Annotated in this window: 48 protein-coding genes (2 of these 48 running past the window's edge); 20 read left to right on the forward strand and 28 right to left on the reverse strand. The window is 72.8% G+C overall.

What is annotated here, in order from left to right; genetic code table 11:
- The 5 genes from ACWCRJ_RS12865 to ACWCRJ_RS12885 all read left to right on the forward strand — a co-directional run.
- Positions 1-1799 carry the 3' portion of a DUF1996 domain-containing protein gene (locus ACWCRJ_RS12865; RefSeq protein WP_450939315.1) on the forward strand. It extends 307 nt beyond the left edge of the window, so the window shows 1799 of its 2106 coding nt (coding positions 308-2106); its start codon lies beyond the left edge, outside the window; its stop codon occupies positions 1797-1799.
- Between the two features lie 93 nt (positions 1800-1892).
- Positions 1893-3089: a sensor histidine kinase gene (locus ACWCRJ_RS12870; protein WP_450939316.1), complete on the forward strand. Its 1197-nt coding sequence runs from the start codon at positions 1893-1895 to the stop codon at positions 3087-3089.
- Complete coding sequence (locus tag ACWCRJ_RS12875; protein WP_450939317.1) at positions 3086-3796, forward strand: response regulator; 711 nt, start codon at positions 3086-3088, stop codon at positions 3794-3796. Before ACWCRJ_RS12870 ends, ACWCRJ_RS12875 begins: the two co-directional genes overlap by 4 nt.
- 179 nt (positions 3797-3975) lie before the next feature.
- A complete protein-coding gene (locus ACWCRJ_RS12880; RefSeq protein ID WP_450939318.1) occupies positions 3976-4833 on the forward strand; it encodes a hypothetical protein in 858 nt (285 codons plus the stop codon).
- A gap of 205 nt (positions 4834-5038) precedes the next feature.
- Positions 5039-6628 (forward strand): hypothetical protein, encoded by a 1590-nt coding sequence (locus tag ACWCRJ_RS12885; RefSeq protein WP_450939319.1) that lies wholly within the window; start codon positions 5039-5041, stop codon positions 6626-6628.
- Positions 6629-6671: 43 nt separating this feature from the next.
- On the opposite strand, the gene ACWCRJ_RS12890 is transcribed toward ACWCRJ_RS12885, so the two are convergent.
- The gene (locus ACWCRJ_RS12890) at positions 6672-7136 is read right to left on the reverse strand and encodes an SRPBCC family protein (RefSeq protein ID WP_450939320.1); all 465 of its coding nucleotides are present in this window, start codon (positions 7134-7136) and stop codon (positions 6672-6674) included.
- Between the two features lie 293 nt (positions 7137-7429).
- Here ACWCRJ_RS12890 and ACWCRJ_RS12895 point away from each other — a divergent pair, with 293 nt between their 5' ends.
- On the forward strand, positions 7430-8422 hold the full coding sequence (locus tag ACWCRJ_RS12895) for a hypothetical protein (RefSeq protein WP_450939321.1): 993 nt from the start codon (positions 7430-7432) through the stop codon (positions 8420-8422).
- An 85-nt stretch (positions 8423-8507) separates the two neighbouring features.
- Here the strand turns inward: ACWCRJ_RS12895 and ACWCRJ_RS12900 are convergent, their stop codons facing one another.
- The gene (locus ACWCRJ_RS12900) at positions 8508-8873 is read right to left on the reverse strand and encodes a cupin domain-containing protein (RefSeq protein WP_450939322.1); all 366 of its coding nucleotides are present in this window, start codon (positions 8871-8873) and stop codon (positions 8508-8510) included.
- A gap of 151 nt (positions 8874-9024) precedes the next feature.
- Between ACWCRJ_RS12900 and ACWCRJ_RS12905 the strand changes: the two genes are divergently transcribed.
- Positions 9025-11334 carry an MMPL family transporter gene (locus tag ACWCRJ_RS12905; protein WP_450939323.1) on the forward strand — a complete coding sequence of 770 codons (2310 nt, stop codon included), beginning with the start codon at positions 9025-9027 and terminating at the stop codon, positions 11332-11334.
- Positions 11335-11366: 32 nt separating this feature from the next.
- On the opposite strand, the gene ACWCRJ_RS12910 is transcribed toward ACWCRJ_RS12905, so the two are convergent.
- Both ACWCRJ_RS12910 and ACWCRJ_RS12915 read right to left on the reverse strand, forming a co-directional pair.
- A complete protein-coding gene (locus ACWCRJ_RS12910) occupies positions 11367-13646 on the reverse strand; it encodes a M4 family metallopeptidase (RefSeq protein WP_450939324.1) in 2280 nt (759 codons plus the stop codon).
- A gap of 363 nt (positions 13647-14009) precedes the next feature.
- A complete protein-coding gene (locus ACWCRJ_RS12915; RefSeq protein WP_450939325.1) occupies positions 14010-14825 on the reverse strand; it encodes an SAM-dependent methyltransferase in 816 nt (271 codons plus the stop codon).
- A gap of 230 nt (positions 14826-15055) precedes the next feature.
- Here ACWCRJ_RS12915 and ACWCRJ_RS12920 point away from each other — a divergent pair, with 230 nt between their 5' ends.
- The 3 genes from ACWCRJ_RS12920 to ACWCRJ_RS12930 all read left to right on the forward strand — a co-directional run bounded on the left by ACWCRJ_RS12920 (position 15056) and on the right by ACWCRJ_RS12930 (position 17343).
- Positions 15056-15274: a hypothetical protein gene (locus tag ACWCRJ_RS12920; RefSeq protein ID WP_450939326.1), complete on the forward strand. Its 219-nt coding sequence runs from the start codon at positions 15056-15058 to the stop codon at positions 15272-15274.
- A 462-nt stretch (positions 15275-15736) separates the two neighbouring features.
- Positions 15737-16816 (forward strand): enoyl-CoA hydratase/isomerase family protein, encoded by a 1080-nt coding sequence (locus tag ACWCRJ_RS12925; RefSeq protein ID WP_450939327.1) that lies wholly within the window; start codon positions 15737-15739, stop codon positions 16814-16816.
- A 17-nt stretch (positions 16817-16833) separates the two neighbouring features.
- Positions 16834-17343, forward strand: coding sequence for a GNAT family N-acetyltransferase (locus tag ACWCRJ_RS12930; RefSeq protein ID WP_450939328.1), 510 nt, complete (start codon positions 16834-16836; stop codon positions 17341-17343).
- Between the two features lie 30 nt (positions 17344-17373).
- Here the strand turns inward: ACWCRJ_RS12930 and hemC are convergent, their stop codons facing one another.
- The 4 genes from hemC to ACWCRJ_RS12950 all read right to left on the reverse strand — a co-directional run bounded on the left by hemC (position 17374) and on the right by ACWCRJ_RS12950 (position 23702).
- A complete protein-coding gene (hemC, locus tag ACWCRJ_RS12935) occupies positions 17374-18306 on the reverse strand; it encodes a hydroxymethylbilane synthase (protein WP_450939329.1) in 933 nt (310 codons plus the stop codon).
- 142 nt (positions 18307-18448) lie between these two features.
- Positions 18449-20689 (reverse strand): bifunctional serine/threonine-protein kinase/ABC transporter substrate-binding protein, encoded by a 2241-nt coding sequence (locus ACWCRJ_RS12940; RefSeq protein ID WP_450939330.1) that lies wholly within the window; start codon positions 20687-20689, stop codon positions 18449-18451.
- Positions 20689-23088 carry a bifunctional serine/threonine-protein kinase/ABC transporter substrate-binding protein gene (locus tag ACWCRJ_RS12945; RefSeq protein ID WP_450939331.1) on the reverse strand — a complete coding sequence of 800 codons (2400 nt, stop codon included), beginning with the start codon at positions 23086-23088 and terminating at the stop codon, positions 20689-20691. The genes ACWCRJ_RS12940 and ACWCRJ_RS12945 overlap by 1 nt, the downstream gene beginning before the upstream one ends.
- Complete coding sequence (locus ACWCRJ_RS12950) at positions 23088-23702, reverse strand: hypothetical protein (RefSeq protein WP_450939332.1); 615 nt, start codon at positions 23700-23702, stop codon at positions 23088-23090. The genes ACWCRJ_RS12945 and ACWCRJ_RS12950 overlap by 1 nt, the downstream gene beginning before the upstream one ends.
- Between ACWCRJ_RS12950 and ACWCRJ_RS12955 the strand changes: the two genes are divergently transcribed.
- From ACWCRJ_RS12955 to ACWCRJ_RS12970, 4 genes are all read left to right on the forward strand, one after another.
- Positions 23701-23979, forward strand: a complete 279-nt coding sequence (locus tag ACWCRJ_RS12955; protein ID WP_450939333.1) for a hypothetical protein — start codon at positions 23701-23703, stop codon at positions 23977-23979. The genes ACWCRJ_RS12950 and ACWCRJ_RS12955 overlap by 2 nt on opposite strands.
- Before the next feature lie 108 nt (positions 23980-24087).
- On the forward strand, positions 24088-24936 hold the full coding sequence (locus ACWCRJ_RS12960) for a fatty acid desaturase family protein (protein ID WP_450939334.1): 849 nt from the start codon (positions 24088-24090) through the stop codon (positions 24934-24936).
- Positions 24929-25579, forward strand: a complete 651-nt coding sequence (locus ACWCRJ_RS12965; RefSeq protein WP_450939335.1) for a TetR/AcrR family transcriptional regulator — start codon at positions 24929-24931, stop codon at positions 25577-25579. The genes ACWCRJ_RS12960 and ACWCRJ_RS12965 overlap by 8 nt, the downstream gene beginning before the upstream one ends.
- Positions 25580-25622: 43 nt before the next feature.
- Complete coding sequence (locus ACWCRJ_RS12970) at positions 25623-26141, forward strand: GNAT family N-acetyltransferase (protein ID WP_450939336.1); 519 nt, start codon at positions 25623-25625, stop codon at positions 26139-26141.
- A 112-nt stretch (positions 26142-26253) separates the two neighbouring features.
- Here the strand turns inward: ACWCRJ_RS12970 and ACWCRJ_RS12975 are convergent, their stop codons facing one another.
- The 3 genes from ACWCRJ_RS12975 to ACWCRJ_RS12985 all read right to left on the reverse strand — a co-directional run bounded on the left by ACWCRJ_RS12975 (position 26254) and on the right by ACWCRJ_RS12985 (position 30582).
- Positions 26254-26700: a hypothetical protein gene (locus tag ACWCRJ_RS12975; protein WP_450939337.1), complete on the reverse strand. Its 447-nt coding sequence runs from the start codon at positions 26698-26700 to the stop codon at positions 26254-26256.
- Positions 26701-26809: 109 nt separating this feature from the next.
- Positions 26810-28972, reverse strand: a complete 2163-nt coding sequence (locus ACWCRJ_RS12980; RefSeq protein WP_450939338.1) for a SpoIIE family protein phosphatase — start codon at positions 28970-28972, stop codon at positions 26810-26812.
- A 410-nt stretch (positions 28973-29382) separates the two neighbouring features.
- Positions 29383-30582: a PucR family transcriptional regulator gene (locus ACWCRJ_RS12985; protein ID WP_450939339.1), complete on the reverse strand. Its 1200-nt coding sequence runs from the start codon at positions 30580-30582 to the stop codon at positions 29383-29385.
- A gap of 149 nt (positions 30583-30731) precedes the next feature.
- Here ACWCRJ_RS12985 and ACWCRJ_RS12990 point away from each other — a divergent pair, with 149 nt between their 5' ends.
- Positions 30732-32225, forward strand: a complete 1494-nt coding sequence (locus ACWCRJ_RS12990) for a long-chain-fatty-acid--CoA ligase (protein WP_450939340.1) — start codon at positions 30732-30734, stop codon at positions 32223-32225.
- 60 nt (positions 32226-32285) lie between these two features.
- On the opposite strand, the gene ACWCRJ_RS12995 is transcribed toward ACWCRJ_RS12990, so the two are convergent.
- From ACWCRJ_RS12995 to ACWCRJ_RS13010, 4 genes are all read right to left on the reverse strand, one after another.
- Complete coding sequence (locus ACWCRJ_RS12995) at positions 32286-32627, reverse strand: VOC family protein (protein ID WP_450939341.1); 342 nt, start codon at positions 32625-32627, stop codon at positions 32286-32288.
- A gap of 27 nt (positions 32628-32654) precedes the next feature.
- Entirely contained in the window at positions 32655-33743 is a 1089-nt protein-coding gene (locus ACWCRJ_RS13000) for a GDSL-type esterase/lipase family protein (protein ID WP_450939342.1), read from the reverse strand.
- Between the two features lie 115 nt (positions 33744-33858).
- Positions 33859-34335: an iron chaperone gene (locus ACWCRJ_RS13005; RefSeq protein ID WP_450939343.1), complete on the reverse strand. Its 477-nt coding sequence runs from the start codon at positions 34333-34335 to the stop codon at positions 33859-33861.
- An 80-nt stretch (positions 34336-34415) separates the two neighbouring features.
- The gene (locus tag ACWCRJ_RS13010) at positions 34416-34910 is read right to left on the reverse strand and encodes a pyridoxamine 5'-phosphate oxidase family protein (RefSeq protein WP_450939344.1); all 495 of its coding nucleotides are present in this window, start codon (positions 34908-34910) and stop codon (positions 34416-34418) included.
- Between the two features lie 162 nt (positions 34911-35072).
- On the opposite strand from ACWCRJ_RS13010, the gene ACWCRJ_RS13015 reads away from it, so the two are divergent.
- The gene (locus ACWCRJ_RS13015; protein ID WP_450939345.1) at positions 35073-38039 is read left to right on the forward strand and encodes an ATP-binding protein; all 2967 of its coding nucleotides are present in this window, start codon (positions 35073-35075) and stop codon (positions 38037-38039) included.
- 48 nt (positions 38040-38087) lie between these two features.
- Here ACWCRJ_RS13015 and ACWCRJ_RS13020 read toward each other — a convergent pair whose 3' ends face one another.
- From ACWCRJ_RS13020 to ACWCRJ_RS13030, 3 genes are all read right to left on the reverse strand, one after another.
- A complete protein-coding gene (locus tag ACWCRJ_RS13020; protein WP_450939346.1) occupies positions 38088-39506 on the reverse strand; it encodes a DEAD/DEAH box helicase in 1419 nt (472 codons plus the stop codon).
- Between the two features lie 107 nt (positions 39507-39613).
- The gene (locus tag ACWCRJ_RS13025; protein WP_450939347.1) at positions 39614-40534 is read right to left on the reverse strand and encodes a phosphatase domain-containing protein; all 921 of its coding nucleotides are present in this window, start codon (positions 40532-40534) and stop codon (positions 39614-39616) included.
- 2 nt (positions 40535-40536) lie between these two features.
- Positions 40537-41745 (reverse strand): RNA ligase, encoded by a 1209-nt coding sequence (locus ACWCRJ_RS13030; protein ID WP_450939348.1) that lies wholly within the window; start codon positions 41743-41745, stop codon positions 40537-40539.
- A 127-nt stretch (positions 41746-41872) separates the two neighbouring features.
- Between ACWCRJ_RS13030 and ACWCRJ_RS13035 the strand changes: the two genes are divergently transcribed.
- Entirely contained in the window at positions 41873-42064 is a 192-nt protein-coding gene (locus ACWCRJ_RS13035) for a hypothetical protein (protein WP_450939349.1), read from the forward strand.
- Positions 42065-42299: 235 nt separating this feature from the next.
- Here the strand turns inward: ACWCRJ_RS13035 and ACWCRJ_RS13040 are convergent, their stop codons facing one another.
- Positions 42300-42962 (reverse strand): lysophospholipid acyltransferase family protein, encoded by a 663-nt coding sequence (locus tag ACWCRJ_RS13040; RefSeq protein WP_450939350.1) that lies wholly within the window; start codon positions 42960-42962, stop codon positions 42300-42302.
- A gap of 73 nt (positions 42963-43035) precedes the next feature.
- Positions 43036-43866 carry a methyltransferase gene (locus ACWCRJ_RS13045; RefSeq protein WP_450939351.1) on the reverse strand — a complete coding sequence of 277 codons (831 nt, stop codon included), beginning with the start codon at positions 43864-43866 and terminating at the stop codon, positions 43036-43038.
- A 328-nt stretch (positions 43867-44194) separates the two neighbouring features.
- On the opposite strand from ACWCRJ_RS13045, the gene ACWCRJ_RS13050 reads away from it, so the two are divergent.
- Genes ACWCRJ_RS13050 through ACWCRJ_RS13060 form a run of 3 tightly spaced genes read left to right on the forward strand, consistent with a single transcriptional unit; the run spans position 44195 to position 45395 of the window.
- The gene (locus tag ACWCRJ_RS13050; RefSeq protein WP_450939352.1) at positions 44195-44692 is read left to right on the forward strand and encodes a DUF2975 domain-containing protein; all 498 of its coding nucleotides are present in this window, start codon (positions 44195-44197) and stop codon (positions 44690-44692) included.
- Positions 44692-44895: a helix-turn-helix domain-containing protein gene (locus ACWCRJ_RS13055; protein WP_450939353.1), complete on the forward strand. Its 204-nt coding sequence runs from the start codon at positions 44692-44694 to the stop codon at positions 44893-44895. The genes ACWCRJ_RS13050 and ACWCRJ_RS13055 overlap by 1 nt, the downstream gene beginning before the upstream one ends.
- Entirely contained in the window at positions 44892-45395 is a 504-nt protein-coding gene (locus tag ACWCRJ_RS13060; RefSeq protein WP_450939354.1) for a hypothetical protein, read from the forward strand. The genes ACWCRJ_RS13055 and ACWCRJ_RS13060 overlap by 4 nt, the downstream gene beginning before the upstream one ends.
- Positions 45396-45480: 85 nt before the next feature.
- On the opposite strand, the gene ACWCRJ_RS13065 is transcribed toward ACWCRJ_RS13060, so the two are convergent.
- The 8 genes from ACWCRJ_RS13065 to ACWCRJ_RS13100 form a co-directional block, all read right to left on the reverse strand.
- Positions 45481-47229: an RICIN domain-containing protein gene (locus ACWCRJ_RS13065; RefSeq protein ID WP_450939400.1), complete on the reverse strand. Its 1749-nt coding sequence runs from the start codon at positions 47227-47229 to the stop codon at positions 45481-45483.
- Positions 47230-47354: 125 nt separating this feature from the next.
- Positions 47355-49514 (reverse strand): beta-galactosidase, encoded by a 2160-nt coding sequence (locus ACWCRJ_RS13070; RefSeq protein ID WP_450939355.1) that lies wholly within the window; start codon positions 49512-49514, stop codon positions 47355-47357.
- 54 nt (positions 49515-49568) lie between these two features.
- Entirely contained in the window at positions 49569-50498 is a 930-nt protein-coding gene (locus tag ACWCRJ_RS13075) for a carbohydrate ABC transporter permease (RefSeq protein ID WP_450939356.1), read from the reverse strand.
- Complete coding sequence (locus ACWCRJ_RS13080; RefSeq protein WP_450939357.1) at positions 50495-51415, reverse strand: carbohydrate ABC transporter permease; 921 nt, start codon at positions 51413-51415, stop codon at positions 50495-50497. Before ACWCRJ_RS13080 ends, ACWCRJ_RS13075 begins: the two co-directional genes overlap by 4 nt.
- A gap of 1 nt (position 51416) precedes the next feature.
- Positions 51417-52808 carry an ABC transporter substrate-binding protein gene (locus ACWCRJ_RS13085; RefSeq protein WP_450939358.1) on the reverse strand — a complete coding sequence of 464 codons (1392 nt, stop codon included), beginning with the start codon at positions 52806-52808 and terminating at the stop codon, positions 51417-51419.
- Between the two features lie 380 nt (positions 52809-53188).
- Positions 53189-54328 carry a LacI family DNA-binding transcriptional regulator gene (locus ACWCRJ_RS13090; RefSeq protein ID WP_450939359.1) on the reverse strand — a complete coding sequence of 380 codons (1140 nt, stop codon included), beginning with the start codon at positions 54326-54328 and terminating at the stop codon, positions 53189-53191.
- A gap of 177 nt (positions 54329-54505) precedes the next feature.
- Positions 54506-56176, reverse strand: a complete 1671-nt coding sequence (locus ACWCRJ_RS13095) for an amidohydrolase (protein ID WP_450939360.1) — start codon at positions 56174-56176, stop codon at positions 54506-54508.
- A 53-nt stretch (positions 56177-56229) separates the two neighbouring features.
- A protein-coding gene (locus ACWCRJ_RS13100) for an APC family permease (RefSeq protein WP_450939361.1) crosses the window boundary here: on the reverse strand, positions 56230-56592 show its 3' end. 1116 nt of this gene lie beyond the right edge of the window; the window shows 363 of its 1479 coding nt (coding positions 1117-1479); its start codon lies beyond the right edge, outside the window — the gene reads right to left on this strand; it ends in the stop codon at positions 56230-56232.

Below are 56592 nucleotides of genomic sequence, written 5' to 3' on the forward strand. Positions count from 1 at the left end.
CCATCGACCGTGTCGGCGACCGCCCCGACGGTCTCGACTCCCTGGCCGCCTGCGAACTGCGCCCCGCCGAGAACCAGAACGGCGGCGACCAGAACGGCGGCGACCAGAACGGCGGCGACCAGAACGGCGGCGGTGAGAACGGCGGCGGTGACGGTCAGGACCAGGGAGACCAGCAGGGCGGTCAGGGCCAGCAGGGCAACGGCGGGCAGGCCGGCAACGGTCCGGTGGCCGCGGACTATGCCGACATCACGACCGTCCAGCCGAACGCGGGCGACGGGGGCCGTCGACAGGACGGCTCCACCGGCTCCTTCAGCACCGACTGCGGCGTGAACGCGGGCGGCCTGTTCAACTCGGACAACGTCATCGTCGCCCCCGGCGTCTCCAACGGCGCCCACCACTTCCACGACTACGTCGGCAACCAGGGCAACAGCGCGTTCGCCGGCGACGAGGACCTCGCGGCCGCCGACACCAGCTGCGAGAACCAGGGTGACCGGTCCTCGTACTTCTGGCCGGTGATCCGCCTGCAGAACGGCGCCGCGGAGCAGGACGCCAACTCTCCCGGCGGCGGCATCGAGGGCAACGTCGGTGAGATCGTGACGCCCAAGGAAGTCACCATGACGTTCGAGGGCAGCCCGCGCGGCGACGTCACGGAGATGCCGCGCCTGCTGCGCATCATCACCGGCGACGCCAAGGCCTTCGTCAACGGCACGGCCAACGCCAACGCGTCCTGGAGCTGCACCGGCTTCGAGGACCGGCAGCTGAAGGACAAGTACCCGCTCTGCCCCGCCGGCAGCGACGTGGTGCGTACGTTCAAGTTCCAGAGCTGCTGGGACGGTCGCAACATCGACAGCGCCAACCACCGCACCCACGTGGCCTTCGCCGCGGCGGACGGCAGCTGCGGCGCCGGCTTCAAGGCCATCCCGCGGCTCGTCCAGCGCATCGTCTACGACGTCGACGCCCCGAGTCTTCAGGACGGCGGGCGTACGGCCCCGCTGTTCGCGGTGGACGCCTTCCCCGAGCAGCTCCACAAGCCCGTCACCGACCACGGCGACTTCATCAACGTCTTCGACGAGGCCCTGATGCGGGAGATGGTGGACTGCATCAACGACGGTCGCGAGTGCGACGCGGCCGACATCGGCGGCGACCAGGGCGATGGCGGTGACCAGGGTGGCAATGGCGGCGGCCAAGGTGGCAACGGCGGCGGCCAGGGCGATGACGGTGGCCAGGACAACGGAGGCGACCAGGGCAACGGCGGCGACAACGGCCAGGCCGGCGACAACGGCCAGGGCGAAGACCAGGGCCAGGGCCAGGACCAGCCGGGCAACGGCCAGGACCAGAACGACGGCCAGGACGAGAACGACGGCCAGGACGAGAACGACGGCCAGGACCAGAACCAGAACGACAACCCGGCCGAACCCACCGAGACCGCCCAGGCCCCCGGCAACGGGGACGACAAGGCGAACCAGGGCGGCGACAAGGAGCCCCAGGTCCTCGGTTCGGTGAAGGCGACCCAGCGCGGCAACCCCGGCGGGGGCAAGGACGCCGACAAGGGCGCCGACGGCGATGACGGCGGCGATGACGGCGGCGATGACGACGGCGGCGCGGTCGTGGCTCCCCAGAAGACGACGCCCGCCGCCAACATCCCCTCGCCCGCCGGTCAGTCCGGATCGCAGGGGTCGCAGTCGGCGACGGGCGACCTCGCCGAGACCGGGGCGCAGTTGTGGCCTGCGATGATCGGCGGCGTGGCGGTGCTCGCCGGCATCGTGCTGCTGCGCCGGGTCAGGCGCGGGACCTACTGATCCGTCAGAACCCTCCGGACGGGATCCCATGCTCCGCCAACCTTGTTAATTTGGACGGGAATCGATCCTGTACCGAAGGACTCGGGGCGGAGCATGGCGGAGGTCAGGGTCCGGTGGCTGCCACCGCCGGGTGATGTCGCGTCGGCCGCCGTCGTGCTCGTGGCGATGGTGGCCGTCCGGCTGGGCGCGGGTGGCGACGCCGACGCCTCCTCGGCCGTGACGGTCGCGCTCGGCGCGGTCATCGCCGGCAGCCTGGCGTTCAGGCGCCGTGCCCCGCTGGCCGGGTTCGTGGTGGGCACCGCCGGGCTCGCCGTCGAGGCGCTGTGGGCGGGACCCGGTCCGCTGACCCCGGTCGCGAACCTCATCGGCGTCCACGCGCTGGGCCTCTACGCGAGCCCCCGCCGGGCCGCGCTCGGCGCGCTGCTCGTCCCGCCCGGCGTACTGGCGTACTTCGCCCCGAAGGACGACCCGGCGGTGGTGCCGGTCGCGGTGGTCCTCGTCTGGCTGCTGGTGTGGGCGGCGGGCTGCTCCACGGCCCGCGGCCGCAGGGAGACGGAACGACTGCGGCGGCTGCTGCGGCGAGAGTCGATCGTCGCCGAACGAGTGCGCATTGCCCGCGAGTTGCACGATGTCGTCGGCCACTCGGTGAATGCCATGCTGGTCCAGGCCGGCGCCGGGCGCCTGGTGCTCGACACCGACCCCGAGCGCACCCGGGAGCTGCTGAGCAGCGTCGAACGCACCGGCCGGGACGCCCTCACCGAACTCGACCGGCTGCTCGGCGTCCTGCGCGCCGACGACGACCGCGCCGACGACGACCGCGCCGACGACGACCGCGCCGACGTGGACAGAGCCGACGACCCCCTCGGCCCCCTCGGCCTCGCAGGCCCGGACCGGAACGGGACGGCCCTGGAACCACGGCATCTGGACCGCCTCGTGGGCCCCATGGCGGACGCGGGCATGGACGTCCGGCTGCGCATGGAGCCCGAGACGCTCACCCTGCCGGGCGCGCTGCGGCTGCCCGTCCACCGGATCGTCCAGGAGGCGCTGACGAACGCCCTGCGCCATGGCCACGCCCGGTCCGCCGAGGTGACGGTCCGCCGACAGCGGTGGGGCGACACCGTGCTCGTCCGCGTGGTGGACGCGGGCCGGGGGCCGACGCCGCGGTACCGGCCCGGACGAGGGTTGCGCGGTATCGGCGAACGGGCCGCCGCCCACGGCGGATCGATGGCCCACGGCCCGGCCGGCGACGGCGGCGGGTTCGCCCTCAGCGTCGAACTGCCGCTGCCGTGACCGCCCGTGCCGCCGCCGGGGCGGCCGTCCGAGTGCTCCTGGCCGACGACGACGCCCTGCTGCGCACCGGCGTGGCCGTGACGCTCGGCACCGCCCCGGACATCGAGGTCGTCGGGGAGGCCGCCGACGGGATACGGGCCGTGGAGCTGTGCCACGCGCTGACCCCGGACGTCGTGCTGATGGATGTACGGATGCCGGGCATCGACGGCATCGAGGCCACCGCCCGGATCGCCGGGGCGGGACTGACCGCGCGGGTCCTCGTCCTGACGACGTTTCCCGACGACACCTACGTGTGGCGGGCGTTGCGGGCCGGGGCCGGCGGGTTCCTGCTCAAGCGCGCCACCCCCGAACGGCTCATCGACGCCGTGCGCACGGTCTTCGCCGGGGACACCCTGATCGACCCGTCCGTCACCCGGGCCCTCGTCGAGCACTTCGTCCTCGACGGCCGGACGGCCCGCACCGGCCCGGACGCCGGGGACCTGGCCCGGCTGCGCGGCCTCACCGCCCGTGAGGCACAGGTGCTGCGCCTGATCGCCGAAGGGCTGTCCAACGCGGAACTCGCGGAACTGCTGGGTATCGCCGAGTCCACCGCCAAGACGCACGTCAAACGCATCCTGCACAAGATCGACGCCCGCGACCGGGCCCAGGCCGTGGTTGTCGCGTACCGCTCCGGCCTGATGGAGTCCGGCGTACCTCCAGGGGGGTAGGTTCCGGCACCCCCTCGGGGGGACGCCCCGCTCTCCGTGCCGTCCTACGGTCGGGCCAGTCGCCGGGAGGGGGAGCTGGAATGGGCGCGAGGGTGGCGGGGGCATTGACGGACGTGTGGCGTGCCGTTCGTCCGGAGGGCCGGTACCAGCGGTCGCTGTGGTGGTGCGGGACGCTTCTGATGGCCTCCGGGGCCCTGCACGGCGTGGTGGCGGTCGTGGACCGGGAGCCGTGGTGGGGAGCGGTGTCCTGGCGCAAGCCGGTCGCGTTCGGGGTGTCGTTCGCTCTGCTGGTCTGGTCCGTGGTCTGGATCCTGCGGCAGATGCCCACGCGCTGGTGGGTACGGGTCCCGGCCGGCCTGATCGTCCTCGTCGCCGTCTGCGAGGTCGCACTCATCACCGCCCAGCGCTGGCGCGGCGTCGCCTCCCACTTCAACCAGGCGACGACCACCGACTCCGCGATCTGGTCCGTGATCGGCACCCTGATCCTTCCCCTGATCCTCGGCCTGGTCTGGCTGTTCGTCGCCGCGCTGGTCCGGTTCGACGGCAGCGGGGCCGCGAGGATCGCCGCGCTCGTCGGGCTGGCGGCCGTACTGGCGGCCGGGTACATCGGCACCGACATGGCCGCCCTCGGGGAGGCGGCCTTCGACGACACCGGGCGGGTGCCGCAGGAGGTGCTGTTCGGCGCGGCGGGCAGCGCCAAGCTCGCCCACGCCGCCGGACTGCACGGCATCCAACTCCTCGCCGTGCTCGCGATCCTGAGCGACACCGGCCGCCTCCGGCCCCGGAGAGCGGCGACCGTCCTGGCCGTGGCGGCCCTCGGCTACACCGCCTCCTTCGCCGCGATCACCGCCACCGCCTACGCCGGCCGCGCCCCGTACGATCCGGCCGTCCCCTTCGGGATCCTGCTCGCGGCCGGCGTCCTGACCACGGGCACGGCGGCGGCCGTCGTCCTCGCGCAGGCGTCTCCCGCCCGCCGCACCGCGGATCGGGCGCCGGAGGAGGAAAAAACCCCGCTCCCCGAACGAACCGGCCGGTGACCTCCGTGCGTCAACAGGCTGTGGGGTCCACGCCTCCGCCCTCGCCGGGCGCGGCGCACGACCCTTCCGGATCATCACGCACGCGGTGGTCACGAATGGAAATCGATCTTTGCCGGTGCCCGGGAAACGCCTGTCGCGGCATCGACTTTCGGCCGTACACTGACAATTCGTAAGCATGCGGGTGGAGTTGACGGGGGGATCCGAGATGTCCGGGGATCAGTACGGGGTAAGAGACCAGGACGGCTGGAGCCACAGCTACGTCGTGCCGCCCGTGCCGCCCATGCCGCCGGGTCCGCCGCCCGGCCCGGCGGACGCCTGGAGGGCCGTCGGTGTGGGCCTGCTGAACCTCAGCGGCCTCGGACTCGGCTACGCCCTGATCCGCCGCCCCCTCCTGACGCTGGTGTGCTGGGCGGCCACCGGCCTGCTGCTCTTCACGGTGCTGCCGGCCGACCCCGACGGCGTCTCGGGCACCACCCTCACCGTCTACGGCCTGTTCCTCCTCCTCGCCGCCGTCCACGGCGCCTTCCTGGGCCTGCGCACCCGCCTGGTCTGGCCCGCGCAGTCGCCGCTCGCCATCGTGCTCGGGGTCCTCCTCCTCGCCGTACCGGTCGCGGGCGGTCTGCTCTACGAGACCGCGCGGAAGGAAGCCGTCGAGGAGATGCTCCTGGACCGGCTGGAGAAGGCCGACGACCTCGTGGACAAGGCCTCCGGCGAGTCCTTCTCCACGACCCAGTCCGAGTTCCGCAGGGCGCTGACCGCCTACGACGACCTCAGCACCGACCACCCCGACTCCCGGGCGGCCGAGAAGGTCCCGGACCGGCTGAAGACCTTCTACACGACGGTCGGCGCCCCGTACGAGAAGCAGGAGTACTGCGACGCCGTCGCTCCCCTCGAATACCTGCGCACGGTTCCGCAGACCGTGAGCAAGCGTGACCTCGGCTCGCTGGCCGACTGGCCCGACGACCGGCTCGCCACCTCGCTGTACGAGTGCGCCTCCGACAGCCTGGAGGGCAACACCGCGGGCTGGCAGGACCAGTTCAGCGACCTCCTCACCACGTTCCCCGACTCCGACCAGGCGGCGAAGGTCGAGCCCGATGTGAAGCGGGCCGTCGACAAGGCGGTCAAGGCCGTGGGCGGCGACGACCCGTGCACCGCCGTGGACCAGCTGGAGACGCTCGGCTCCCAGGTCAAGGCGCTGCCGGGGGACAAGGCCGGGGTGGCCGACGCCCTGGCCGCCGACGCCGGACGGGCCGAGGACACCGCGTCCACCGGCGTCTACACCTGCGGCGTCGACCAGTACCGGGACGGCGACTTCGCCGAGGCGGTGACCTCGATGAACGACTTCGTCGGCGCGCACAAGAAGCACAAGAACGCGCCGCGCGCGAAGAAGATCGCGATCGCCGCGGAGATCGCGCAGGAGGTCCCGGCCGCGGGCAAGAAGCTGCCCACGACGCGCTCCGGCGGCAGCATCTCCGTCACCGTCAAGAACGACAGCCCCGACGAGATCCAGGTCATGTACACCGGCCCGGTGACCGGCACCTTCACGCTCAAGGGCTGCGGCACCTGCTCCAGCTACAGCTGGAGCAGCACCCTCGTCAGCGGCTTCAAGCCGTGCAGCGGCAACGACAAGTACCCGCAGCGCACGATCAGCCTGCCCGTCGGCACCACGTACTTCCTGCACAAGCCGAAGGGAGACAGCGCCTCCAGCGCCGCCTCCGACACCGCCAAGCTGGAGCCGGGCTACATCTACACGGAATGCGCCTACGTGACCTCCGGCTACGGTCTGGACTCCTGACGCGCGCCCGGCCACGGTGACCGTGCGGGGCCGCGGGAGCGACTCAGCTCCTGCGGCCCTCGACCCACCGGGCGACGTCGTCGAGATCCCTCGCGACCGCCCTGCGCACGGCGCGAGCACCGACGGCACCCATGACCTTGGCGAGCAGACCCGCGACGCCACCGGTCGGCTCAGCCGAGAACGTCATCAGGATCGTCGTCGACTCCGGCCCGTCGGCGCGCAGCTGCCACGCGGAGACATAGCGGGAGCCGTGCGACTCGGCCTCCACCACGTAACGTTCCGGCGGCTCGCTGACGGTCACCCACATCTCCTCGGTGGCGTCCTTGCCGAACATGCGCCGGGTCTCCCGCCAGCGCGTGCCCACCCCGAAGACCCCGTCCGTGAGGACCTCGACCCTGGTGACGCCGCCGAGCATCCGGTCCATCCGGCCGAGGTCCGTCAGGGCCTCCCACACCCGCCCCTGAGAAGCGGTGACCCGTCGTTCGACCACGACACTTCTGTTGGTCATGAGATCCATGAAAGCACCGGGCGGCGACCCCCGCCCCACGGCGGGCCCGTCCCGGCCGGCCCGCCGGGTTGCGTAGGCGGGGTGCGTAGTTTCACGGACGACCGCGCGGGAGGCGTTCTGCGAGGCTTGGATCTTCAGGTGCGGCCGACGTTCCGGGGGCCGCATGGAAGGGATCGGGCCGCGGGTATTTCTCCTCCACGCGTTCGCGCACGGCACCCTGCCGTCCTGTCCGGCGGCCCCGTCGGGCGGGCTCCGCAGCCGCACCCCATCCACCACGACACGAGGAGAAGCCGATGACCGACCGCCCCGAGGGTGCGCCGGCACAGCCCCAGCCGCAGGATCAGCCGTCCGCGTCCCCGGCCTGGCCGCCCCCGGGTCAGCCCGACCCGCGGGCCCAGCCTCCGGGGCCGGCCCAGGCCTCGACACCGACCCAGGCGGAGATACCCGTCCCGGCGCAGACGCCCGGCCAGGGTGCGGCCCCGAGCGCCTACCCGTACCCGAACCCCCAGTCACCGCCCGGCTACGGCCCGCCGGTGCCGGCCCAGGCCTCCGCGTACGGCCAGTCGGCGGGCGGCCAGCCTGCGGGCGGCTATCCGCCGGGTGGCTACCCGCCCCTCGGGGCGCCGCCCGCGACCGGCGCCGGCGGACGCGCCGTGCTGTGGGCGCTGGTGGGCGCGGTCGTGGCGTCGGCGGCATGGGCCGGCGGTGTCTTCCTGCTGGACCTCGGCAAGGGCGACCCGGAGGCGGACCTGCGCGGCTACAAGGCCGAGTCGAACCTCTGCTCCTCGGTGGACTACTCGTCGTTCAAGAACGAGTACCCGGAGGAGGACACCGAGCCGGTGCACAACTCCCTGGAGCACGAGGCCCTCGACGAGAGCTACTGCAGCATCTCCCTCAAGGAGTCCTCGACCTCCTCCCTCTCCGACGCGTACTTCTCGGTCCAGGTGGACCTCCACAAGAAGACCGACCCCGGCCCCGAGTTCACCGCCCAGTGGTCCGAGTACGACCAGCGGTACGAGGACTACGACGTGGACAAGGTCTCCGGTTTCGGCGACGAGGCGTATCTCGTCACCGAGGACACCACGTCCGGGGACGACAACAGCGGCAGCCGGGCGGCGACCCTCGCGGTGCGCGACGGCTGGATGACGTACGAGATGAGGTGGAGCGCCTACGGCTCCACCTACGACGACGGCGCGACCATGCCGGAGGTGAGCGACGTGGTGGAGTGGCTCAAGAGCGACACCAACGCGACGCTGGACAACCTGCGGGAATCCGACGGGGTGTAGGTCCCCTCGGGTGCGGGCCGGGGCACACGGCCGGAGGCGGGGCGCTCGCGCCACCGCCTCCGGTCCCTCGCGCACCCAGGTCGGATCAGTCGTCCTTCGCCTTCGCGTAGTCCTGGGCCATCTGGCCGGCGAAGTCGTGCACCAGGCACTGCTCGTCGCCCACGACCCACGCGTCGTGCCCCGGCGAGCACACGAAGGCGTCGCCCGGCCCGACCTCGGCCTCACCACCGTCGTCCATACGGATGTGCATACGGCCCCGGACCACATAACCGTTGTGGTGGACCTGGCAGCTCTCCGTGCCCGCGATGGGGCCGACGGACTCCGACCAGCGCCAGCCCGGCTCGAAGGTGGCCACGGCGAAGTCGAGCCCGGTCAGGTGCACGGCTTCGAGGTGACCCCGGGGGAAATCGCGCCGCTCGTCCGGCTTCTCGACCGTCTTGATCTCCAGCATGACGGCTCCCTTCAGCTAGGCCGTCCCACCTCCCCATCGTCCGCCTGTCAAGCCGGGGCCGCCAACCGGGGGACCGGCGCCCGTCGGAGGTGCCGGGGGCCCGGCGGCGTCGTGTAATGGCATGCGGGAGATCGCTCCCGAGGGAGAGACGATGCGCTCAAGTCGTGCCGGTGAGGGTGAGGGCGAGCGGACGGGCGGGACCGAGGCCGCGACGGGCAGGCTGCGGAGGCTCGGCGAGTGGTGCGCCCGGCACTTCGTGATCGTCATCGTCGCCTGGCTGGTCGCCCTCGCGGCCGTGCAGGTGCTGAACCGGGCCTACGGCGGTGACTACTCGGACAACTTCTCCCTGCCCGGCGTGCAGTCCCAGAAGGGCCTGGACGTGCTGAAGGAGCACGATCCGGCGGCCGGCGGCTACGGCAGCCAGATCGTCCTGCACGACAAGGACAAGGCCCTCACCTCGCTCGGCTCCCAGATGTCCGAGACGGTCGACGACCTGCAGAAGATGCCGCACGTGCTGTCGGTGCAGAACCCGCTCACCGCGCCCGCCGGTCAGACCTCGCAGTCCTCGTCGCAGTCGCAGCAGCCGAACGTCGGCCCCCTGTCCTCCGACCAGAAGACGGCGTACATCACGATTCGCTTCGACGTGCAGCCCTCCACGCTGGGCGACAGCTACCTCGACGGGGTGGACGACTCCGTCCAGCCGCTGCGGTCGGCGGGCGCCGAGGTCGAGTACGGCGGACCGCTCGGTGAACTGGCCCGGCCCGACGCCGACGACCGGATCAGCGAGCTGATCGGCTTCGCGGTCGCGATCGTCGTCCTGGTGATCGGCTTCGGCAGTGTCATCGCCGCCGGGCTGCCGCTGGTGACCGCCCTGCTCAGCGTGATCGGCGGCCTGGCGTGTCTCGGTCTGCTGGCCGCCGCGTTCACCTTCGCGACCGTCTCCCCGACCCTGGCGACGATGATCGGCATCGGTGTCGGCATCGACTACGCCCTCTTCCTGATCACCCGCCACCGGCAGAACCTCATGGACGGCGACGATCCGGTGCGGGCGGCCGGCCGCGCCGCCTCGACCAGCGGCCACGCCGTCCTGGTCTCCGGCTGCACGGTCATCGTCGCCCTCGCGGGTCTGTACGCGTCCGGAGTGAGCTTCATCGGCAAGCTAGGACTCGCCGCCGCCGTGACCGTCGTCTCCGCGATCATCGGCGCCCTCACACTGGTCCCGGCCCTGCTCGGCCTCATCGGCACACGCATCGACCGCTACCACGTCCGCAAGCCGGTCGCCGAGACCGGCGCCGAGGCGGGCGAGGAGATCACCGGTACCTGGCACCGCTACGCCCAGCGCGTCGAGCACCACCCGTGGCGGTTCCTGACAGCCGGACTCGCGACCGTGGCGATCCTCGCGATCCCCCTCTTCTCCATCCAGCTGGGCCACATCGGTGACGGCGCCGACCCCACCTCCTTCACCGACCGCCGTGCCTACGACCTGATGACCGACGCCTTCGGCCCGGGCTCCAACGGACCGCTCACGGTCGTCATCGACCAGACCTCGGTGCCGTCGTCCGACCGCCAGAGCCTGCAGAGCACCGCGCAGAAGAAGCTCGACGCGGTCCAGGGCGCCCACGCGGTCACCCCGCTGACCCCCACTCAGGACGGGGACGTCCTGGTGGGCACGGTCTACTCCGCGCAGTCCCCGCAGAGCGCCGACACCACGGACCTCACCAACCGCCTCGTCGACGACACCCTGCCCGCCTCGGTCTCCGGCACGAAGGCCGAGGGGTATGTCACCGGAACCACGGCCTCCCAGGTCGACTTCCGTGACATCGTGGCGAGCAGGCTGCCCGTCATCATCGCCGTGGTCGTCGCCCTCGCCTTCCTGATCATCCTCGCCGTCTTCCGCGGCCTGCTGGTCGCGGTGAAGGCGGCCGTCCTGAACGTCCTGTCCATCGCCGCCTCGTACGGCGTCGTCGTCGCCGTCTTCCAGTGGGGCTGGGGCGGGCCCGCCCTGGGCGTCCACGGCAAGGTGCCCATCGAGAGCTACGTCCCGATGATGATGTTCGCCATCATCTTCGGCCTCAGCATGGACTACGAGATCTTCCTGCTCTCCCGCGTCCACGAGGCCTGGATTCGCACCGGTGACGCCCGCGCCTCCGTGGCCCACGCCCTGGAGATCACCGCCCGAGTCATCACCTGCGCCGCCCTGATCATGGTCAGCGTCTTCGCCGCGTTCATCGTCAGCGACAACATCGTGGTCAAGATGCTGGGTCTGGGGCTCGCCGTCAGCGTCCTCATCGACGCCACGGTCGTACGCCTGCTGATGGTCCCCGCCGTGATGACCCTCCTGGGCGGCCGTGCCTGGTGGACCCCGCGCCGGCTGGACCGGGTGATGCCGCACATCGACGCGGAGGGGGACACGGCGAAGCGGCCGGTCCCGCAGGGGCGGGACCGGCCGCTCGGCAGCTGAGATGCTTCAGCGCACCGGAAGTTGCCGGTTCGTCAGAACGTCAGCTTCCAGCTGTTGATGTAACCGGTGTCGAGGCTGGCCACGTCCTGCACCCGCAGCTTCCAGGTGCCCGCGGCGGTCTCGGAGGAGGCGTCCACCGTGTACGTCGCGACCACGTTGTCGGCCGAGTCGGACGACGAGGAGTTCTTCAGCCGGTAGGCCGTGCCGTCCGGGGCCACGAGGTCGACGACCAGGTCACCGCGCCAGGTGTGGACGATGTTCACGTCCACGGTGAGCGTGCTGGGCGCCGCTCCGGCCCGGTTGACGTTGATCGGGGACTCGACGGTGGAGTTGTCGGGGATCTGGTAGTCGGCGGTGTTCTCGAACACCGACTGGTTCCCCTCCTCGTCCACGCGCCAGGCGAAGCTCGCCGTCCCGGTCTTTCCGGCCGCGTCCGTCACGGTGACGGTCGGCGTCCAGTTCCCGGCCGTGGTCGGGGTGCCCGAGATGCGTCCCGTGGCGGCGTCGATGGACAGCCCGTCCGGCAGGCCGGTGGCCGCGTACGACAGGGCGCCGGCGTTGGTGGACGACGCCTGGACGTCCAGGGTGACCGCCTGCCCGGTCAGGGTGTACTGGGCGGCCGGCGGTACGACCGTCACGCCGTCTAGGATCCGGGAGCCGACGTTGATCGCGGCCCAGGCGTTGGCGGTGTTGTTGTAGGTCACCGAGCCGAGCCCGTACAGGTCGGCGGCGGCCCGCAGGGTGTGGGTACGGGCGGCGGCGTAGTTGGTCGTGGACGTCATGTACGTGGTGAGCGCCCGGAACCAGATCTTCTCGGCGGCCTCGCGGCCTATCGGCGTCACCGGCAGCCCGTCGAAGGTCGGCGAGTCGTAGGAGACGCCGTTGACGACCTTCGCGCCGCTGCCCTCGGAGGCCAGGTAGAACCAGTGGTTGGCCGGGCCCGAGGAGTAGTGGACGTCGACGTTGCCGAGCGTGGAGGACCAGTAGTCGCGCGAGGAGCCGTCCTTGCTGGGCTTGTCCATGTAACGCAGCGGCGTGCCGTCGCCGTTGATGTCGATCTTCTCGCCGACCAGGTAGTCCCCGACGTCCTCGGAGTTGCCGGCGGCGAACTCCACGGCGGCGGCGAAGATGTCGGAGGTCGCCTCGTTCAGCCCGCCGGACTCACCGCTGTAGACGAGGTTGGCGGTGACCGACGTCAGACCGTGCGTCATCTCGTGCGCGGCCACGTCGATGGAGGTGAGCGGGTTGGCGTTGCCCGACCCGTCGCCGTACGTCATGCAGAAGCAGGTGTCCTGCCAGAACGCGTTGACGTAGTTGTTGCCGTAGTGGACCCGGCTGTACGGGGCGACCCCGTCGTTGCGCAGTCCGTTGCGGCCGTGGACGTTCTTGTAGTAGTCCCAGGTCAGCGCGGCCCCGTAGTGCGCGTCCGCACCGGCGGTCTCCAGGTTGGCGGTGGTCCCGTCGCCCCAGACGTCGTCGCTCCCACTGAACAGCGTGCCCGTCCCGGAGGAGCCCCGGTTCAGGTTGTACGTCCGGTGGTTGCCCCGGTCCGCGTCGGTCAGCGTGTACGACGAGCCGGACTGGCTGGAGCCGAGGCCGACCGTGCCGCTGTAGCGGGTGTTGCCCGTGCCGGTGTGCACGGCCTCGTACTCGAACAGCTTCTTGCCGGTCTGCGCGTCGGTGATGACGTGCAGTTCGCTGGGAGTGTCGTCGTGCTGGAAGCCGCTGACGACCGTCTCGTAGGCGAGGGTCGGGGTGCCCTTCGCGGCCCAGACGACCTTGCGGCTGCTGTCCGGAGCGGCCTTGGTGGACCCCTCCTTCCTCGCCGTCGTGAGCGCCTGCTTCTCGGCGGTGGCCCTGCTGACCGCGGGGCTGAGGTCGGACACCTTCAACGCGGGCTTGTAGGCCCGGGTGACGCTCTCGACCGCGCCGGACTTCGCGGCGTGGACGATCAGGTCGCCGCCGAGCACGGGCAGTCCGGAGTAGGTGCGCTCGTACCGGGTGTGCACGGTGCCGTCGGCGTCCTTGACGACGTCGCGGACCCTCAACTCCTCCTTGCCGCCCAGGGCCAGGCGGTCGGCGGTGGTGTCCAAGGCCTTCTCGGCCTGGCGGATGAGGGTCTTGCGCTGGGTGGGAGTCAGCTTCGCGGGCAGGGACCCGCGGTCCGGCTTCGCCGCCACGGGACGGGCGGTGCCTTCTCCGCCGTCACCGCGTGCCATCGCCGGGGCGCCCGGGGCGGCGACGGCGAGCATCGCCGCCGCGACGACGAGGGCGGCCGTGGCCGTGGTGCGTCTGTGGGGGGTGGATCTCACGCGAACTCCTTAGCTGCGGCCGACGTGGGACGAGCGGCCGTACGAAGGACCCGGTGCACGGGTCGAGGCACCGGGTGGAGCAGGGAGTGCTGCGATGCGGATGCGCGTGCGCCGTCGTGAGACGGGGTGGGCACAGAGTGTCAGATGTGTGGGTCTCGTGTCAGGGGCACGCCAAGTGTTTGGCCGGAAAGTGATCGATCAACGACCGCCGGTGGCCAGGGACTTCCCGGGCGTCGTCCGCGCGTCCCGGGCAGGGGCACCGTTCGCACGAGGCCGGGGGCCGGCCGGAGCCATGGCTCCGGCCGGCCCCCGGCCCGGGTGAGGTGTGCGGGGGCTACGCGCGCGGCCCCACGACGTGCGACGTCACGGCTTGCGGGCGAGACCGCCGTGTTCGGCGATGACTTCCGGGGCGGGATCGGTGGCGTCCGGGCGCCACAGGGGGACCGAGACCACGCCGGGGTCCAGCAGTTCCAGTCCGTCGAAGAACGAGGTGATCTCGTCGACCGTGCGCAGGTTGTACGGCACGGCGCCGCTCTCGTTGTAGCCGTCCTGGGCGCGCTCGAAGACCGGGTCGATGCCCCGGGAGCCGTCGTTGATGGAGAGGTAGCTGCCGGACGGCAGCGCCCCCAGCAGCCGGTCGATGATGGAACGTGCCTGGTCGTGGTCGGCGACGTGGCCCAGGATGTTGCTGAGGATCAGCGCGGTGGGCCGGCCGAGATCGAGGGTGTCCGCGGCCGCCGCGAGAATGCGGTCCGGGTCGAGCACGTTCGATTCGACGTAGTCGGTCGCCCCCTCGGGCGTGGACTGGAGCAGGGCGCGGGCGTGGGCCAGGACCAGCGGATCGTTGTCGACGTAGACGATGCGTGCCTCGGGGGCGATGCGCTGGGCGACCTCATGGGTGTTGTCCGCGGTCGGCAGGCCCGTCCCGACGTCCAGGAACTGCCGTATGCCCGCCTCGGCGACCAAGTACGTGATGTTGCGGCGCAGGAACGCGCGGCTGCTGCGGGCGATGGTCACGATGCCCGGGAACACGGCGGTGTACGCGTCGCCGGCCTGCTCGTCGACGGGGTAGTTGTCCTTCCCGCCCAGCCAGTAGTTCCAGATACGGGCCGAGTGCGGCACCGAGGTGTCGATCTTCTGATGCGCCGCCGGTCCGGGGGAGGTCGCGTGGTCGGTCATGTCTACCGTCCGTCTTTCAGCCGAAGCGAGGAGTTCCGGACACAACTTACGTCCCGACACCCCTTCTCCGTACGTCAGTTCACATTTCTGATGGACCCGGGCGGGAGGACGCCGGGTCCGGGGGAGCGGGCGAGTCGCCGCTGCACGCCGGACGGGAACTTCTCGGCTCGAACGGGCGTCCCTACCGGTGAGGCTGGACCGCACGCGGCGCGCGACGGAAGTGGGTTGCCATGACGACGATCGACCCGACCAGGATCGAGACCACGCTGGCCGACGGCCGCCGCATGACCCTGTCGCTGCCCGCGACGGACGCCGGATGGGCCGCCGAAGGCATCAGGACCCTCCGCCCCGTCCCGCCCACGCACACCGGCCGCGGCCAGGACCCTCCCGCCCTCCCCGAGCGCCCCGCGCTCCCCCTCGAAGTGGCCCTGCTGGGCTTCGCGTTCTAGCCCGCCGGCGTGCCTGACGGGTGGCAGTGGGACCCCACGCTCTTCCGGGGCAGCGAGGTCCACCACGCGCGAGGCCGACTTCGAACGGGACCTGCGGGCGCTGCTGGAGCAGGCGGCCCCGGTAAAGCACCCGTTCGCGGAGCGCCTTCCGGCCACCGAGGTCAGGATCTGGCGGAAGTCCCGGGGTGGTTGAGGCGTCAGCGGTGGTCCACCGGCGCTGTCGGTGGCGTGGAACGGGCCGCGGTCAGGGTCTGGCCAGGGTCTAGGTGCGCAGGGTGAAGGGGCCCCTCGTGTGCTCGCGCCACGCCCGTACGTCGTCCCTGGGTGCCGAGCGCCCGGCAGGGGTGCCCGCGAAGGGGTCGGGTACGCTCGGCGGGCCCGGGGCGGGCGTCGACGACCGAAAGGAACCGGCCAGATCATGCGCGTCAGCGTGACCCGACGTCCGACGGCGGGGGGCCGCCGATGAGCGGCGGCGAGGAGGAGCCCGTCCTCCTGCGCACCACCGGCCGGGCCGCCCACCTCACCCTCAACCGCCCGAGGGCCCTCAACGCCCTCAACCACGCCATGGTGCGGCGCATCGACGAGGCACTGACCGCCTGGGAGCACGACCCGGCGGTGGAGACCGTCGTCGTCACCGGCGCGGGGGAGCGGGGCCTGTGCGCGGGCGGCGACATCCGGGTCGTCCACGACGACGCCCGCGACGGGGACGGCACCGCCTCGGCCGCGTTCTGGCGCGACGAGTACCGGCTCAACGCCCGGATCGCCCGCTACCCCAAGCCGTACGTCGCCGTCATGGACGGGATCGTGATGGGCGGCGGCGTCGGCGTCTCCGCCCACGGCAGCGTCCGTGTCGTCACCGAGCGGTCCCGAATCGCCATGCCCGAGACCGGCATCGGCTTCGTCCCGGACGTCGGCGGCACCCGGCTCCTGGCCCTCGCGCCGGGCGAACTCGGCACCCTCCTCGCCCTGACCGGAGAGCGGATCGGCGCCGCGGACGCCCTGCTGTGCGGCCTGGCCGACCACTACGTGCCGTCCGCGTCGCTCGGGCATCTCCTCGACGACCTCGCCGAGCTGCCCGTCCGGGAAGCGGTCGCCCGGCACGTGCGGCAGCCACCGCCCGGCGAACTGGCCGCCCGTCGGGAGTGGATCGACTCCTGCTTCGCCGCCGACACCGCCGAGGAGATCGTCCGGCGGCTCCTCGCCCACGGCGACCCGGTGGCGAAGGAGACCGCCGAGACGCTGCTCGCCAAGTCACCCACCGCCGTCAAGGTCACCCTCACCGCCGTGCGCCGCGCCCGGCGGCTGGCCTCCCTGGAACGCGCGCTGGAGCAGGAGTACCGCGTCTCCTGCGCGGCCCTGGCCACCGCCGACCTGGTCGAGGGCATCCGCGCGCAGGTCATCGACAAGGACCGCGCTCCGCGCTGGTCCCCGGCCACCCTCACCGACGTCACCGACGCCGCCGTGGAGCGCTTCTTCGAGCCGCTCGGCGACCGCGAACTCCGTCTCCCGCCCCACGACGCCCCGACCGGGCGCCCGGCGTGACCGACAGCCCGCACGGCATGACCATCAGACCCGGCGGCCCGGCCGACGCTCCGGCCGTCCTCGCCATGCTCGACGCGGCGGTGGCCTGGATGAACGAGCGCGGCAACACCGAGCAGTGGGGCACGATCCCGTACTCGCGGCGACCCGACGGGGCGGCACGGGTCGAGCGGTACACGACCGAGAACACCCCGTACATCGCGGAGCTGGCCGGCACACCCGTCGGAGCCCTGGTCCTGGACACCGGCCCCAGCCCGCAGCTGCCGATCGCCCCGGCCGGGGAACCCGAGCGCTACGTCCGCCTGCTGGTCTCCGACCGACGGCACGCCGGCCTCGGCATCGGCGCGGCCCTCCTGGCCCATGCCGCCGAGCAGACCAGTCGGGCGGGCGTCCGGCTCCTGCGGGTCGACTGCTGGGCGGGTGGCGACGGCCGGCTCGTGGCGTTCTACGAACGCAACGGCTTCACCGCCACCGACCACTTCCTCGACGGCGCCTGGCCGGGCCGGGTACTGGCCCGGTACGTCGACTGACCGTGCCGGACGAAGCCCACCGGCCGTGGCTCAGTGGGCGATGCCGTCGATGAGGTCGCGGGCGCCCTGGCGGAGCAGGGCGACGGCCACGGAGGTGCCGAGCGTGGCCGGGTCGAGGCGGCCGGCCCATTCGTGGGCGTTGATGACCGTCTTGCCGTCGGGTGTGAACACGGAGGCGCGCAGGGAGAGTTCGCCGCCGCGGTCCGTGCGGGCGAAGCCGGCGATGGGGCTGTTGCAGTGCCCCTGGAGGACGTGCAGGAACATCCGCTCGGCGAGGGTCTCGCGGTGGGTGTCCGGGTCGCCGAGTCCGCTGACGGTGTCGATGGTGAGGGAGTCGCCCTCCCGGCACTGCAGCGCCAGGACACCCGCGCCGATCGGCGGCATCATCGTCTCCACGGACAGGACCTCGCTGATCACGTCCGCGCGGCCGATCCGCTCCAGCCCGGAGACGGCCAGCAGCAGCGCGTCCGCCTCGCCCGCGGCGAGCTTCTCCAGCCGGCGGTTGGCGTTGCCCCGGAACGGCACACACTCCAGGTGCGGGTGCGAGGCGGCGAGTTGCGCGGTGCGCCGTACGGAGGAGGTGCCGATGCGGGTGCCCGCGGGAAGCTCGTCCAGGGTGCGGCCGGCGGGGTCCACGAGCGCGTCGCGGATGTCGTCCCGCTTCAGGAACGCGGCGAACATGGTGCCCGCCGGGAGGGGCCGGTCGGCGGGGATGTCCTTCACGCAGTGCACGGCGAGATCCGCCTCGCCCGCGATGAGCGCGGCGTCGACCTCCTTGGTGAACGCCCCCTTGCCCTCGACCTGGGAGAGATCACCCATCCACTTGTCCCCGGTCGTCTTCACGGGGACCACTTCGGTGCGCAGCGCCGGGTGCAGCACGGCGAGTTCGGCGCGTACACGCTCCACCTGGGCCAGAGCCATGGGCGAGTCTCGGGAGACGATACGAATCAGATCCTGCGACATGAAGGCACGATAGCCCCTCGGGCCCGGCGCCGTTGACCACCCTCGACCCCCGTCGTGACCCCGGTTCCGCCCCCGTCCGCGCCTCCGCCCGCGACGACCAGCCGTGACGACCGGCTCGGACGGTCGGCTCGAACGACCGTCCTCACACGTCCGCCTGCTGGTACTGCCCGAGAAAGTCGAACTCCCGGCCGACCGCGCGGAACAGGAACAGCGCGTCGTGGTTGTACCCCAGGTCCGGGGTGTACGCGACGGTCCGGCTGACACCCTTGTACGTCACCTCACGCATCCGGCGTACGACCGCGCCGCGCTCCGTCAGGACCGAGTCCCCGCTGACGCACGCCTTCGCCAGGAACAGCACCGCGTCGTACGCCTCCGCCGCGTACCGGCCCGGCCGCTCCCCGTACCGCGCCTCGTACGCCTCGGCGAACGCGCGGGCCGCCGGGACGGCCGTCGCATCGATGAACGCGGTGGCGAACACCCAGCCGTCCGCCGCCGCGCCCGCGCGGTCCAGGAACCCCGTGCCCAGGGCCCGTTGGGTCGCCAACCTGGCCCCGGAGAACCCGGCCCCGCGCAGCGCCGCCGCGAAGGCACCCGCCCGCTCCTGACCCCCGCTGAACACGACCGCGTCCGCGCGGTCCGCGACGGCCTTGCGGGCGAGCGCGGTGGCGTCCAGCGTCCCGGCGCCGACACTCGTGACGCTCGTGCCCCTCCCGTCCCGGCCCAGCGCGCGCTCGATGAGGTTGCAGAGCGTCCAGGCGAAGTCGCCCTCGGCCCGGTCGTCGACCAGGAACACCTTGCGGGCGTCGACCTTGCCCGAGAGATAGGTGGTGCACGGGGCGGCGAGCAACTGATCGGTCGGCGACAGTTGCGCATGCGAAGCGAGAGTGGACTGCCCCGTCTCCCTGGCCTGCGCCGCCACCCCCACCGACACGGTGACGACGGGCAGCACGGCCTTCGCGTACGTGTTCTCCACGGCGAGGAAGCAGTCGTCCGTGGTCGGGCCCAGCACCGCGAGGACCCGCTCGTCCGCCACCAGCAGCCGGCCCCGGGCCAGCGTCCGCTCGGGCTCGCCCCCGTCGTCGTACGCCCCCAGCCTCAGCCGCAGCGGCCGGCCGGCGTCGGCGTTGACGCGGGCGACGGCCAGCCGGGCGCCGTTGAGCTGGGCCCGCCCGATCCCGCCGGTCGCGCCGGAGAGATCACCCTGGAACGCCACGGTGAGTTCGGTGCGCGGAGCGGACGACGCGGAGGCACCCGTGCCGGCCTTCCGCCCGTCGTCACGGCCGCTCCACCACCAGGCGCCGCCGCCGGCCGCCAGTGTCCCGGCCGCCCCCGCGGAACCGAGTGCCAGGAACCCGCGGCGGCTCACGCGCGGGGGAGCGGCGTCCGGAGTCTTCAGGGACGTCACCGTCGCCGCGTCCGAGCCCACCGGACCCTTCGCGACCGCGTCCCCGCGCGCCGTCGAGGACGGGGCCGATATCCGCGTCGGCTCGATCGCGCCCATGGCGAGCACCGCCGCGGACCGGTCCGCGATCAGCCGGGTCACCGGCTCCGGCAGCCATCGCTCCCGGTCGGCGGGCACGGCCGCGTCGAGCGCCGCCCCGACCTCCACGGCGGTCGGCCGACGTGCCGGGTCCTTGTCCAGACACGCCCGTACGACCGGCTCCAACGCGCCCGGAATGCCGGGGAGTTCGGGCTCGTCGTAGACCGTGCGCAACAGCATCCCGGCGGCCGCCCCGCCGCCGAACGGCCGTACGCCGGTCGCGGCGAAGGCCAGGACGCAGCCCAGCGAGAAGACATCGCTCGGCGGACCGACCCCGGCGCCGCCGGCCCGGGCCTGTTCGGGCGACAGGAAGCCGGGCGAGCCCACGACGACACCGGTGGACGTGAGCGCCGTACCCTCCGGCGTGCGCGCGATGCCGAAGTCGATCAGCCGTGGTCCGTCCGGGGCCAGCAACAGGTTGCCCGGCTTCACGTCGCGGTGCACCAGCCCCGCCCGGTGGACGGCGTCCAGCGCCTCGGCGAGGCGCAGCCCCAGCACGCAGACGGACGCGGGGGACCACGGCCCGTGGTCCTCCAGCGCCTCCGAGAGCGAGGGACCCGGTACGAACGCGGTCGCCAGCCACGGATCCTCCGCCTCGGCGTCCGCCCCCAGCAGCGGGACCACCCAGGGGCTGTCCACCTGCCGGGCCACCTCGATCTCCCGGCGGAACCGGGCCCGGAACCCGGCGTCGTCCGCGTAGGACGCCCGGACCACCTTGACCGCGGCGAACGCCCCGCCCGGCGCGCGGGCCAGGAAGACCACGCCCATACCGCCGGCGCCGAGCCGCCGCAGCAGGCGGTAGTCGCCCAGCCGCGACGGATCGGCACTGCGCAGCGGCTCCATCAGGCGGTCAGCGGCGCGGGGCCGCCGTACACGAACGCCCCGCCCTCGACACGCCAGAGATAGCCGCCGGAGCCGTCGATGACCGGCAGGCCGTTCTCCTGGAACGCATAGGTCCGGATGATGCCCCGGTACTTGGCGGCCCGCAGCGCGGCGAGCAGTTCCTCTCGGGTGCGGCTCTCGGACGGAAGGTCCCCGAGCGACGTGAGCACCATCGAGGTCACGTCGTAGGTCTCCGCCGCGTACCGGGGCGGAGCCTGCTTCCATCGTTTCCGGTAGGCGCCCACGAACGCCTTGGCCCCGGGGATGTCCGCCGGTTCGACGACCGGCGCGACGATCGTCCATCCGTCGGCGGCCTCCTTCGCCTCCGTCAGGAAGCGCGGGTCGAGCAGGGCCGGTCCGGAGGCCCGGGCACCGGTGTAGCCGCGCTCGCTCAGTGTCCGGGCGAACGACGCGGCCCGGTCGGGCAGTCCGGCGAAGGCGAACGAGTCGATGTCGGCCGCCAGCAGGTCGTCCACCGCGTTTCCGAACCCGGACCGCATGGTGCCGACGACCCGGGGCACGAAGGGCTGCCCGGCCCTGTGGAACTGCGTGCTCAGGCTGCTGCTGATCTCATAGCCGTAGCTGTCGGCGGCCCGGTCGACGACGAGACCGATCCTGCGGGGGTGGGTGCCGCGCAGGACCGCGTCGAGGAAGACGGGGAGCACCGAGTCGGGCAGCCGTGCCTGCAGATACGAGCGGAAGCCCTGGACGACCAGGGCGATGGCGCCGGGTGAGACCCCGAGGACGGGCAGCAGGGCGGCGTCGTAGGCCGCCAGGGCGGACAGGGCGGTCGCGTCCGTGGTCGGGCCGACCACGGCCAGTACGGAGGGGTCGTCGGCGAGTCGCTTGGCGAGCCGGGCCGCCTCGGCCGGGTCGCCGCCGTCGTCCTCGGCCCGCACACCCACCTGGAAGGGTGCGCCGCGTCGGGCGTTGAACTCCTCGACGGCCAGCCGCAGTCCGCGTTCCTGGGCCCGGCCGGTGGCACGCTGCCCGCCGCTGAGGTCGCCGTGCAGCGCGAGGGTGTACGCGGGGCGCCGGGGCGCGGCGGCCGGCTTCCTGCCGCCCGACCCTTCCTCCCGGCCGACGGCCCACCAGGCCGTGGCGCCCCCCGCGGCGAGGAGCGCGCCCGCGCCGACGAGGAGAGCACGACGCCGCGCGGGGGCTCCGGGGGTGTCGGTGGCCGCGGTGGGTCGGGTGTCGTCGCTGCCGGAAGCCGGGGAGGTGATGTCGTCGGCGGTGTCGTCGGCGGAGGTGGATCGTCGCGGGCCGGACACGACCGGGGACCCGCCGTCCGGGGCGGTTCCCGCGCGCGCGGCGTCGGCCGATATCTCGGTGTGCTCGATGTCCGGCAGCGCGAGTGCCTCGGTGGAACGCCGGGCTATCAGCCTGATGACCTCGTCGGGCAGCCAGGAGGCGGGGGCGTCGGCGGGGGTGTCACCTCGCGCGTCGGCGGACGACCCGGCGGTGGCTTCCCCGGCCCCGGCGCCCGAGCCGACCTCGACGGCCTCCGAGCCGTCCCCCGCCCCTCCCGGAGCCGCACCCTCCGCCGTCCCGTCCGGCAGCAACTCCCGTACGAGATACGCCACTTCGGGCCGCCGGGCCGGGTCCTTGTCCAAGCAGCGGGACAGCAGGTCGGCCAGCGCGGCCGGGACGCCGTCGAGGTCGGCCGGGTCGTGCACGGCCCGGAACAGCAGGGCGTCGAGGGTCCCCGCGCCGAACGGCGGGCGGCCCGTCGCCGCGAACGCCAGGACGCAGCCGAGGGAGAACACGTCGCTGGGCGCGCCGATGGTCCCGCCGCCATGCCCGTCGGCCTGCTCCGGCGAGAGATAGCCAGGTGTGCCGACCACGAGCCCCGTGGCGGTGAGCGAGTGGTCCTCGGGCGCCCTGGCGATCCCGAAGTCGATGAGCCGGGGCCCGTCCGAGGCGAGCAGGACGTTGCCCGGCTTGAGGTCGCGGTGGACCAGCCCCGCCCGGTGGACCTCACCCAGCGCCAGAGCCAGCCGACCGCCGAGGATCCGCAGCCCGTGCTCGCCGAGTGGCCCGTACGCGGTCACCGCCTCGGCCAGGGAAGGACCGGGCACGTACGCCGTCGCCAGCCAGGGCGCCTCCGCGTCCGCGTCGGCGTCCACCAGCGGTACCGCCCACGGGCTGTCGATGCGCCGGGCGACCTCGACCTCCCGCCGGAACCGTCCCCGGAAACCGGCGTCCTCGGCGTACTCCGCCGCCAGGACCTTCAGTGCCACCAGCGAACCGGTGGGTGTGCGGGCGAGGTACACCACGCCCATGCCGCCGGCGCCGAGCCGGCCGAGCAGACGGTGGCCGGCGATCCGCGCCGGGTCGGAAGAACGCAGTCGCTCCATCACTTCTCGCCTCCGCCCAGCTCGTACGCCACGCGGTCGAGCATGGTCGTGGTGCCACGCGTCACATACTGATCCAGATCGGCGACGGTGTAGCCCTCGGCGCCCTTGAACGACACCGTGACGGTCACCGGGCCGAGCCGTGTGACCATCCACCGGTACAGGGCCTTGCCGCCGCCGGTCAGATAGACGCCCGTCTCCACGATCGAGTCGTCGGCGTAGTTGTTGCCGCGCATGCCGCGGGGGGTGCCCACGGACATCAGCTCGGCGATCTTCTCGTCGGCGCGCACCTGCTGCTCCGGGCAGCGCAGCGCCTCCTCCAGCATCTCGGACAGATGGTCGTCGGCGCCGAGGACCGTGGAGTGCACCGTCACCGTCGCCGTCACCTTGATCGTGCCGCGCTTCCCGCTGCCTGGCAGTTCGCTGTAGAGGGACAGGGCGGAGAGCACGCCGTCCGGCTGTGGCCGGCGCTGCCACCGGCAGTCCTCGTCGAGGACGGCGACCGTGCCCTCGGCGCTCCGGGCGAGGGGCTGTGCCCGGAAGCCCGTGCCCCAGTCCCGCGGTTTCATCGCGATCTTCTCCGCCAGCGCGGCGCCCTGCCGGTTCGAACGGGGCATGCGATCCGGGTCCGCCTCGAAGAGCGTCACGGACGGTGTCGCCGACGGCTTCCCACCCGCCACCGGCATCTTCCCGGACGCGGAAGCGGAAGGTGTCGGCGACCCGGAAGTCTGGCCGGCGGGCGTGGCGGCCGGCTCCGTCGCCCCCGCGCCGCACCCGCCCAGCAGCACCGCCGCGGCGGCCCCCGACGCGACGGCCCTCAGCCGCCAACCACCTCTTCGCCCAGCCGACTTGTCGTCCATCGTCGCCCCCTTCACCCCAAATCCCCGTGTGTGACCGGTGATCGTACAGAGGTACGCAATCCCGGAGGGAGCGGTTCCCGGGAGTCTCTTCGCACATACCCGAGGCATTGACGCGGAAGGCCGACTGCCCCACTCTGAACGGATGTTCAGAACAAACGTTCAGAACGTGGGCCGCGGCGAGCCCAGTTGTGACGGGGAACAACCAGGACGACGCGTCGGTACGGCGACCATCCGGAAGGATCTGCTCGTCACCACGCGCCGGCAGCGCATCGTGGCGCTGGTCCGGCCCGGGGCGGGCATGCTGGTCTTCGCCGGCGCGGTGTGGCTCGGCTGGTGGTGGCTGACGCCCGTGATCGTGTTCGGGATCTTCGTCGCCGTCGTGACCGTCACCCACGACGTGGTGCACCGCACGATCGGTCTGTCGCCGCGGGCCACCGACTGGGCGCTGTTCGCGATGGGACTGGCCCTGCTGGAGAGCGGCCACGCCTATCGCGCCACCCACACCCAGCACCACCGCCTGTTCCCGCACCCCGACGACCCCGAGGGCCGTCCCGCCGACCTGTCCCTGCTGGGCGCGGTCTGCCACGGCCCCGTCTTCCTCGTACGCCTCTGGCTCTGGTCCTACCGGCGCGGACGCGACCGCCGGTGGCTGCTGGCGGAGGCGGTGGCCCCGTTCGCCGCGCTCGCCGGGGGCGTGCTGCTCCTGCCGTACTCGCCGGGGCTGCTGGTCTATACGGTGATGGCGATCGTCGGGAGCTGGGTGTATCCCCTTCTGACGGTGTATCTGCCGCACCACGACTACGGAGACACCCCGTTGACGCAGACCCGCACCCTGCGCGGGAGGATCATCCCCGCCGTCTTCCTGGAACTGACGTACCACCTGGAGCACCACCTCTACCCACGCGTGCCCAGCCACCACCTCCCGGAACTGGCACGCAGACTCGAAGGCCACTTCGCCGCCCAAGGAGTGAGGCCGGTGCGCGTTGTCTGACACCCCTGCCGTGCCCGGCAGCCGCGACTCCCGTGCTTCCCGCCACACCCGTGACCGGGTCCTGGAAGCCGCCCTCGACTGCCTCGTCCGCAACGGCTACGGCGGAACCACCGCGCGGGCGATAGCCCAGGCCGGCGGCTTCGCGCCCGGAGTGATCTACTACCACTTCGCGGACCTGGACGACCTGCTGGTGGCGGCGCTGGAACGGACCAGCGGCGCCCGGATCTACCGCTACCGGGCCGAGCTGTCCGGTATCGACCGTGCCGTGCCCGCGATCGCCCGCCTGCGCGAGCTGTACGACGAGGACACCGAGACCGGGCACATCGCCGCCGTCCAGGAGCTGTACGCCGGCGCGCGACCGGGAACACGCCTGGCCGCTCAACTGGCCCTCGAAACAGGGAAATGGGAGGACCTGGCCGAGGCGCGGCTCACGGCGCTGCTGCGCGGCAAGCCCCTCGGGTCCGCCGTCCGGGCCCGCGTGCTCGCCGGCGCGGCAGTCGCTTTCTACCTCGGCATGGAAACCCTCACCCACCTCGACGGCGACCGCTCCCGCCCGGCCACCTTCTTCACCCAGGCGGCCCGCCTCGCCGCGATCTTCGACCGCGTACCCCGCCTCAAGCGGCGGGCCCGCAGGGTCAGATGAACGAAACGGGTGAGCCGCACGAGCCGAGCACGAGGGAGAATCCGTGACCCCGCACCACCAACCGCCGCCCCCCACACCTCGACTCGCCTTCCGGCAGATGACGCAGGACGACCTCGACGACATGGCCGCCCTGCTCGGCGACCCGGACGTGATGCGCCACCACCCCCGCCCCCGGACCCGCCAGGAGGCCCTGGACTGGATCCGCTGGAACCAACGCCTCTACCGGCAGAAGGGGTTCGGACTCTGGCTGCTCACCCTCCGTACCTCCGGCGAGTTCGTCGGAGACTGCGGCCTGACACCGCAGGAGATCGAAGGAGTCACCGAACTGGAGGTCGGTTACCGCGTGCGGACCGACCTCCAGGGGCGCGGTTACGCCACCGAGGCCGCGGCGGCCTGTCGTGACCATGCCCGCGACGCGCTCCACGCCGAGCGGCTCGTCGCGATCATCCGCCCCGACAACCGCCCGTCCCAGCGGGTCGCGGAGAAGATCGGCCTCCCCTTCGAACGCGCGGCGACCTCCCGCTCGGGCCCGCTCGTCCACATCCACGCCGCGCGGCTGTGACGGCCTCACGCCCCGGACCCCGCACGCTCCTCGGCCCGCGTCGCCGCGCGCGAGACGGAGCCGCGGCGAGAGTGAGGGCGAGGGTGTGGTCGTCCAGTCCCCTTCCAGGTGCTCAGGCCGCGTAGACCCTGCCCTGCTTCACCAGGAAGTGGGTGGGGTCGGAGCAGCCGAGTGAAGGGGTGAGCAGCAGGCTGACCGTCAGCGGGGCGGGCTCGGTGGCGGCCGTCGAGAACTCGCAGACGGCGCCCTTGCCCGTGAGGGGGTACCAGAACCAGCCGTTGACGTCGCCGACGGTCACGCGGTCCGATTCCTTCCAGGCGCCGCCGGACTGGGTGAAGACCTGCAGGCGTACGGAGGCGGCGTACTCGTCCTCCGTGGAGCGCAGCGCGGTCAGGGTGATCTTGTAGTCGGAGCCCAGCGTGGACGAGGCGATCTGCCGTGTCTGCTGCCGCGCGGCGGTGTCCGCGTTCGACGCGCCGGCGCCGGCGGCTCCGAGAGCGGCGGCCAGCAGGACGGTGAGGGCCGCGGTGGTGGTGCGGCGGGTGCGGTTGGCGTTCATGTGCGTGTTCCCCCGTTGGAACGAGTCGGGACAAAGGGTCGGTTTGTTCCGTTCGGTGAGGAAGACGAGTCAACCGTCTCAAAGGTTGCACGGCGAACGCTGTCGTCTCTCACGTCGGATGGATGAGCAGCAGCGCGATGTCGTCGCTGCGCGGCGCGGAGCGGCGGGCGTGCTGTACGAGGGTGTCGGCGACGGCGTCCATGGCGCGGGGCCCGGCCGGATCGGCACGGGCGAGTGCGCGGGCGAGGGCGTCGACCGCGTCGTCGATGTCGATGCCGGGGGCCTCCACGAGCCCGTCCGTGTAGAGCGCCAGCACGGAGCCGGGTGACAGCGGGATCTCGGTGGACGCGTAGCCGGCGTCGGGGTCGATGCCGAGCAGGAGGCCCGGCGGCAGATGGAGGGCCTCGGTGCGGCCGTCGGGGTGGCGCAGCAGCGGGGGCGGATGTCCGGCGGTGGCCAGACAGGCGGTGTGCGCGCTCAGGTCGAGGTGGACGTAGAGGCAGCTGGTGAACAGGTCCGGGTCGAGGTCGGTGAGCAGCCGGTTGGTCCGGGTCAGCACTTCGTCGGGGGCCGCGCCGGCGGTGGCGTGGACGGCGGTGCGCACCTGCCCCATGAGGGCGGCGGCGTTCACGTTGTGCCCCTGCACGTCGCCGATGGCCGCGGCGGCCGTGGTGGGGCCGAGACGGATCAGGTCGTAGAAGTCGCCGCCGATGTCCATGCCGAGGGTGGCCGGGAGATAGCGGGCGGCCACGTCCAGACCGGCGACCCGGGGCAGGGCGTGGGGCAGCAGCCCGGCCTGGAGGTCACGGGCGAGCTGATGGTTGGCGTCGTAGAGCCGGGCCCGGTCCAGGGCCTGCGCGATCAGCCCGGCGGCGGAGGTGAGGACGCCACGCTCGTCCGGGGTGAAGGGGTGGGGCTGTTCGTAGGCGAGGACGAGGGAGCCGACCGGGCGCCCGGAGGTGATCAGGGGCAGGAAGGCCCAGGCGGCCCTGGCGTCCTGGAGGATGGCCGGCGGGTAGGCCCGCTTGAGGTCGGCGAACGTGTCGAAGAAGGCGGGGACACCCGTGGTGAGGGCGCGTACGGCGGGGGTGTCCGAGGTGAGCGGGGCCGCGTCGAAGCGTTCGATCAGCTCGGCGGTGTAGCCGCGGTAGCCGATGATCCGCAGCCGGCCGTCCTCCGCCGTCATCAGGGCCAGGGCCGCGGCACCGAAGGCGGGCAGCACCTGGTCGGCGACCTGGTCGACCACGTCGCGCACCCCGACGGCCTCGGTGAGCGTGGCGGCCAGGTGCATCAGCTGGTACAGCGTGGTGGCGCGCGCGGGCGCGGCCGGCGCGGCGGGGGAGGACGGACGCGACCCGGCGGGGGCCGTCACCGGGGCGTGGGCGTGCGCCGAGTGGGTGGGCGTGATGCGGACGCTGATCCCGGAGGCGTCCGGTACGAGACTGAAGGACAGCCACCGGTCGGGCGGGCGCAGGGCGATGTAGGACACCGGTTCCCGGCTGAGCACGGCCGACCGGTAGCCGTCCTCGGCGGTCGGCTCGTCGAGCCAGCGCAGCGCCTCCCACAGCTTGGCCCCGAGCAGGTCGTCGATGGCGACTCCGAGCAGCTCGGCGGCCCTGGTGCTGACGAAGGTGATCCGTCCGTCGACGCCGAGCGAGCAGCAGCCGCCGGGCAGGCGCTCGGCGAAGTCCACCGCGGCCTGTGCCTCGTCGGGGCCGGCGATCCGGTTCCGGGGCGGCGGCAGCATCACCGGCTCGGCGGCGGGCCGTACGGGACGGCCCTCCTCGGCCGCCGTCCGCAGGAGCAGTCCCAGCCGGTGACAGGCGCCGATGATCTTCTCCCGCTCCTCGGGGCTCGGTCGCGGCGGATGCGCGGCCGGCCACTGCAGCACCAGACCGCCCCAGGTGTCAGTGCCCGTGGTGATCGGCACGGCGACCAGGGTGAAGCGGTACGGCACGATCAGCGCCAGCCGTGGATACCGGCGCGCCAGCTCCTCCGGCCCGCTCACCGACACCAGCCGGCGTTCCCGTACGGCGTCGGAGACCGGGGAGGACGCTTTCAGCGCCACCCGCGCCCAGGGCATGGAGATCTCCCAGGGGACTCCGCCCAGCATCGCCAGCTGCAGCACCGGCTCGTCCGGTGCCGGCAGATACGCCGCCGTCACCGAGGTGCCGCACTCCCGGGCGACCTCGACCAGAACGGACTCCAGCGTGTCCGGACCGACGGCGCCGGAATCGGGCACGCCCTCACCCGCCCCGGATCGCACACCCATGGGGCGCGGCAACCCGCACACGCCGCCGGCAGCCGCGGGCGGCCCCGACAAGGCCTACCGGGCGCAGGGACCGGGGCGCCCGGCCGGGCCACCACGAAGGCGCGACCACGCCCCGAGCACACCGAACGTCACCCATATGCGGACCATACGCCTCCCCCGCGACGGCAGCATGCCGATACGGATCCCCTGCCGGACGCGGTGCCGGTCCACCGCCGCGCCGGGCCGCACGCCCGCCACCCGCTGCGCGACACCCGCCGCGCGCCACCCGCGCCCGCCGCCCGCCGGGCTCCACCTGTGCCCGCCATCCGCCGGGCTCCACCTGTGCCCGCCATCCGCCGGGCTCCACCTGTCCCGCCACCCGCTGCGCGACACCCGCTGCGCGACACCCGCGCCCGCCGCCCGTCGGGCCGTCAGGCCGGTCCGGCGGGCGGCTGCTCGTCCTGCCCGGCGCGCTGCCCCCGGACGGCCAGCAGCGCCGCGCCGATGTGCGCCACCGCCCGCGGATCGGTGAGGGACCGGCCGGTCAGTTCCTCGACGCGGCGCAGCCGGTAGCGGACGGTGTTGGGGTGTACGAACAGGGTCCGGCCCGCCTCGGTGGCCGAGCCCGCGGCGGCGAACCAGTGCTCCAGGGTCTGCAGCAGACGGGCCCGCTCCACGACCGGGAGTTCGACCACGGGCCGCAGCACCGTCCCCACCAGGTGCGCCGCCTCCGCGGGGGCCGCGGCGACCACCATGGCCAGCGGGTCGTCGTCGAACCGCGCCACGCCCGGACCGGTGCCCCGCAGCCCGGCCAGCGCCAGCCGGGCGAAGCGCAGCGCCTGCGGGGTGTCCCGCAACGAGGGGAAGCACGGGCTGACCCCGACGCGTGCCCGGTCCCGCCGCAGAACGCGCAGCAGGGCCTGCTCCGCCGTCCCCGTCGGCAGCGCGATCAGACCGATCTGCTGGTCGGGCAACAGCCGCCACGCCGAGGGGAGCCGCTCCTGACGCAGCGCGGCCTCGACCCCCGCCAGCGGCTCCTCACCCGGGGCGCCGGCCGCCGCCGCGACGACCGCGTAGGGACCGCGCTCGGGCAGGCCCAGCTCGCGGGCGGCCTCCCACAGCGTGGTGCGGTCGGCGATGACCCCGGTGAACAGGGCCTCCACCAGAGCCGAGCGCCGGGCCTGCCCCCGCGCGGTCAGCTCCGCCGCCGTCTCCCGGTAGGCCGCCGCGACCGCCTCCGCGTACAGGCCGAACAACGCCCAGATCGCGGCCGACTCGGACACGAGCAGGTCGCCGGAGACCTCGGGGTGCGTGCGGGCCTCCGTGAGGATCTCCGTCCACAGGAGTTCGAAGCCGACCCGGTACGCGTGCAGGGTGTCCGCCAGTGGCACGCCCTGCTCGGCACGGACGCGGCCGGTCTCGCGCGCCGGGCTCGGGTCCGGGGCGCCACCCCTGCCGAGGTGGCTCAGGATCAGATCCGCGTTGGCGGTGCACGAGCGGCGCAGCGAGTCGAAGGGGAGCAGCGCCTCGTCCTCGTAGGCGTCGACGTCCGCGCGGATGCGCCGGGCGATGCGCTCATCCAGTTCCGGCAGCCTGGAATGCAGTGCCGCGGCCACGACCGAGATGTCCATCGCCGCAGCCTAACGCCGCCGTTTTGTTCCCCGGAACAGCCTCGGGAGGCTCATCCTGTCGTGCGGCCCATAGGCCGTCACCGTATGCGGCAGCACGATGTCGTCGAAGTGAACGGCGGATTTCGACGGCGACTTTCGTGGAGGCGGGCATGGCCAATCTGGCGCAGTTCCTGGTGGAGACGGCACAGCGGGAGCAGGGGCGTCCCGCGCTGCGCCTGGGAGACCAGGTCATCGGCTACGCGGAGCTGGACGAGCGCAGCGCCCGCGCCGCCGCCCTGCTGCGCGCCGAGGGCGTACGTCCCGGCGACCGGGTCGCCCTGATGCTGCCCAACGTCCCCGAGTTCGTCGTCCTCTACTACGGCGTGCTGCGGGCCGGCGCCGTCGTCGTGCCCATGAACCCGCTGCTCAAGACACGGGAGACCGAGTACCACCTGCGCGACTCCGGGGCGGCGCTGCTCCTGGAATGGCACCAGGCACCGGGCGAGGGCGCTCAGGGCGCTGCAGCCGCCGGGGTGCGGCACCTGGCCGTCGAACCCCGGGACTTCGCGGCGCGGCTGGCCGGACACGAACCGCTGCCCGGCGTGGCGGAGACGGCGGACGACGACGTGGCCGTGCTCCTGTACACCTCCGGTACCACCGGCCGTCCCAAGGGCGCCACGCTCACCCATGGCGGGCTGCGGCACAACACCGAGGTCAACACGGTCCACGTCCAGCGGATGACACGCGAGGACGTGGTGGTGGGCTGTCTGCCGCTGTTCCACATCTTCGGCCAGATCTGCACCATGAGCGTGGCCGTGCGCGCCGGCGCCTCGCTCACCCTGATCCCCCGCTTCGAGCCGCAGGCCGTGCTGGACGCCGTCGCCCGCGACCGGGCCACGGTCTTCGAGGGGGTGCCGACGATGTACGCGGCCCTGCTGCAGCACCCTTCGGAAGCGGACGTCTCCACCCTGCGCATGTGCGTCTCCGGCGGGGCGTCGCTGCCGGTGGAGATCCTGCACGGCTTCGAGCGGCGCTTCGGCTGCGCGGTGCTGGAGGGCTTCGGCATGTCCGAGACCAGCCCGGTGGTCACGTTCAACCACCCCGACCGGCCGCGCAAGGCCGGTTCCATCGGCACCCCGATCCAGGACGTGGAGGTGCGGCTGCTGGACGACAAGGGCCAGGACGTCGCGCCCGGCGAGGTCGGCGAACTGGCCGTACGGGGGCCGAACGTGATGAAGGGGTACTGGAACCGGCCCGAGGAGACCGCTGCCGCGATCCCCGACGGCTGGCTGCGCAGCGGCGACCTCGCACGGCGGGACGAGGACGGTTACCTGTACATCGTCGACCGCAAGAAGGACATGATCATCCGCGGCGGCTACAACGTGTACCCGCGCGAGATCGAGGAGGTCCTGCACGAGCACCCGGCCGTCGCCCTGGCCGCGGTGGTCGGTGTGCCGCACCCTCACCTGGGCGAGGAGATCGCGGCCGCCGTCGTCCTCCGCCCGGGCGCGCAGACGGACCCCGACGAACTGCGGGAGTTCGTCAGGGACCGGGTCGCCGCGTACAAGTACCCGCGCGAGGTATGGCTCGTCGACACCCTGCCGACCGGGCCCAGCGGCAAGATCCTCAAGCGGGAGATCACCGCCCCGGCCGGATCCGCGTGAACCCGAGGGGCGGAGCCGGACACTCCCCGTGTCCCGGCGCCCCTCCCGCGTCCCGCCCGGTCAGCCGGGCCCGCCGCCGAAGCCGATCTCGTTCCCGTCCGGGTCCTCGTACGTGACCTTGCGTACGCCGTTCGCGTACGTCTCGCGGGTCCGGGGCTCCAGACCCCGGCCCGAGATCCCGGCGACGCGGGCGTCCAGGTCGTCGACGAAGACGGTCTGCAGGGCGTGGCCGGCGCGCCCCGGGCGGTGCTCGATGTACACGTAGCGATGCTCGGCCAGTTCCCAGACGGCCTCCTCGTCGTTCGGGAAGAAGGTCGGCGGTGAACCGAACAGCCGCTCGTACCAGGAGAGCGCCGCTGTGTAGTCGTTCACCGGGATACCTGCGAAGAGGACGACGGGCATGACCCCATCGTAGGTCCGGCGACGGGGTCAGGCGCCGATCCTGGCGGCGATGACCGGGGCGAGCCGGTCGGCGACGACACGGTGCCCCCGGTCGTTGGGGTGAACGGAGTCGGTGAGGTCGCCGGAGCCCAGCCAGCCCGTGGTGTCGACGAAGGACAGCCGGGAGTCCCCGCCCGCGACGGCCCCCTGCACGGCGGCCTGGGTCTGCGGGACGAACCGTCCCCGGAAGGTCTCCAGCGCGAAGATCCAGGCCTGCGGGTGGGCCGCGCGTACCTTGCGCAGCAGACTGCTGTAGCCCGCCTGGAACTGTGCGGAACTCACCCCGTGTCCCACGTCGTTGGTGCCCAGGTTGATGACGACGGCGTCCGCCCGGTACCGGGCGGGGTCCCAGTCGGGCGTCGCCGCGTTGGGACTGAGCCTGGTGTACTGCCGCTCCAGGCCCACGCACCCGTCCGCCGCGGCGACCAGGCAGGCGCCGCCCTGGGCGATCTGCGTGTGCTCGGTGCCGAGCCGCTCCCCGATCAGCCAGCCGTAGGCGGTACGGGCGTTCTGCGAGGTCGTCGTGCCCACGGTGATCGAGTCGCCGACGAACTCGACCAGCCGGGTCGGCGCGGGCGCCGCGAAGGTGGTCGCGCCGCCGTCCAGGACCAGCCCCTGGAAGACGGCGTCACCACGGTAGGAGCCCGCCACCACCTGGTAGTTGACCTGCAGTGTGTGGCGGCCCGACGACAGCGCGGCCGGGGTCAGGTTCACCGTCCCCTTCACGTCGTCGTAGAACCTCACGGGCCCGTCGTCGATCCGCGCCCAGAGGTCGATCGTGCCGCGCTGCTTCAGCTGGACGGTCCGGCCGGTGAAGCCGACACGGTAGTAGGCGCCGGCCCAGTACGGCGTGTACGCGGTGCCGGAGCCGGTGGTGTCCCAGCGCCCGACGAACTTGATGTTCGGGTCGCCGGGCTGTCCGGGCGCGGCCGCCCGCGCGGAGGGGGCCGCCGTGTCGCCGCCCGGCGCGGCGTGGGCGCGAGCGACACCGGCCAGCGACAGCAGACAGGCGACGAGAACCGCCGCGAGTGTGGCCGCCGTACCGCGCCCGGCGAACCTGTGGGGGGAGGTCTGCATGGGGATCCTTTCGCATCGGTTCTCACCGTTGTGGGAGCGTTCCCATGAGCAGTTCCCCCACGGAACCAGTGCCACGATCCGCGGTCAAGAGGGCTTGCGGGCGCGGGAGTCGGCCTCAGCCCGTGGCGTTCCTGAGCAGCTCGGCGATCCGGGCCTCGGTCGCGGCGGTCAGTTCCGTGAGGGCGTAGGTGGTGGGCCACAGCGTGCCCTCGTCGAGCCGTGCCTGGTCGCTGAAGCCGAGCGTGGCGTACCGGGACTTGAACTTCTGCGCGCTCTGGAAGAAGCACACGACCTTGCCGTCCCTGGCGTACGCGGGCATGCCGTACCAGAGCTTCGGCGCGAGATCCGGCGCGGCGGCCCGTACGATCTCGTGCACCCGTTCGGCGAGAACGCGGTCCGCGTCCGCCATCCCGGCGATCTTGGCGAGCACATCGGCCTCCCCGTCCGCCCCGGCCGAGCGCGCGCCGCGCCGCGCGGTTGCCTTCAGCTCCTGTGCGTGCTCCTTCATCGCGTCGCGTTCCTCGGCCGAGAAGCCCTCGAACTTCGTGTCGGCCCTGCCACTGTTCCGGGCGGACTCGCGTGTGGTCGTCATGACGGGTTCCCTCTCTCGTACTGTCCGGTCGTCGATCTCGCTCTGCGGTGGCGCGCCCGCGGGCGCGCCCCTTTGGTGTCTCAGCGGAGCCAGCTGCCGTCGCGCATCAGCTCACGCCCCGTCAGCTCGTCCGCCTCACGCCACGCCTGGACGCGGCGCGGGGTGATACGGAACCAGCGGTACGCCGTGGCCGACACCCGGGGGTCGAAGCCGGTGCGCGTGGCGAACCGGTCCCCGCGCTCCCGGGGCAACGCGTCGATCGGGAGCACCTCGACCCGGCCCTCGATCATGGACACGTCCCGGGTCGGGCCCAGTCCCAGCCGGGCGGCCCCGGTCGCGGCCAGGTTCCGGCCGGTCGGGCTGTCGGCCGGGGTGGCCACCAGCAGCGTCTCGCCGTCCCAGTCGAAGGACAGCGGCACCAGATACGGCACACCGTCCTCCGAGGCACTGGCCACCCAGACGTCGACGTCATGAGCGAGCCGGTGCTCGGTGTCACGGCGCCGCCGCGTACGCGGGCGCGGACCGGCGGACGGCTCCGGCTCGGCCGTGGTCACTGACGACTCGGTCGTGGTCACTGTCTGCTCCTCGGTTCCGTGGGGGCGGGCCGCGACCCTCCCGGGCTGTCCGCCCGGTGCGATCGCCGTGGTCACAGCTTGTCGCGAGGCGCCCGCGGCCCGCCTCCGTGGTGAGCACGGAATCCACCACGGAGACGCCACGGAGCAGCGGATAATGGGGCGGTGTCCAGTCCCGCGGTCTCGACCCGTGAAGCCGAAGTCCTCGCGCTGCTCGGTGAACACCTCAGCAACGCGGAGATCTCCGCGCGGCTGTTCATCTCCGTGCGCACGGTCGAGTCACACGTCTCCGCCCTGCTGCGCAAGCTCGACGAGCCGGACCGACGGGCGCTCTCCCGTCGCGCGGCCGACCTCGCCCGCGTCCAGAGCCCCCGCCCGGCGCCCGCCCTCCCCACGCCGCTGACCGCGTTCGTCGGCCGTACACGCGAGCGCGCCGAGCTGGCTGACGCGGTGAAGACACGCCGGCAGGTGACAGCGGTCGGCCCCGGCGGAGTGGGCAAGACCCGCCTCGCGCTGGCGGTGGCGGCCGACGCGGCCGACGACTTCGCCGACGGGGTGTGGTTCGTCGACCTGGCCCCGGTCAGCGACCCCGCACGGGTGGGGGCCGCGATCGCGGCGGCCGTGGGAGTGGGGGAACAACCGGGGCGCGGTGTCGACGAGTCGGTGCTGACCGCCCTGGCCGACCGCCGGGCCCTGTTGGTGCTGGACAACTGCGAGCAGATACGCGACGGCGTCGCGCCGTTCCTGGAACGGCTGCTGGTCGCCTGCCCGAACCTACGGGTCCTCGCGACGAGCCGGGCCCGGATGCTGGTGCCGTTCGAGTGGGTGTTCCCGGTGCCGCCACTGTCCTCGGACGGCGGCGCCGACTCGGACGCCGTGACCCTGTTCCTGGAACGGGCAGCGGCGGTCGGCCGACCACCGGAACCGGCCGTACGCGACCGGATCGCGGCCATCTGCGAACGGCTCGACGGCATGGCACTCGCCATCGAACTCGCTGCCGCACGCTGGCCCACCCTCGGCCTGGACGGTCTCACGGCCGGCCTCTCCGACCAGTTGCGGATCCTCGCCGGCGGCCCTCGCGCGGAGGACCGGCACCGGTCGGTGCGGGCGGCGCTGGACTGGAGCCACGACCTGCTGGAGCCGCCGGACCGGGCGCTGCTGCGCCGGATCTCGGTGTTCGTCGTGCCGTTCACCGCCGAGGCGGCCACGGCCGTGGCCGGGTTCGCCCCGCTGGACGCGGCCGAGGTCGTCGACGGGCTGGGCCGGCTCGCCGAGCAGAGCCTGCTCACCGCGACACCGTCCGCCACCGGCACCCGCTACCAGGCGCTGGAGACCATCCGTCAGTACGGCACCGAGCGGCTCGCCGACGCCGCCGAACCGGCGGACGTCCGGTCCCGTCACCTGGACTGGTGCCTGGCCCGCGCGACCGCCCTCACCGACACCGGGGGCGCGGACTGGCGCGCCCGCTTCGACGCCCTGGCCGACGACCTGCGCGCCGCCCTCACCTGGGCCGAGGGCCGTCCGGAGCGACGCCCGCAGGCCCATCGCCTGGCCCTCCTCCTGGCCGGGCTGGCCTTCACCCGCAACCTGCCCGGCGAGTCCCAGCAGCGGTACGAGCAGGCGGCGGCGCTGGCCCAGGACACCGGCGCGGGAGGCGCGGCGGGCTCGGCCGGTGACGCGACGGGTGCCGCCGTCGCTGCCGGGGCGCTGCGGGAGGCCGCCGCGGTCGCCGGCTGCCGCAGGCTCGGCGACGACATGTTCCGCCTCCACCGTGCCGCCGCCGAGGCCGCCCGGCGGGCCGGTGACACCGTCGGCGCGGCCTGCGACCTGGCGGCCGCCGCCACCGTCGCCTACCGCTTCTCCAGCGAGTTCGCCCGGCTCCCGGCCGTGGACGAGGTGACCGCCCTGCTCACGGAGGCCAGAGGGCATCTGTCCGGTGCCGGGGCCCTGCCGCCGGACGCGAAGGCCGACCTGCCGGCCGAAGCACCGGCCCAGCTGCCGCGCGGCGCGCCCACGCACGCGTCGCCCGCGCACCTGTCGCCCCCGCGGCTGCCGCCCGCGCGCCTGTCGTCAGCCTCGCCCGCCGCCGCCCTCGCCCTGGCCGAGGCGGCGGTCGTCGCGGACGCCTTCGGCGCGATCCAGGGAGACGCGGACAACACGGCGCAGGAGACGGTCGGTTACGCGGAACGCGCCGTCGAACTCGCCCGGCGGGCGGGTGACCCGGTGGCCGAGTCCGCCGCCCTCAACGCGCTCTCCGGTGCCCGGACCTGGGCCGGTGACTCCTTCGGGGCGGCGGCCGCCGCCCGGCGCCGGATCGAGATCCTCGCCCCGGTGCCGCCCACCCCCGCCCGCACGCACGAGCGAATGGACGCCCTCGCCATGGCCGCCGGGACGGCTCTCGGCGTGGGCCGCCTTGCGCAGGCCCGCGGCTGGGCCAGGCAGCTCGCCGACCAACTCCTGTTCGCCGAGGTGCAACACCACGCCCTGTCCTGGCTCCTGGTCGCGGACGCGTTCGCGGGCGACGCCGCCGATGTCCTCACCGGCAGCGAGCGGTTCCTCGACGCCTGGCGGCGCAGCGACCGGCAGCGGTCCTTCTCGCTCGGCCCGGCCGCCGCGTCGGTCGCCATGATCCACGGCCTGCGCGGCGACCACGACGCCCATGCGGCCTGGCTGGCGATCGTCACCGAGGCGGGCACCGCCGCCGAGCACCACCACGGCTACGGCGCGGTCTTCGACGCCATGGTCCACCTCCACCACGGCGACGCGGAGGCGGCCCTGGAACGACTCGCACCGGAACCGGAGCAGGTGTGGAAGTGGGTCTCCTGGATCTGGCTGCACTGGTACGTGGGCCTCCGGGCCGAGGCATCGGTCCTCGCCGGCCACCCCGGAGCCCGGAGGCGGGTCGCCGAGAGCCGGGCCCTGGTCGCCGGAAACCCCGTGGTGACGGCCCAACTGGACCGCGCGCAGGCCCTCCTGGACGGCGACCTGTCCGGCCGCCTCACCCTCGCGACGGCGTTCGACGCGGCGGGCTGCCCCTACCAGTCGGCCCGCACGCTGCTCCTCGCCGGGAACGGCCACACCGCCGCCGGCACGACGGCACTCGCCGCCCTCGGCCTCGCCCCCGGCTCCTGAGCCCGCACCGCCCGGATCAGCGGCCCGTGCGCACCCGGACCGCCGGGGTCAGCGACCCTTGCGCACCCGGGCCGCCGCACGGGCCTCCGCGGCCTTGCGGGCCTCGGCCGCCTTGCGGGACTCCTTCGCGGGACGGCCGGGTCGGGTGCCCATGCCACGGAAGGGGGCGTTGCCACCGGCGGCCTTCGGTGGGGCCGGCGGGCGCTTCGCCCCGGTGATGGCGGTCAACTGCGCCTCACCGGAGCGTACCTGGGTGACCGTCGGCCGGATCCCGGCGTCGGACATCATCCGGTTCACATCGCGCCGCTGGTTCGGCGTGACCAGCGTGACCACCTTCCCGGACTCGCCGGCGCGTGCCGTGCGCCCGCCCCGGTGCAGATAGTCCTTGGCGTCGGCGGGCGGGTCGACGTTGACGACGAGGTCGAGCGCGTCGATGTGGATGCCCCGCGCGGCGACGTTGGTCGCCACCAGCACGGTGATCTGGCCGTCCTTGAACTGGCCCAGCGTGTGCGTGCGCTGCGGCTGCGACTTCCCGCTGTGCAGGGCACCGGCCCGGACGCCGCTGGCCCGCAGATGGCGGGTGAACTGGTCGACGCCGGCCTTGGTGTCCAGGAACATCAGCACCCGGCCGTCCCGCGCGGCGATCTCGGTGGCGGTCCCGTACTTGTCGGCACCGTGGATGTTCAGCACATGGTGTTCCATCGTGGTGACCGAGCCCGCGACCCGGTCGACCGAGGCGAGCACCGGGTCGTGCAGATGGGTCCGCACCAGCTGGTCGACGTCACGGTCCAGGGTCGCGGAGAACAGCAGCCGCTGCCCGTCGGCGGGGAGCTGCTCCAGGATCTCCGAGACCTGCGGCAGGAAACCCAGGTCGCACATCTGGTCGGCCTCGTCCAGCACCGTGATCCGCACCTGGTTCAAAAGACAGTCCCGGCGCGACACCAGGTCGGTCAGCCGCCCCGGTGTCGCCACGACCACCTCGGCGCCCGCCCGCAGCGCCGCCTGCTGCTTGTTGATCGACAGCCCGCCGACCACCGTCGTCAGCCGCACCTTCAGCGTCTGCGCGTACGGCGTCAGCGCGTCGCTCACCTGCTGCGCGAGTTCCCGGGTCGGCACCAGGACCAGGGCGAGCGGACGCTTCGACTCCGCCCGCCGGCCCGCCGTGCGGACGAGCAGCGCGAGCCCGAACGCCAGCGTCTTGCCCGACCCGGTCCGCGCGCGGCCGAGGACGTCGCGGCCGGCCAGCGCGTTCGGCAGCGTCGCCGCCTGGATCGGGAAGGGGTCCGTCACGCCGAGATCGGTCATGGTCCTCAGCAGCTCCGGCGGCAGCCCGAGCGCGTCGAAGGACCCGGCCGGCGCCGGCTCCCCGGTGGCCGCTTCCGGCACCGGGGACTCGCCCCGCGGCCCCGCGTCACGTCCGGGCGCGTCGGGGGAGGAGTGCCCGGAGGCGGGCGGCTTCGCGTTCATGGGGAACCTTTCCTGGTCTGGCGCCCGGAACGCGCCGGGGCCCGTACCCCTCGGTACGGGCCCCAACGCTGTCGAAGCGTGCCCCCATTTTACCAGCGGCCCACCGGCTAGAAGCTGCCGTAGTTGACCTGCCAGGTCGGCAGCCCCATCCGGCGCCACACGGCGACCACCCGGTCACGGTCGTCGAGGGAGACCCGCACGGCGAAGCGGTGGCGTACATGCCGGTCGAACAGCTCGGCCTTGACCACGTCGTCGCGGCGCTGGTCCCCGGCGGCACGCATCCACAGCTCGTCGTACGGCACCTCGTGCGTCCGCAGCCACGACTCCGTCCGGCCCCGGTGTTCCTCACCGCGGCCCGAGAGCAGGACGACGACATCACCGTCCGCGCCGCGGAAGGAGCGCAGCGCCCCGCGCACCGACACGTTCAGCAGGTCCTCCTCGCAGCGCGTGAAGTCGTAGGCGCCCCGGTCGCCCCGGAGGGCGAGGGTGCCGTCGATGTCGCACAGCACCGCCGAGGGGAGCGCCGGGTCGGCGACGTACGGCTCGACGGGGGCCTGGTCGTTCAGCCACTCCGCGGTGAGCCGCCAGCCACCCCGGCGGGATTTCTCGTGCTTGTCGGCGAGGATCCGGATGATCTCCTCACCGACCGGTCGCTCCCGCTCGGCGTCACGGCGCAGGCACTCCTCCACCGGTACGTCGGTGAAGTCGTGCACGACGAAGGCGGCCAGCCCCGCCACGGCCGCCTTGAGCCGCTTCGGGATGTGCGGCGTCATGTGCGTGTTGTCCACCACGACGTCGAAACCGTCGTCCACGGCTGTCCGTACCGCCGCGTCCTGGATCGCCAGCACGGTCTGCTCGTGCGCGTACGACCGACGACCGGCCCCCTCCGGCAGCGGGACGTCGAGCATCGCCCGCAGATCGTCGAGGTTGACGCGGCGCATCCGCCCCCCGGACTCCGCCTGCAGCTTGCGCGCGGCGGTCGTCTTCCCCGAAGCGGGCAGGCCCGTCATGACATGTACCACGGGCACGGTCAGTTCTCCTCGTCGTTCTTGAAGGGGTCGGACGCCTCCGGCCGGGTGGAACGGTACGTCACGAGTGCGGTGGGCCGGCCGTCCAGCCGCAGGAACATGGCGGGGCGCACGGCCGCGTCGGGCAGCTCCCGCACCGCACGGGCGAAGGCCCCCCGGTCGCCGGTGAGAGGGGCGAGGGAGCGGAACGCCTCGTCGATCGCCCGCTCCCGGTCCTCCACCTGCTTCTCGATCCCCGCGACGACTGTGCGCACCCAGGCGTCGAACTCGTCGGGCACCTGCTCCAGCAGCGCGTCCAGGGGCCGGCCACCGGAGGCGACGACGTCCCCGGCCGAGCAGTTCAGCGCCTGCGCCACCTGCCTCGCGGGCAGGCCCGCGAACCGCTGGATGCCGTGACCGCGCCAGATGTCCCGCTCGGTCACCCCGGTGAGCACCTTGTGGAGCCGTACGTACTCGGCGAACTTGGCCTTCGCCCGAACGCCCGAGGCGAAGCGCAGCACGAAGCCCTCCGCGTCGGTGCCGGTGGCGTCCGTCCCGCCCGGCAGCCGGTTGCCCTCCGTCATGGCCATCAGTTCGGTGAGCGGCACGGCGGGCCGGACGGTGACGACCGAGCCGATGCCGCGCCAGCCCGTCGCGGCCTCCGCCAGGGGTACCTCGGTGCCGTCCTTGGCGAACGCGGCCAGCAGCACCATGTCACGCCGGTCGCCGTAGTCCACGACGATCCGGTTCTCCGGGTACAGGATCTCGGCGAGGTAGGTCACCCCCGGTACGAGACCGGAGGTGTCCTTGGCGTCGAGCAGCCGCTGCGCCCAGGTCGCCTGCACACTGACGAACGACCCCTTGGACGCGACCCGCCACCGGCCGGCGTAGTGGAACACCACGGCCAGGCTGCCGTCGACCTTGTCGTACACCTCGAACGGCTCGTCGGGAAGACCGGGGGCGTACGGCTGACCGGCCTCGTGCTCACCGACGTTGAAGAACTTCGGCAGCGGCAGCGCGACGATCTCGCCGGTGACGTCGTCGGCCACGAGACCGCGGCAGCGCGTGGTCACCCGGTTCCACACCCGCTCGTACTGGCACCTCCGCGTGTAGGCGTAGAGGGACAGCGGCAGTTCCGGGTGCGACTTGCGCGTGACGTGCCCCGCGTCGAGCGCCGCCGCCAGCTCCTGCGGCGGCATCAGCTCATGAAGAGTCAGGTGGTCCTGGCTCATGTGTTCCTCCCCTTGCCGGTCCCTGATTGTCAGGTCGGGGAGGCCTCTTCGGAAACAGGATTTCGGGAGCCGTGCCGCAGGTCGCGAGCCGGGTAGGGCCTCCGGAGCTGGACTCAGGCTGACGGTCGTGCGTGGCGACGACGGCCGCGTCGGTGGCGTGCAGGGCGTCGGTGGGTTCGTCGACGAGGGCGATCGAGAGGTGGTTGGTCGGCTCGTCCGGCAGCAGGGCGTGCGGCCGGGTCGCCGGCGCCAGGGCGAGGTCCGGGCGGCGCTGCCGGCCCGTCGACAGGTCGGTCACCGGCTTGTCGGCGTCCCGTGAGGCGAGCAGACCCAGCGCTCCGAGCCCCAGGAACTCCTGTCGGCATCCATCGCGGGTCCCACCAGGCACATCAGGGCTCACACCACGACGCGCACGAGGTGGCGCCTCACGGTCGTGGCACGGTCGTCAGGACGCTCTGCGGGGGTGGCCGGAAGGCGGAGCCGCGGCGCTCGGACAGCCGGACCCGGCCGGGAGCCGGACCCGGCCGGGTGGAACGCCCGCCCCGTTCCGGGCGTCACGCGGCGAGCGCGGCCGGTTCGCCTAGGTGGGCGGCCGCCGTGCGCCAGGCGGCCGTCACCGCGGCATGTGCCTGCCGCGTGTCACCGGCGTGGCCGCCGGTGAGGGTGAACGGTGTTCCGACGTGGACGTGCAGGCCGGGGCGGCGCAGCGGGGCGGTGACCAGCCCCGCGAGCTGCTTGGCCGGGCTTCCCGAGGTGACCCGCCGGGCGCCGGCCTGGCCGACCGGGACGACGGGCGCGCCGGTGCGTGCGGCCAGCCGGGCCAGGCCGCTGCGGAACGTGCCGGGCGCGGCCTCGGCGGAGTCGGTGCGCGTCGGGATCCCGCCCTCGGCGTAGATGAGGATCGACCTGCCCCGCTCCAGCGCGGCGGCGGCGAGGTCGAGCGCGTCGGCGGCGCGCGGGTCGCCCCGGTGCACGGGCACGTATCCCTCGCGGGAGAGCGCACGGCCGAGCAGCGGGATCCGCCACAGGCCCGCGGCGCCCAGGGCGACCGGCTGGACGCCGAGCCGGTGCAGCGCCGCGAGCACGACGGCGGGATCGGCGAGCGAGGTGTGGTTGGCGACGACGATGCTGCCCGGCGCCACGGCGGTCCCGGCTTCGACGGTCACGGTGAGACGTCCGACGGCGGGTACCAGGACATCGGCGAGGCGGCTGAACATGGCATCTCCTGTACGTGACGAGGCAGACCCCCATCGTCGGCGCGTCCGCCGCACGGGTCCTGAGTGCGCGTACTCAACCGCGGGTGTGGCCGTACCCAGACGGCACCGGCCTGCGTCCCCAGGCCGAGATCATCGGGGAGGTCGCCAGGTCCAGACCGCCCGCCGCGATGTTGGCGAGATGGGTGTCGATCTCCGACGGCGTCGCGTGGCCCCCCGCCACCAACTGGTCCCGGACCTGGCGCACGGTGGCCGCCTCCAGCGCCGCGCAGGCGGGGCCCGTGACGGGGAAGTAGGCGTCCGCCTGTACGTCGGTCAGTCCCGCCTCACGCAGCAGTCGGGGGAGGCGGCGGCCGTAGGACAGCTCCGCGCCGCGCTCGGCGAGGAGCCGGCGGAAGCCGTGGCGGAGCTTGTTGGCCAGCCGCTGTCGCGGGCCGGACTCGTCCGGACAGATCAGGGGCTGGAGCGCGGGGTCGGCGTCCTCCAGCAGCAGCCGTCCGCCCGGGCGCAGGGCATCGGCCATCACGCGCAGGGCCCGCTCGCGGTCGGCGACGTGGACGAGGACCAGCCGGGCGTGGACCAGGTCGAAGGGGCCCTGCGGGGGCTCGTCCACGGCGACGTCGTGGCGGCGGAGTTCGACCTGTGGCGCCGCCGCGGCGGCCAGCCACGAGGTGTCGATGTCGGTCGCCAGGACGTGCCCCGTGGGGCCCACCCGCTCGGCGAGGCCCCGCACCACCGAGGAACCGCCGGCGCCCACCTCCCAGCAACGCCAGCCGGGCGCGATCCCGAGGTCGTCGATGTGCCGGAAGGTGGAGGCGTCGAACAGGGCCGCGAGGGCGTCGAACCGCTCGCCCGCCTCGGCCTGGCGGTTGTCGAGGAGGTAGCCGTCGTCGGCGCTCTGACTCATCCTCCGATCATGACAGTGCCCGCCGCGCCGAGTACCAGGAGCCCGGCGCCCGCGCCGCCCCCTGGGCACGCCTCGCTCTACGGCTGCCACCACCAGACTTCGAGACACCGGCGGGGCACGAGAACGAGCAGTCGTACCCGCTCCGGCTCGGACATCGGCCCCCTCCGTCAGCGCCCCGCCCACCGGCCGTCCCACCGGCCGTGCCCGCATCCGACCAGCCGACCAGCCACCCCTGACACACCGATCCAGCCGGGGAGAGCAGCGCAGCCTTGCCTGATCTATCGACTTTCGATAGTTTTCTATCGCTGGTCGAGTGAAGGAGGGTGTCGTGGGGAAGCTGACGGTGCTGGCGCTGCGTGCCGTGATCGTGGGGTTGTTCGTCGGTTCGCTGTTCGTGCAGGGGGTGATGGTGCCGCTGCTGGCCGCCGATCTCGACGGTCTCGACGCGGACGCGGCGCATGTGCGCACGCCGGTCCTCGTGATCGTGGTGCTGGGGGTGGTGACGGTCCAGGTCGTGCTGGTCTGTGTGTGGCGCCTGGTGACGATGGTCCGGCGGGACACCGTCTTCTCCCACGCCGCGTTCCGGTACGTGCACGGGGTGATCGGCGCGATGGTGGCGGCGGCGGTCCTGGTGTTCGCGCTCGGCGTGGTCCTGGCGCCGGGCGAGGCCGTGGCCCCCGGCGTCGTGCTCCTGCTGGGCGGTGCCGGCCTCGCGGTGCTGGGGATGGCGCTCATCGTCCTCGTCCTGCGGATGCTGCTCGCCAAGGCCGTCACCCGCGACATCGAGGCGCAGCACATGCGGGCCGAGCTGGCCGAGGTCATCTGATGCCGATCGCCGTCGACATCGACGTGATGCCGGCGAAGCGGAAGATGTCCGTGGGCGAACTCGCGGACCGCGTGGGAATCACCCCCGCCAATCTGGCGGTGCTCAGGAACGGCCGGGCCGAGGCGGTCCGATTCACCACCCTCGCCGCACTCTGCGCGGTGCTCGAATGCCGGCCGGGAGACCTGCTGAGGTGGGAGACATGACGGGCCACGCGGGCCGCCCGCTGCTCTTCCTCGACGTCGACGGAACGCTCCTGCCCTACGGCGGCGGGCGGCTCCCGTCGGCGGCCGGGGAGTGGGTCGCCTGGCAGCACACGTCGAATCCCCAGCTGGCGAGGATCGACCTCACCCATGGACCGCGCCTGCTGCGGCTGCCCTGCGAGCTGATGTGGGCCACCGCGTGGATGCACGACGCCAACGAGGTGATCGCCCCGTTGCTCGGCCTGCCGGCGCTCCCCGTCGTGGACCTGCCGGAGTGCCCGGAGGAGGGCCACGCCGATCTGCTGCACTGGAAGACCCGCGCCCTGGTCCGGGAGGCGGCCGGGCGCCCGTTCATCTGGGTCGACGACGAGATCACCGGCCTCGACCGCGCCTGGGTGTCACGGCATCACCCGGGGCGGGCCCTCCTCCACCGCGTCACGTCCGAGGTGGGGATGACGCCAGCCGATTTCACGGTGCTCCAGGCGTGGTCGGCCGGCGTGTAGCGGCCGGACCTCGGAGGGTTCGAGCCGTCGGGCGCGGGCTCCTGTGCAACGGAGCCCGCGCCCGACGGGACGGACGCACGGCCCGCTAGGGGACGAGTTTCCAGTCCTGCGAGCCGTCCGTGGTCGCGTTCTGCAGGGTGAGGGGCGCGTCGGTGGACGCGCCGGTCAGGTAGAGGTCCTTGTTCTTGACCGACTGCAGCTTGACGTGACCGTTCGCGGACGGGACGACGTTCCATGTGCCCGTGGCGCTGTCGTCGACCCATTGGCCGATGCGCTGGCCGGCCGTCGCGCTGCCCGTCCAGATCGACGCCGCCCGGCCGCCCGACTTGTTGAGCAGGGTCACGCCGCCGCCGGACTTGGTGGTGACGTGCCAGTACTGGGTGGCCGGGTCGGCCGCCGTGCCGGCGTCCTCCAGGACGACGTCGGGGACGTCACCGTTGCCGATGTTCGCGTCGGTGCTGTTGTTGCCCGTGCCGATCACCTGGCCGGTCTTCCGGTTCACCAACTGCTTGTAGGCGCCCGCGGAGTGGCCGAGGTCGACCTCGGCGTGCGCGATGACCGACGTGCCCTGGTTGTTGAGGATCACGACGCGGCCGGTGCCGTCCACGTACTGCAGGTTGCGGCTGTATCCGGCCCGCGAGGTGGTCTGGTACTCCTTCCACACACCGTCGGAGCGCCCGCTGTCGTTGACCCAGACGCTGCCGCTGTTGGCGGCGTTGTAGACCAGGCGCCCGTCGGGGAGCTTGATGACGACCGGGCTGCCGCCCTGCGCCAGGGGGCGCGAACCGGCGACGACCGGCAGTGCGTCGACCCCCATGCCGGTGGGTGAACCCTGGAAGAACTTCAGCGGGTCGTTCGCGATCCGGTACCGGGTGTTGGCCCCGCCGCCCCAGTACTCGTAGGTCAGCAGCCACTTCTCGTCGGCCGTCGGGACGAGGGTCGTCATGCCGGGCCGGCCGCCGCCGATCTCCGTCTTGCCGCCGCCCATGTCCTCGGTCGAACCGGCGATGTCGACGACCGGCTCGCTCCACTTCTTGCTCTTGCCGTTCCAGGTCTTGTGGACCAGGATCTGGCCGTGCGAGTCCTTGGCGGTGTCGTTCGCCGGGTCCAGCTTCGGGATCCCGGTGGCCGGGTCGAAGCCGACGTAGTCGTTCTCGTCGGAGTAGAAACAGACGAGCTTGTTCTTGCGCACCATCAGGTACGGCTCCCACAGGGGATCCACCTGCTTGTACGTGTTCGCCTTGGCGATGTTCTGCCCGACCGCGCCCGCGCTGCCGCCCTGCCAGCCACCGGTCGCGACGACGTTGACGACCTTCCAGGTCACGCCGTTGTCGGTGCTGGAGTACAGGGCGATCGCCATGTCCTTGCGGTCACCGTCGTTGGACGGCGTCCAGTTCGGGTCGGCGGCCTTGCGCTCCTTGTAGTACTGGTCGTCGCCGGACACCACGCTCGCCAGCAGCAGCGTGCCCGCCGGCAGGTCGCCGACGCGGTCCGGGAGCACGTACAGGAACGGGTTCGTCCAGTTGCTGGTGTACTTCGCGAACGCGGGGTCGTCGGAGAGGTACGCCGGGGCCTTGACCTCGGACAGCGGCTGCCAGGTCGTGCCGTCGTCGTCGCTCTTGTACACCGGCATGGTCTGCCGGTCGGCACTCCCCGTGGCCGTCACGACGGTGGACTTCTCGAACGACGCGACCAGGCGGCCGTTCGGCAGCTGCGCCGACTTGGGGTAGACCGCGCAGTTGCCGCGCCCCTTGAGGCAGGGCTCGTTGCCGAGCTGGTACACGGTCCCGCCCGTCGGGGCGTACGCCTGGGCGGTCAGGGGCATCGCGAGCATCGCCGACGCTCCGACGACACCTCCCAGCGCTCTGCCGAGTCTTCTTCTGTGCACAACCACTCCTTCGGGGATGGAACAGGACGGACGGTGGTGTCGGGCCCGGTGTCAGGCCCCGGTGTCGGGCCTCAGGCGTCGGTGTCGGTGTCGGTGTCGGTCTCGGTGGTGACGAGTACGCGCACGTCCCACGGCCCCAGTTCCAGCGGAGCTCCCGCCGGGAGGGCCGCGCCGGTCAGCGCGTCGGACAGGGACACCGGGACGGGAACGGTGGCGGGCTCCCAGGCCCAGTTGTGGACGATGTGGACACGGCGCCCGTCGGGCGAGGTGCCGGTCGTCGCGGTCACGGACGCGGGGAGGGCGCTCCAGGCGTGCCGGGCCGCCGGCGTCAGCCACTCGGCGAGCGCCCGGCCGAGGTCACGGCCGGGGACCGTGCCGACGTACGTGACCTGGCCCGCGCCGTGGCGGCGGGTGGTGACCGCCGGCCAGCGCCCGAAGTGCGGGTGGTCGTAGGTGACCAGCACCTCGGCGTCGGTGGCGGTGAGGCCGTCGGCCCAGCGGGTAGCCGTCGCGCCCTCGGGGAGCCGGAGCGGTCCGCCGGGCGCCGGCCGCAGCGGCACCTCCCGCGTGAGGTTGCTGAACTCGTCGTAGCCGACGCCCGCGGCCTCCGTGAGGCGTCCGGGGGCACGCTCGGCGCGGGCGCGGGCCTCGTGGTCGGCGTAGCCGGTGCGCGGGCCGAGGACGAGATGGCCGCCCGCGTCGGCGTAGGCGGCGAGCCAGTCGAGGGTCGCGTCGGCGGCCAGGTACAGCGCCGGGACGACGAGGACCGGGTGGCGGCGCACGGCCTCCTCGGGCGACAGGCCCTCGCGCTCACCGCTCGGGTCGTGCAGCTGCCGGGCGTGCACGATACGGACCTGGCGGCCCGCGTCGAAGGCGCCCCGGTAGAACGGGTCGAAGATGCGGTGGTAGGCCGCCGCGTCCGGCTCGCCGTCCGGGGTGGCGAGCGGCGGGTACTTCTGCATCAGCCACTTGCTGGGCGTCGAGTACACCATCGTGATGTCGGCGTCCGGTTCGAGTCCGGCGACGAGCGGGCCGGCCGCCTCGAACTCCGCGCCGAGCCGGGCCAGTTCGGCGTACGTGCGGCCGGGCTGCCCGGTGTGGGGGAGGATGCCGCCCCAGTAGGTCTCGGCGCCGAAGTGCAGGGTGTGCCAGTGCCAGTACTCGATCATCCGGGCGCCGCGGGAGACGAGCGCCCAGGCGGCCTGGCGCCACTGGCCGTCGTAGCCGGGGCGGTTGTCCCAGGCCATGCCTATCGAGCCGGCGTTGGTCTCGGTGACGAGGAACGGCTCCTGGCGGGAGGAGAACATCCAGTCGGCGGTCTGGTACAGCGACCACACGCCGGTGGTCTTCCACTTCTGCTCGTGGTTGTCCGGTGTGGGGTCCGGGAGGAGCAGGCCGTCCTGCATGTCGTAGTACGGGTTGCCGGAGGCGATGTCGAGGCGGTCGGACAGCTCGTCGTCCTCCACGCCCTGGCGGGTGTAGGAGATGCAGGTGGTGACGAACTGCTCGGGCGAGGCGTACTCGCGGACGAGGTCGGCCTGCCAGCCGATGAACTCGGTGACCTGCCGGGCCTGGAACTCCCGCCAGGCGACGTCGTACTGGGGCTGCTCGTTGCCGTCCGGCGTCCACAGGTCGGCCCAGGTGGAGAGCCGGTGGGACCAGTAGACCAGGCCCCACTCACGGTTGAGGGTCTCCACGTCGCCGTACTTCTCGCGCAGGTGGTCCACGAAGCGCTGGAAGACGCCGTGGTTGTGGAAGAGGTGCAGACCGGGTTCGTTGTCGACCTGGAAGCCGATGACGGCGGGGTGGTCGGCGTACCGGCCGACGATCTTGCGGATGACCCGCTCGGCGTGGAAGCGGAAGGCCGGGTGGGTGAAGTCGATCTCCTGGCGGGCGCCCCAGCCCATGCGCTCACCGGTGCGCCGCTCGGCCGTGATCTCCGGGTACTGCCGGGCCAGCCACGGCGGCGCCGCGTAGGTCGGTGTGCCGAGGACCACGGAGATGCCGCGCTCGTGGGCGCCGTCCAGCACGGGCTGGAGCCAGTCGAGGTCGAACGTCCCGTTCTCCGGCTCCCAGGTGGACCACACCGACTCGCCGACCCGGATGACGGAGACATGCGCGTCGGCCATCAGGTCCAGGTCGGTCTTGAGGCGTTCGGCGGGCCGTTCGTACGGCTGGTACTCGTGGTAGTACGCGGCACCGAACAGGACGCGGTCAGGCAGAGCCGCCATGAAGAAGAACCTCCGAGAGAAAGGGTGGGGGGAGTGGTACGAGGACGGTGGGCCTTACTGCTTGACGCCGCCGGCGGCCAGACCGCTCTGCCAGTACCGCTGGAGCATGAGGAAGGCCACGACCAGCGGGACGATCGAGATCAGGGAGCCGGTCACGACGAGCGCGAGCATGTCGCTGCTGGCGCCGGCCCCGCCGTTCTGCGCCTGCGCGGCCCAGGAGGCCAGGCCGACGGTGATCGGGTACAGATCGGGGTCGTTGAGCATGATCAGCGGCAGGAAGTAGTTGTTCCAGGTCGCCACCAGCGTGAACAGCAGGACCGTCACCACCCCCGGGGCCATCAGCCGCAGGGCGATGCGGAAGAAGATCCGGGCTTCGCCGGCACCGTCGATCCGGGCGGCCTCCAGGATGCTGTCGGGGACGGAGTCCGCGGCGTAGACGCGCATCAGATAGAGGCCGAACGGGTTGACCAGCGAGGGCAGGATGACCGCCCAGGGGGTGTTGGCCAGGCCCGCCTGCGCGAACAGCAGATAGGTCGGGATGGCCAGCGCGGTCGTCGGCACCATGACCGCGCCGAGGACCAGGTTGAAGGCGAGACGGTCGCCGCGGAAGCGGTACTTGGCGAAGCCGTATCCCGCGGCGGCCGCCAGCAGCGCGGCCCCGACCGCGCTGACCCCGGCGTACAGGACCGTGTTCAGCAGCCAGCGCACGAAGACCCCGTCGTTCTGGGTGAGGGTCTCCTTGATGTTCGTCAGCAGCTGCGGGGCGCCAGAGAACCACAGGCCGAAGCTGTTGAACAGGTCCTGCGTGCTCTTGGTCGAGGCGATCAGCAACCAGAAGAGGGGCAGTAGGAAGTACGCCAGGGCGGCCAGCATGGCGATCGTCAGCGGGGTGCTGCGACGGCCCGGGCGGCTCCTGCGGTGCGCGACGCGCGCCGGCTTGCTCGCCGCCGCGGTGACCGTGGGCGCGGGGGTGGTCGTCGTCACGGGGTCCTCCTGCGGTTGGCGGTGAGCAGGACGCCGTAGGAGGCGATCACGATGACGAGGCCGAGGAGGAAGGACACCGTGGCCGCGTAGTTGACCTGCTGGCCGGTGAAGGCGAGCGTGTAGGCGTAGAGGTTGGCGGTGTAGGAGCTGCTGATCACGTCCGGGGCGAGGTCCTTGAGCAGTTTCGGCTCGTTGAACAGCTGGAAGCTGCCGATCACGGAGAACAGCAGGGTGAGCAGCAACGCCGGGCGGAGCGCCGGGAGTTTGATCGACCAGGCGATGCGCCAGGCCCCGGCGCCGTCCATCGCGGCCGCCTCGTACAGCTCGTGCGGGACCGTGCGCAGGGCGGCGTACAGGATGATCATGTTGTAGCCGACGAACTCCCAGGTCACGATGTTCGCGAGGCTGCCGAGCATCAGGCTCTCGCCGAGGAAGTTCGGGACCGGCAGGTCCAGGTTCCGGCCCAGTTGGGCGAACGGGCCGAAGTCCGGGCCGTACAGATAGCCCCACATGAGCGCGGCGACCACGCTGGGAACGGCGTAGGGGACGAAGATGCCCAGCCGGATCACCCGGGACAGGCGCAGCAGACCGCTGTCGAGCGCGAGCGCGAACAGCAGGGCCAGCAGCAGCATCACGGGCACCTGCACCAGGAAGAACAGCGCGACGCGGCCGACTCCGTGCAGGAACTGGGAGTCGCCGAAGGCCTGGGCGTAGTTGTCGAGGCCGACGAAGACCGTCCCGCCGATCAGACGGGTCTGGAAGAGGCTGAGATAGGCGGCGTACACCAGCGGCGCGAGGAAGAGCAGCAGGAACAGCACCAGGAACGGTGCGACGAAGAGGGGTCCCGCCGAGCGGCGGCGCCGGGTGCCCCCGGGCCGCGAGCGGCCCGGGGCGGTGACAGGGGTGGTGGCGGCCATCTCAGGACCCCTTGACGGTGAAGCCCTGGCCCTTGGCGTACGTGGTCAGCCGCGACTGCCACTGGCCGAGGGCGGCGACCGTGTCCTTCTTGTCGGCGAGGGACTTGCCGACGGTCTCGGTCCAGTCGGTCGCCGCCTGGTCGAGGAACGGCGGCCACTGGAAGGCCGGGTCGACGGTGGCGCTGACGTCGGCGAAGACCTGGTTGACCTTCTGGCCGCCGTAGAAGGCCGGCGCGTCCGACACGAACCCGGCGTCGGTGAGCAGGGCCTTGGTCGCCGGGAAGAAGAACTGCTCGGTGGCGAACATCTCGGCGGTGGCGGGGTCGCTGTTGAGGAACTGCGCGAACACGGCCGCGGCGACGGGGTTCTTGCTGGAACGGATCACCGCCGTGGTCGAGCCGCCCCAGTTGCCCGCGCTGGGCTTGGCCGCGTCCCACTGGGGGAGCGGGGCCGCGCGCCACTTGCCGGCGGTGGCCTTGGCGGAGCCGGAGAGGAAGGCCGGGCCCCAGGCGGCGGTGATCCAGGTGGCGTACTTGCCCTTGTTGAGCCCGGCGTACCAGCCGTCGGTGAAGTCCGGGTCGGTGCTGATCACGCCTTCCTTCGCCAGTCCGCCCCAGTAGGCGCCGAGCTTCTTGGAGACCGCGTCGTCGACGCTGATGGTGATGTCGCCCTTGCCGGTGGTCGTGTACGGCTTGGCGCCGGCCTGCCACAGCAGTCCGTGCCAGGCGGCGGGCTGGCTGGCCGCGAGGTTGGTGAGGTAGACGTCGGGGTCGGCCTTGTGGAGCTTGCGCGCGGCCTCGGCGAACTCGTCCCAGGTGCCCGGCACGTCGATGCCGTGCTTGTCGAAGATGTCCTTGCGGTACAGCAGACCCATCGGGCCGGTGTCCTGCGGGATCGCCCACACCTCGCCCTTGGCGCCGCTGACCTGGCTCCAGGTCCAGTCGACGAACCTGTCCTTCAGCTTGGCGGCACCGTACGGCCGCAGGTCCAGCAGGCTGTCGGTGATGGTGAACGTGGGGATGGCCTGGTACTCGATCTGCACCATGTCCGGGGCGCCGCTGCCCGCCTTCAGCGCCGTACGCAGCTTGGTGTACTGCGGAGTGCCCTGGCCGGCGTTGACGACCTTGATCTTGACGGCCGGGTACTTCTTCTCGAAGAGCGCGATCTCCTTGGCGATGTTCGGGACCCAGGTCCAGAACGTCAGCTCGGTCGGAGTCTTCATCGCCTTGTCGATGTCGGCCTGGCTGATCGGCTCGGCGGAGCCGGAGGAGCCGCCGGAGTCACCGCCGCCGCAGGCGGTGAGGGCCGCCCCGAGCGACAGGGCACCGGTCGTGCTGAGGAAGAACCGACGGCTCATGGCGGACGAGGCGAAGGTGGGCGCGTTTCTGGGCATGGTGAACTCCCGCCGGTGGCGATGGTGGCGGCACGCCTGGTGACGGCGTGCGGAGACGTGGGAAGAGCGAAGTGACTGACGCGGGGGCTGACGCGAGGACGCGGGTGCGAAGGCCCTGGGTCGGTCTCGCGGCTGCGTGGTCGCGGCCGGGGCGCGTACCGGATGCCGCGGGTACGTGCTGGTACGGCGTCGGCTCGCGGCCGGGTCGAGCGGGGCGAGGTGCCCGGGCGGATGCGCGAAAGACGGCTCGGGCGCACCGCCTGGTGCGGGGCGGCCCCGTGTGCGGGGCGCGTCGAGGTGGCGGGGCGTGACGGGTAGGGCGGCTCGATCGGGTGGTCACGCGCCGGCCGTGCGTCGTGACGTCCGGGTGGCGGGTGGTGTCAGTGCTGTGGGGCGGCGCCTCCGGTCGGCTGCGAGGCGGGCGTGCCCACACGGACGCGGGGGGCGGTGCGCCGGCCGCGGGCCGGGGTCCTCCGGCTCGGCGGCGGCGCGGTGGAGGCGCGGACGACGAGGTCGACCGGTGGGTCGCTCGGCGGCAAGGGGTCCGCGTCCGGGTTCTCGATCGCGTGGACGAGACGCTTGAGCCCCTCCTGCGCCACGGCGTCGAACGGCTGCCGCACCGTGGTCAGAGGAGGAGTCACGTAGGCGGCGACCGGAATGTCGTCGAAGCCGACGACACTGACGTCCTGCGGAACCCGTCGCCCCGCCTCCGTCAGCGCGCGGATCAGACCGATCGCCATGTCGTCGTTGGCGGCGAAGACCGCGGTGACGTCACGGTTCCTGGCCAGCTCCCGTCCGGCCGCGTACCCGGACGCGGCCGACCAGTCGCCCTGGACGACCTCGGGGATGTCCCTGCCCCGGGCCGCCAGTGTCGCCTGCCATGCCTCCAGACGGTCCCGGGCGGCGTACCAGCGCTGCGGGCCCGCCAGGTGATGGACCGTGGTGTGGCCCAGCTCCAGCAGGTGCTCGGTGGCGGTACGCGCCATCAGGTGGGCACCGTCGCCCGCGTTCAGCACCGCGGGTGCGGTGACGAACGGCGGGGCGCCGATGACCAGCGCCGGCACGGCGACCCGCAGGGCCCGGTCGGCGCCCTGAACCGCCTCGTCGATCGGCTCCGAGATGACGATGCCGTCCACGCCCTGGTCGAGCAGCGAATCCACGGCTCCCGCGATACCCGCCGGATCGCCCTCCACGGTGTTGACCACGCGCAGCGCGTAGCCCGTGTCGCGGACGACCCGCTCGACCCCCATGAGCAGGGAGGCGGGACCGTACAGAGCCGTGCCCAGCGTCACCACGCCGATGGAGCGGGTGCGCCCCGAGGCCAGCGCCCGGGCGGCGTTGTTACGCCGGTAACCGAGCTGCTCGGCGGCCTCCGTGACGCGTCTGCGCACGTCGGCGGAGACGTACGGCTCGTCGTTGAAGACCCTGGACACGGTCTTCTGCGAGACTCCGGCCAGCCGGGCGACATCCGTGCTGCTCGGCGCGGCGTGGCTGCCGCCCCGCCCTTGCCCTCGCGTCATGGTGCCCTCCCCGGTGACCGTCACGAACAGCCCAATGATGTCAGACGGCATTTCTGACTGCGCTGTCATGTCTGCGTAGTCATGTCTACGCAGTCACACGGCTGTCGTCAAGGCTCGGTACCGAACCGTGATGCCGGGATCACGGCTCCGGGGTCGGGCCGCGGGGAGCCGTGGACCTCAGGCGTCCGGAGCCGCGTGCACGCGGCGGCCGTCCACGAAGGTCTGCAGGACCCGGGTGGCGGCGATGTCCCCGGGCGGCCCCGCGAACGGGTCGCGGTCGAGGACGACCAGGTCGGCCGCCTTGCCGACGGAGATGCTTCCGGTGAGGGCGTCGAGATGGTTCACGTAGGCGCTGCCGGCGGTGTGGGCGGCGAGGGCCGAGCCGAGGTCGAGACGCTGGCCGGGCAGGAACTCCGGGGTGCCCTCGGGGGCGTCGGGGGAGCGCCGGTTGACCGCGACATGGACGGCCTGGAGCGGGTCGGGGCTGCTGACCGGCCAGTCGCTGCCCGCCGCCAGGGTCGCCCCGGCGCGCAGCAGGTCGCCGAACGGGTACTGCCGGGCGCCGCGTTCGGGCCCGAGGAAGGGCAGGGTGAGTTCGTCCATCTGCGGTTCGTGGGCGGCCCACAGCATCTGCAGGTTGGCGGTGGCGCCGAGTGCCCGGAAGCGCGGTACGTCGTCGGGGTGGACGACCTGGAGATGGGCCAGGTGATGACGGGTGTCGCGGTGGCCGCCCGCGGTGCGGGCGGCCTCGACGGCGTCGAGCGCCTCGCGCACCGCGCGGTCGCCGAGCGCGTGGAAGTGCACCTGGAAACCGAGCGCGTCGAGTTCGGTGACGTACTTCCTCAGCTCGCCCGGTTCGACGAAGCTGATGCCGCTGCCGCCCGAGGCGCAGCCGCAGCCCGTGAGGTACGGGTCGAGCATGGCGGCCGTGTGGTTCTCGGCGATGCCGTCCTGCATGATCTTCACCGTGCCGGCGCGGAACCGGCCCCCGCTCAACTCCTCCCGCCGCACGACGAGTTCGGGGATCTGCTCGGCGCCACGCTCCCGGTCCCACCACAGGGCGCCGACGACGCGCGCGGTGAGGAGCCCCCGGTCGACGGCCGTGCGGTACGAGGGCGCCGGGTCGGTCATGTTGGCGTACGCGCCGACGATGGCGTCCTGCCAGGCGGTGACCCCGTGGGAGTGCAGCACGGCCTGGGCGCGCAGCAGGGCGGTCAGCTGTTCCTCGGCGGTGGGCTCGGGCACCAGCCGGCCCACCAGGTGGACGGCGCCCTCCTGGAGCATGCCGGTCGGGTTGCCGTCGGCGTCGCGTTCGATCCGGCCGTCGGCGGGGTCGGGGGTGCGGGCGTCGATACCGGCCAGCTCCAGGGCCCGGGTGTTGACCCAGGCGCCGTGATGGTCGCGGTTGGGCAGGAAGACCGGACGGTCGGGGACGATCGCGTCGAGGGCGGCGGCGGTCGGGGCGCCGCCGGGGAAGGCCTCCAGGGACCAGCCGCCGCCGGTGATCCACGCGGCGTCGGGGTGCGTGTCGGCGTAGGCCCGGATCCGCCGTAGGTACTCGGCGGGGTCGGAGGTGTCGGCGAGATGGCACGCGCCGAGTTCCAGGCCCGCGCCCTGCGGGTGCACATGGGCGTCCTGGAAGCCGGGCAGCAGCAGCTTCCCGGCGAGGTCGACGACCTCGGTGCCGGGCCCGACGAGCGCGTGCACCTCGTCGTGGCCGACGGCGGTGATCCGCCCGCCGTGCACGGCCACGGCGGTGGCACGGCTGCGGGCGGGATCGACGGTGTGGACGGGACCGCCGGTGAGGACGAGGTCGGCGGGGCCCGTGACCTGGGACGACTGCGGCATGGGGGAGTACTTCCTGGGAGACGCGGGGGCGGAGAGGGGGCCGGGACAGGGGCTCAGACGGCCGTGCGGTCCATGGGCAGGGCGATGGCCTCGGCGTCGGTGCCGCGTCCGGTGGCGAAGTACGGCGACCTGCGGCCGTACTTGGCGACGGCGGCCATCCCGAGCCCCACCAGGACGATGACGGCGGGCAGGGAGAACATGAACCACCCGTTGTCGGGGCTCAGCGCGAAGTGGTCGCTCATCGTCAGGTACGAGTAGCCGAGGTAGACCCCGAGGCCCAGCAGGACCAGGCCGGACACGCCGGGCACCCCCACGGCGAGCACGGCCGCGCGCGGCCCCTCACGCAGGGCGGACCGGAAGCGGACGGCGCAGGCGAGCGCGGTGAGGCCGTAGTAGAGGGCGACCAGCAGGCCGAT

It is taken from the genome of Streptomyces sp. NPDC002324, from assembly GCF_053593335.1.

Excerpts from the sequence above, each read along its gene's own strand:
- ACWCRJ_RS12870 (WP_450939316.1), top strand. The coding sequence starts at position 1,893 with ATGGCGGAGGTCAGGGTCCGGTGGCTGCCACCGCCGGGTGATGTCGCG.
- ACWCRJ_RS12880 (WP_450939318.1), top strand. The coding sequence starts at position 3,976 with ATGGCCTCCGGGGCCCTGCACGGCGTGGTGGCGGTCGTGGACCGGGAG.
- ACWCRJ_RS12885 (WP_450939319.1), top strand. The coding sequence starts at position 5,039 with ATGTCCGGGGATCAGTACGGGGTAAGAGACCAGGACGGCTGGAGCCAC.
- ACWCRJ_RS12890 (WP_450939320.1), bottom strand. The coding sequence starts at position 7,136 with ATGACCAACAGAAGTGTCGTGGTCGAACGACGGGTCACCGCTTCTCAG.
- ACWCRJ_RS12895 (WP_450939321.1), top strand. The coding sequence starts at position 7,430 with ATGACCGACCGCCCCGAGGGTGCGCCGGCACAGCCCCAGCCGCAGGAT.
- ACWCRJ_RS12900 (WP_450939322.1), bottom strand. The coding sequence starts at position 8,873 with ATGCTGGAGATCAAGACGGTCGAGAAGCCGGACGAGCGGCGCGATTTC.
- ACWCRJ_RS12905 (WP_450939323.1), top strand. The coding sequence starts at position 9,025 with ATGCGCTCAAGTCGTGCCGGTGAGGGTGAGGGCGAGCGGACGGGCGGG.
- ACWCRJ_RS12915 (WP_450939325.1), bottom strand. The coding sequence starts at position 14,825 with ATGACCGACCACGCGACCTCCCCCGGACCGGCGGCGCATCAGAAGATC.
- ACWCRJ_RS12920 (WP_450939326.1), top strand. The coding sequence starts at position 15,056 with ATGACGACGATCGACCCGACCAGGATCGAGACCACGCTGGCCGACGGC.
- ACWCRJ_RS12925 (WP_450939327.1), top strand. The coding sequence starts at position 15,737 with ATGAGCGGCGGCGAGGAGGAGCCCGTCCTCCTGCGCACCACCGGCCGG.
- ACWCRJ_RS12930 (WP_450939328.1), top strand. The coding sequence starts at position 16,834 with ATGACCATCAGACCCGGCGGCCCGGCCGACGCTCCGGCCGTCCTCGCC.
- hemC (WP_450939329.1), bottom strand. The coding sequence starts at position 18,306 with ATGTCGCAGGATCTGATTCGTATCGTCTCCCGAGACTCGCCCATGGCT.
- ACWCRJ_RS12940 (WP_450939330.1), bottom strand. The coding sequence starts at position 20,689 with ATGGAGCCGCTGCGCAGTGCCGATCCGTCGCGGCTGGGCGACTACCGC.
- ACWCRJ_RS12945 (WP_450939331.1), bottom strand. The coding sequence starts at position 23,088 with ATGGAGCGACTGCGTTCTTCCGACCCGGCGCGGATCGCCGGCCACCGT.
- ACWCRJ_RS12955 (WP_450939333.1), top strand. The coding sequence starts at position 23,701 with ATGCGATCCGGGTCCGCCTCGAAGAGCGTCACGGACGGTGTCGCCGAC.
- ACWCRJ_RS12950 (WP_450939332.1), bottom strand. The coding sequence starts at position 23,702 with ATGCCCCGTTCGAACCGGCAGGGCGCCGCGCTGGCGGAGAAGATCGCG.
- ACWCRJ_RS12960 (WP_450939334.1), top strand. The coding sequence starts at position 24,088 with ATGTTCAGAACAAACGTTCAGAACGTGGGCCGCGGCGAGCCCAGTTGT.
- ACWCRJ_RS12975 (WP_450939337.1), bottom strand. The coding sequence starts at position 26,700 with ATGAACGCCAACCGCACCCGCCGCACCACCACCGCGGCCCTCACCGTC.
- ACWCRJ_RS12980 (WP_450939338.1), bottom strand. The coding sequence starts at position 28,972 with ATGGGTGTGCGATCCGGGGCGGGTGAGGGCGTGCCCGATTCCGGCGCC.
- ACWCRJ_RS12985 (WP_450939339.1), bottom strand. The coding sequence starts at position 30,582 with ATGGACATCTCGGTCGTGGCCGCGGCACTGCATTCCAGGCTGCCGGAA.
- ACWCRJ_RS12990 (WP_450939340.1), top strand. The coding sequence starts at position 30,732 with ATGGCCAATCTGGCGCAGTTCCTGGTGGAGACGGCACAGCGGGAGCAG.
- ACWCRJ_RS12995 (WP_450939341.1), bottom strand. The coding sequence starts at position 32,627 with ATGCCCGTCGTCCTCTTCGCAGGTATCCCGGTGAACGACTACACAGCG.
- ACWCRJ_RS13000 (WP_450939342.1), bottom strand. The coding sequence starts at position 33,743 with ATGCAGACCTCCCCCCACAGGTTCGCCGGGCGCGGTACGGCGGCCACA.
- ACWCRJ_RS13005 (WP_450939343.1), bottom strand. The coding sequence starts at position 34,335 with ATGACGACCACACGCGAGTCCGCCCGGAACAGTGGCAGGGCCGACACG.
- ACWCRJ_RS13020 (WP_450939346.1), bottom strand. The coding sequence starts at position 39,506 with ATGAACGCGAAGCCGCCCGCCTCCGGGCACTCCTCCCCCGACGCGCCC.
- ACWCRJ_RS13030 (WP_450939348.1), bottom strand. The coding sequence starts at position 41,745 with ATGAGCCAGGACCACCTGACTCTTCATGAGCTGATGCCGCCGCAGGAG.
- ACWCRJ_RS13040 (WP_450939350.1), bottom strand. The coding sequence starts at position 42,962 with ATGTTCAGCCGCCTCGCCGATGTCCTGGTACCCGCCGTCGGACGTCTC.
- ACWCRJ_RS13045 (WP_450939351.1), bottom strand. The coding sequence starts at position 43,866 with ATGAGTCAGAGCGCCGACGACGGCTACCTCCTCGACAACCGCCAGGCC.
- ACWCRJ_RS13055 (WP_450939353.1), top strand. The coding sequence starts at position 44,692 with ATGCCGATCGCCGTCGACATCGACGTGATGCCGGCGAAGCGGAAGATG.
- ACWCRJ_RS13060 (WP_450939354.1), top strand. The coding sequence starts at position 44,892 with ATGACGGGCCACGCGGGCCGCCCGCTGCTCTTCCTCGACGTCGACGGA.
- ACWCRJ_RS13065 (WP_450939400.1), bottom strand. The coding sequence starts at position 47,229 with ATGCTCGCGATGCCCCTGACCGCCCAGGCGTACGCCCCGACGGGCGGG.
- ACWCRJ_RS13070 (WP_450939355.1), bottom strand. The coding sequence starts at position 49,514 with ATGGCGGCTCTGCCTGACCGCGTCCTGTTCGGTGCCGCGTACTACCAC.
- ACWCRJ_RS13080 (WP_450939357.1), bottom strand. The coding sequence starts at position 51,415 with ATGGCCGCCACCACCCCTGTCACCGCCCCGGGCCGCTCGCGGCCCGGG.
- ACWCRJ_RS13085 (WP_450939358.1), bottom strand. The coding sequence starts at position 52,808 with ATGCCCAGAAACGCGCCCACCTTCGCCTCGTCCGCCATGAGCCGTCGG.
- ACWCRJ_RS13090 (WP_450939359.1), bottom strand. The coding sequence starts at position 54,328 with ATGACGCGAGGGCAAGGGCGGGGCGGCAGCCACGCCGCGCCGAGCAGC.
- ACWCRJ_RS13095 (WP_450939360.1), bottom strand. The coding sequence starts at position 56,176 with ATGCCGCAGTCGTCCCAGGTCACGGGCCCCGCCGACCTCGTCCTCACC.